Origin of the sequence: Gordonia sp. DT219, assembly GCF_049847065.1 — a bacterium.
Taxonomy (GTDB): domain Bacteria; phylum Actinomycetota; class Actinomycetes; order Mycobacteriales; family Mycobacteriaceae; genus Gordonia.
On the sequence record NZ_JBNCNR010000018.1, the window covers coordinates 1 to 57671 of the forward strand.

The 57671-nt window shown below is 67.8% G+C and carries 48 protein-coding genes (1 of these 48 running past the window's edge); 20 read left to right on the forward strand and 28 right to left on the reverse strand.

All coding sequences use genetic code 11. From position 1 onward, the window contains the following. Nucleotides 1-213: 213 nt before the first annotated feature. Entirely contained in the window at nt 214-1059 is an 846-nt protein-coding gene (locus tag ACPXB3_RS17480) for a hypothetical protein (protein ID WP_425728761.1), read from the reverse strand. Nucleotides 1060-1266: 207 nt separating this feature from the next. On the opposite strand from ACPXB3_RS17480, the gene ACPXB3_RS17485 reads away from it, so the two are divergent. Continuing rightward, nucleotides 1267-3012, forward strand: coding sequence for an oleate hydratase (locus ACPXB3_RS17485; RefSeq protein WP_425728762.1), 1746 nt, complete (start codon nt 1267-1269; stop codon nt 3010-3012). A 30-nt stretch (nt 3013-3042) separates the two neighbouring features. On the opposite strand, the gene ACPXB3_RS17490 is transcribed toward ACPXB3_RS17485, so the two are convergent. Beyond that, on the reverse strand, nt 3043-3750 hold the full coding sequence (locus ACPXB3_RS17490; protein ID WP_425728764.1) for a TetR/AcrR family transcriptional regulator: 708 nt from the start codon (nt 3748-3750) through the stop codon (nt 3043-3045). A gap of 165 nt (nt 3751-3915) precedes the next feature. Between ACPXB3_RS17490 and ACPXB3_RS17495 the strand changes: the two genes are divergently transcribed. From ACPXB3_RS17495 to ACPXB3_RS17515, 5 genes are all read left to right on the forward strand, one after another. Next, nucleotides 3916-5451, forward strand: coding sequence for an MFS transporter (locus tag ACPXB3_RS17495; protein ID WP_425704399.1), 1536 nt, complete (start codon nt 3916-3918; stop codon nt 5449-5451). A gap of 10 nt (nt 5452-5461) precedes the next feature. Beyond that, complete coding sequence (locus ACPXB3_RS17500; protein ID WP_425704400.1) at nt 5462-6034, forward strand: nitroreductase family protein; 573 nt, start codon at nt 5462-5464, stop codon at nt 6032-6034. A gap of 223 nt (nt 6035-6257) precedes the next feature. Next, nucleotides 6258-7874: an FUSC family protein gene (locus tag ACPXB3_RS17505; protein WP_425704401.1), complete on the forward strand. Its 1617-nt coding sequence runs from the start codon at nt 6258-6260 to the stop codon at nt 7872-7874. A 165-nt stretch (nt 7875-8039) separates the two neighbouring features. Next, complete coding sequence (leuA, locus tag ACPXB3_RS17510; RefSeq protein ID WP_425704402.1) at nt 8040-9896, forward strand: 2-isopropylmalate synthase; 1857 nt, start codon at nt 8040-8042, stop codon at nt 9894-9896. Between the two features lie 328 nt (nt 9897-10224). Continuing rightward, on the forward strand, nt 10225-10716 hold the full coding sequence (locus ACPXB3_RS17515) for a DUF6325 family protein (protein WP_425704403.1): 492 nt from the start codon (nt 10225-10227) through the stop codon (nt 10714-10716). A 24-nt stretch (nt 10717-10740) separates the two neighbouring features. Here the strand turns inward: ACPXB3_RS17515 and ACPXB3_RS17520 are convergent, their stop codons facing one another. The 4 genes from ACPXB3_RS17520 to ACPXB3_RS17535 all read right to left on the reverse strand — a co-directional run bounded on the left by ACPXB3_RS17520 (nt 10741) and on the right by ACPXB3_RS17535 (nt 15893). Beyond that, a complete protein-coding gene (locus ACPXB3_RS17520; protein WP_425704404.1) occupies nt 10741-13419 on the reverse strand; it encodes a LuxR C-terminal-related transcriptional regulator in 2679 nt (892 codons plus the stop codon). Between the two features lie 325 nt (nt 13420-13744). Beyond that, nucleotides 13745-15100 carry a DUF2252 domain-containing protein gene (locus tag ACPXB3_RS17525; protein WP_425728766.1) on the reverse strand — a complete coding sequence of 452 codons (1356 nt, stop codon included), beginning with the start codon at nt 15098-15100 and terminating at the stop codon, nt 13745-13747. Then, entirely contained in the window at nt 15097-15399 is a 303-nt protein-coding gene (locus tag ACPXB3_RS17530) for an SHOCT domain-containing protein (RefSeq protein WP_425728768.1), read from the reverse strand. Before ACPXB3_RS17530 ends, ACPXB3_RS17525 begins: the two co-directional genes overlap by 4 nt. 32 nt (nt 15400-15431) lie before the next feature. Then, entirely contained in the window at nt 15432-15893 is a 462-nt protein-coding gene (locus ACPXB3_RS17535; protein WP_425728770.1) for a DUF6325 family protein, read from the reverse strand. Between the two features lie 196 nt (nt 15894-16089). On the opposite strand from ACPXB3_RS17535, the gene ACPXB3_RS17540 reads away from it, so the two are divergent. Then, on the forward strand, nt 16090-16470 hold the full coding sequence (locus tag ACPXB3_RS17540) for an SHOCT domain-containing protein (protein WP_425704408.1): 381 nt from the start codon (nt 16090-16092) through the stop codon (nt 16468-16470). Between the two features lie 40 nt (nt 16471-16510). Further along, entirely contained in the window at nt 16511-17821 is a 1311-nt protein-coding gene (locus ACPXB3_RS17545) for a DUF1254 domain-containing protein (protein WP_425704409.1), read from the forward strand. A gap of 17 nt (nt 17822-17838) precedes the next feature. Here the strand turns inward: ACPXB3_RS17545 and ACPXB3_RS17550 are convergent, their stop codons facing one another. Together ACPXB3_RS17550 and ACPXB3_RS17555 are read right to left on the reverse strand one after the other, a co-directional pair. Beyond that, complete coding sequence (locus ACPXB3_RS17550; RefSeq protein WP_425728772.1) at nt 17839-19275, reverse strand: amidohydrolase family protein; 1437 nt, start codon at nt 19273-19275, stop codon at nt 17839-17841. 57 nt (nt 19276-19332) lie between these two features. Beyond that, entirely contained in the window at nt 19333-20496 is a 1164-nt protein-coding gene (locus tag ACPXB3_RS17555; RefSeq protein ID WP_425704411.1) for a carboxylate--amine ligase, read from the reverse strand. 289 nt (nt 20497-20785) lie between these two features. On the opposite strand from ACPXB3_RS17555, the gene ACPXB3_RS17560 reads away from it, so the two are divergent. Continuing rightward, complete coding sequence (locus ACPXB3_RS17560; protein WP_425728814.1) at nt 20786-21877, forward strand: EamA/RhaT family transporter; 1092 nt, start codon at nt 20786-20788, stop codon at nt 21875-21877. 121 nt (nt 21878-21998) lie between these two features. Here the strand turns inward: ACPXB3_RS17560 and ACPXB3_RS17565 are convergent, their stop codons facing one another. The 6 genes from ACPXB3_RS17565 to ACPXB3_RS17590 form a co-directional block, all read right to left on the reverse strand. Continuing rightward, complete coding sequence (locus tag ACPXB3_RS17565) at nt 21999-24599, reverse strand: LuxR C-terminal-related transcriptional regulator (protein WP_425728774.1); 2601 nt, start codon at nt 24597-24599, stop codon at nt 21999-22001. Nucleotides 24600-24682: 83 nt separating this feature from the next. Further along, nucleotides 24683-25453 carry an ABC transporter permease gene (locus ACPXB3_RS17570; RefSeq protein ID WP_425704413.1) on the reverse strand — a complete coding sequence of 257 codons (771 nt, stop codon included), beginning with the start codon at nt 25451-25453 and terminating at the stop codon, nt 24683-24685. After that, nucleotides 25450-26574: an ABC transporter ATP-binding protein gene (locus tag ACPXB3_RS17575; RefSeq protein ID WP_425728776.1), complete on the reverse strand. Its 1125-nt coding sequence runs from the start codon at nt 26572-26574 to the stop codon at nt 25450-25452. Before ACPXB3_RS17575 ends, ACPXB3_RS17570 begins: the two co-directional genes overlap by 4 nt. Nucleotides 26575-26655: 81 nt before the next feature. Further along, the gene (locus tag ACPXB3_RS17580) at nt 26656-27420 is read right to left on the reverse strand and encodes a thiazole synthase (protein WP_425728778.1); all 765 of its coding nucleotides are present in this window, start codon (nt 27418-27420) and stop codon (nt 26656-26658) included. Continuing rightward, on the reverse strand, nt 27413-27613 hold the full coding sequence (gene thiS / locus ACPXB3_RS17585) for a sulfur carrier protein ThiS (protein ID WP_425704416.1): 201 nt from the start codon (nt 27611-27613) through the stop codon (nt 27413-27415). The genes ACPXB3_RS17580 and thiS overlap by 8 nt, the downstream gene beginning before the upstream one ends. Next, the gene (locus ACPXB3_RS17590; RefSeq protein WP_425728780.1) at nt 27610-28737 is read right to left on the reverse strand and encodes an FAD-dependent oxidoreductase; all 1128 of its coding nucleotides are present in this window, start codon (nt 28735-28737) and stop codon (nt 27610-27612) included. The genes thiS and ACPXB3_RS17590 overlap by 4 nt, the downstream gene beginning before the upstream one ends. 189 nt (nt 28738-28926) lie before the next feature. Here ACPXB3_RS17590 and thiE point away from each other — a divergent pair, with 189 nt between their 5' ends. Together thiE and ACPXB3_RS17600 are read left to right on the forward strand one after the other, a co-directional pair. After that, on the forward strand, nt 28927-29640 hold the full coding sequence (gene thiE / locus ACPXB3_RS17595; protein ID WP_425704418.1) for a thiamine phosphate synthase: 714 nt from the start codon (nt 28927-28929) through the stop codon (nt 29638-29640). Between the two features lie 286 nt (nt 29641-29926). Then, nucleotides 29927-30295, forward strand: a complete 369-nt coding sequence (locus tag ACPXB3_RS17600) for a hypothetical protein (protein ID WP_425728782.1) — start codon at nt 29927-29929, stop codon at nt 30293-30295. A 20-nt stretch (nt 30296-30315) separates the two neighbouring features. On the opposite strand, the gene ACPXB3_RS17605 is transcribed toward ACPXB3_RS17600, so the two are convergent. Continuing rightward, nucleotides 30316-30798: an NUDIX hydrolase gene (locus ACPXB3_RS17605; RefSeq protein WP_425728784.1), complete on the reverse strand. Its 483-nt coding sequence runs from the start codon at nt 30796-30798 to the stop codon at nt 30316-30318. Between the two features lie 305 nt (nt 30799-31103). Here ACPXB3_RS17605 and ACPXB3_RS17610 point away from each other — a divergent pair, with 305 nt between their 5' ends. From ACPXB3_RS17610 to ACPXB3_RS17620, 3 genes are all read left to right on the forward strand, one after another. After that, nucleotides 31104-32549 carry a hypothetical protein gene (locus tag ACPXB3_RS17610; protein ID WP_425704461.1) on the forward strand — a complete coding sequence of 482 codons (1446 nt, stop codon included), beginning with the start codon at nt 31104-31106 and terminating at the stop codon, nt 32547-32549. Nucleotides 32550-32620: 71 nt separating this feature from the next. Beyond that, nucleotides 32621-33583 carry a glutamate ABC transporter substrate-binding protein gene (locus ACPXB3_RS17615; RefSeq protein WP_425704462.1) on the forward strand — a complete coding sequence of 321 codons (963 nt, stop codon included), beginning with the start codon at nt 32621-32623 and terminating at the stop codon, nt 33581-33583. A gap of 6 nt (nt 33584-33589) precedes the next feature. Continuing rightward, nucleotides 33590-36124: a tetratricopeptide repeat protein gene (locus tag ACPXB3_RS17620; RefSeq protein ID WP_425728786.1), complete on the forward strand. Its 2535-nt coding sequence runs from the start codon at nt 33590-33592 to the stop codon at nt 36122-36124. Between the two features lie 13 nt (nt 36125-36137). Here ACPXB3_RS17620 and ACPXB3_RS17625 read toward each other — a convergent pair whose 3' ends face one another. From ACPXB3_RS17625 to ACPXB3_RS17635, 3 genes are read right to left on the reverse strand one after another with little or no spacing between them, the layout of a single operon-like run. Continuing rightward, nucleotides 36138-37370, reverse strand: a complete 1233-nt coding sequence (locus tag ACPXB3_RS17625) for an acetate kinase (RefSeq protein ID WP_425728788.1) — start codon at nt 37368-37370, stop codon at nt 36138-36140. After that, on the reverse strand, nt 37367-39481 hold the full coding sequence (pta, locus tag ACPXB3_RS17630) for a phosphate acetyltransferase (protein WP_425728790.1): 2115 nt from the start codon (nt 39479-39481) through the stop codon (nt 37367-37369). The genes ACPXB3_RS17625 and pta overlap by 4 nt, the downstream gene beginning before the upstream one ends. 29 nt (nt 39482-39510) lie before the next feature. Further along, the gene (locus tag ACPXB3_RS17635; RefSeq protein ID WP_425704423.1) at nt 39511-40101 is read right to left on the reverse strand and encodes a TetR/AcrR family transcriptional regulator; all 591 of its coding nucleotides are present in this window, start codon (nt 40099-40101) and stop codon (nt 39511-39513) included. 116 nt (nt 40102-40217) lie between these two features. On the opposite strand from ACPXB3_RS17635, the gene ACPXB3_RS17640 reads away from it, so the two are divergent. After that, complete coding sequence (locus tag ACPXB3_RS17640; RefSeq protein ID WP_425728816.1) at nt 40218-40745, forward strand: GNAT family N-acetyltransferase; 528 nt, start codon at nt 40218-40220, stop codon at nt 40743-40745. On the opposite strand, the gene ACPXB3_RS17645 is transcribed toward ACPXB3_RS17640, so the two are convergent. Continuing rightward, nucleotides 40683-41690, reverse strand: coding sequence for a DMT family transporter (locus ACPXB3_RS17645; RefSeq protein ID WP_425704424.1), 1008 nt, complete (start codon nt 41688-41690; stop codon nt 40683-40685). The two genes, ACPXB3_RS17640 and ACPXB3_RS17645, sit on opposite strands and share 63 nt — an antisense overlap. Nucleotides 41691-41764: 74 nt before the next feature. On the opposite strand from ACPXB3_RS17645, the gene ACPXB3_RS17650 reads away from it, so the two are divergent. Continuing rightward, nucleotides 41765-42694 carry a LysR family transcriptional regulator gene (locus tag ACPXB3_RS17650; protein WP_425728792.1) on the forward strand — a complete coding sequence of 310 codons (930 nt, stop codon included), beginning with the start codon at nt 41765-41767 and terminating at the stop codon, nt 42692-42694. A 100-nt stretch (nt 42695-42794) separates the two neighbouring features. On the opposite strand, the gene ACPXB3_RS17655 is transcribed toward ACPXB3_RS17650, so the two are convergent. Both ACPXB3_RS17655 and fgd read right to left on the reverse strand, forming a co-directional pair. Continuing rightward, nucleotides 42795-44066 (reverse strand): DUF222 domain-containing protein, encoded by a 1272-nt coding sequence (locus tag ACPXB3_RS17655; protein ID WP_425728794.1) that lies wholly within the window; start codon nt 44064-44066, stop codon nt 42795-42797. Between the two features lie 191 nt (nt 44067-44257). Further along, entirely contained in the window at nt 44258-45280 is a 1023-nt protein-coding gene (fgd, locus tag ACPXB3_RS17660; RefSeq protein WP_425728796.1) for a glucose-6-phosphate dehydrogenase (coenzyme-F420), read from the reverse strand. A 209-nt stretch (nt 45281-45489) separates the two neighbouring features. Between fgd and ACPXB3_RS17665 the strand changes: the two genes are divergently transcribed. Beyond that, entirely contained in the window at nt 45490-47415 is a 1926-nt protein-coding gene (locus tag ACPXB3_RS17665; protein WP_425728798.1) for an ABC transporter ATP-binding protein, read from the forward strand. 6 nt (nt 47416-47421) lie between these two features. Here the strand turns inward: ACPXB3_RS17665 and ACPXB3_RS17670 are convergent, their stop codons facing one another. From ACPXB3_RS17670 to ACPXB3_RS17680, 3 genes are read right to left on the reverse strand one after another with little or no spacing between them, the layout of a single operon-like run. Next, nucleotides 47422-47667 (reverse strand): hypothetical protein, encoded by a 246-nt coding sequence (locus ACPXB3_RS17670; RefSeq protein WP_425728800.1) that lies wholly within the window; start codon nt 47665-47667, stop codon nt 47422-47424. Nucleotides 47668-47706: 39 nt separating this feature from the next. After that, nucleotides 47707-48057: a YidH family protein gene (locus ACPXB3_RS17675; RefSeq protein WP_425704430.1), complete on the reverse strand. Its 351-nt coding sequence runs from the start codon at nt 48055-48057 to the stop codon at nt 47707-47709. A 40-nt stretch (nt 48058-48097) separates the two neighbouring features. Next, a complete protein-coding gene (locus ACPXB3_RS17680; RefSeq protein ID WP_425728802.1) occupies nt 48098-49072 on the reverse strand; it encodes an alpha/beta hydrolase in 975 nt (324 codons plus the stop codon). A 246-nt stretch (nt 49073-49318) separates the two neighbouring features. On the opposite strand from ACPXB3_RS17680, the gene ACPXB3_RS17685 reads away from it, so the two are divergent. Beyond that, nucleotides 49319-53233, forward strand: a complete 3915-nt coding sequence (locus ACPXB3_RS17685; RefSeq protein ID WP_425728804.1) for a Pls/PosA family non-ribosomal peptide synthetase — start codon at nt 49319-49321, stop codon at nt 53231-53233. Between the two features lie 28 nt (nt 53234-53261). Here the strand turns inward: ACPXB3_RS17685 and ACPXB3_RS17690 are convergent, their stop codons facing one another. Further along, on the reverse strand, nt 53262-53825 hold the full coding sequence (locus ACPXB3_RS17690; protein ID WP_425704433.1) for an HdeD family acid-resistance protein: 564 nt from the start codon (nt 53823-53825) through the stop codon (nt 53262-53264). A gap of 161 nt (nt 53826-53986) precedes the next feature. Between ACPXB3_RS17690 and ACPXB3_RS17695 the strand changes: the two genes are divergently transcribed. Then, nucleotides 53987-54892 carry an acyl-CoA thioesterase domain-containing protein gene (locus tag ACPXB3_RS17695; protein WP_425728806.1) on the forward strand — a complete coding sequence of 302 codons (906 nt, stop codon included), beginning with the start codon at nt 53987-53989 and terminating at the stop codon, nt 54890-54892. 130 nt (nt 54893-55022) lie between these two features. Continuing rightward, nucleotides 55023-56066 carry a DUF4185 domain-containing protein gene (locus ACPXB3_RS17700; RefSeq protein ID WP_425704464.1) on the forward strand — a complete coding sequence of 348 codons (1044 nt, stop codon included), beginning with the start codon at nt 55023-55025 and terminating at the stop codon, nt 56064-56066. A gap of 8 nt (nt 56067-56074) precedes the next feature. Here the strand turns inward: ACPXB3_RS17700 and ACPXB3_RS17705 are convergent, their stop codons facing one another. The 3 genes from ACPXB3_RS17705 to ACPXB3_RS17715 all read right to left on the reverse strand — a co-directional run. Beyond that, the gene (locus ACPXB3_RS17705) at nt 56075-56749 is read right to left on the reverse strand and encodes a DUF305 domain-containing protein (RefSeq protein WP_425728808.1); all 675 of its coding nucleotides are present in this window, start codon (nt 56747-56749) and stop codon (nt 56075-56077) included. 61 nt (nt 56750-56810) lie between these two features. Then, entirely contained in the window at nt 56811-57257 is a 447-nt protein-coding gene (locus ACPXB3_RS17710; protein ID WP_425728810.1) for a hypothetical protein, read from the reverse strand. Between the two features lie 4 nt (nt 57258-57261). Next, on the reverse strand, nt 57262-57671 hold the end of the coding sequence (locus ACPXB3_RS17715; protein WP_425728812.1) for a phosphatase PAP2 family protein. 841 nt of this gene lie beyond the right edge of the window; 410 of the gene's 1251 nt are visible here — the last part of the coding sequence; the start codon falls outside the window, past its right edge; the stop codon is at nt 57262-57264.

Genomic DNA, 57671 nt, shown 5'->3' on the forward strand with positions numbered 1-57671 from the left:
ATTATGCCTTGCAGGGAAGGCACTTTCGCTTATCAGCACACCATTTTCCGTGCTTCCGCACGAAAAATCCAGGCTAGATCCCTGTCTCCCGGAATGAAGTTCCACTTTCCGGCTACTTCTAACGCAAGTACGTCACCACCTGGCCATGATTTGCGAACTGGATCCCACAGAGGCCACCAAGTTGGATCATGCACGGCAACTGATATATTCATGTCAGTTGTCATAATGCTGCTGATCTGGTTGCGTCGCATTGAAACGTGCTTTCTCGATCGCCGCCCTCACCTCAGACAATTCATCGAGCAGGCGAGCCCGCTCGTCGACTCGAAACCGTCTCGCCTGCATGGCCATCACCGCCTCTGCCGCCACCGCCGAGATGCCCAGCAACTCCATGAGCGCTGATCGCGCGGCATCCGCGGAGTCGGACCGCACGAGCAACTCGATCACCTCATGGGGTCGGTCCGTCGCTGCCACCAGCGCGCCGAGAATCTCCAGCCGGTTCTGCCCCGGCCGTTTTGGCCGGCGGCGTCCGCCACGGCCGGCCGCGTCACCGGCCACCGGCCCGTCCCAGCGGAACCGGTCATCGCCGATGACGTCGTAGTCGCGGAGATCGGTCACAGCCATCCAACCGGGCTTCGACGGCGCCGACATCGACACGATGATTCCCGTCGCGTCGTCGACGGTGATCGATCCCGTCTCGCCATCGGCCGTGGCGAGCGTGGTCGACCAGGCGGCTCGGCCGCCGACCGTCGTCCACGTGGGGCCGCTGACCACCGACATCCCCGCACTCATCCGGGGTAGCAGCGAGTCGGCACCCATCAGATCGAGCGGGCTCAGCGGCGCACCGAGATGTACGGTCCGGAAGTCTCCGCCCAGTCGGCGCATGTCACCGTCGCGACGCAGAAACGGTCCGTGCCCTGGCGCCCTGAGGTAGACGACCTCTCCCTGATGCTCGATCCGCCACCGGTCATGCGGCCCGTGCCAGAAGTCGAAGGCCACATCGTCGTTCAGTCCGTCATCCGGTTCGCCGGCCGCCGAGATGGTGCCGGAGTTCATCGTCATCGATCCGGATACCCACACCGTGTCCGAAGCACTGTGCCGTCCAACCAGTTCCACCCACGATGGCGTCATGTGCGCTGACCCTACCGGTACGCCGCGTCGCATGGGCGCGGCGCGGGCGCACGACGCCGGAGGTTTGGCACCGACGCTCGCGTGGTATCGGCACATTGAGGGTTTCATTGATCCCGCGACCGACCCAGGAGATGAGTGGTGTACCACAGCAGCGGCAACTACGAGGCATTTGCACGTCCGCGCACACCGGCCGGGGTGGCGGAGAAATCCGCGTATCTCGTCGGCGCGGGTCTGGCTTCACTGGCTGCGGCAGCGTTTCTGATCCGGGATGGGCAGATGGACGGCAAGCGCATCACCATCCTGGAGGCGTCGGCGATCTCCGGCGGCGCGTTGGACGGGATCAACGATCCCGACAAGGGCTTCCTGATTCGCGGCGGCCGGGAGATGGAGAATCACTTCGAGTGTCTGTGGGACCTGTTCCGGTCGATTCCCTCCCTCGAGGTCGACAACGCCTCGGTGCTCGACGAGTTCTACTGGCTCAACAAGGACGATCCCAATTACTCCCTGATGCGCGCCACGCAGAACCGCGGCCACGATGGCCACACCGACGGCAAGTTCACCCTGACCAGCAAGGCGCAGCTGGATCTGCTGAAGTTGTTCCTGCGCCGCGACGAGGACCTCGAGAACAAGACGATCAGCGACGTGCTCGGAAAGGGCTTCCGCAACAGCAACTTCTGGCTGTACTGGCGAACGATGTTCGCGTTCGAAGAGTGGCACAGCGCCTTGGAGATGAAGCGTTACGTGCAGCGCTTCGTCCACCACATCGGCGGGCTGCCCGACTTCAGCGCCTTGAAGTTCACCAAGTACAACCAGTACGAGTCGCTGGTGCTGCCGCTGGTCCGTTGGCTCGAAGACCACGGAGTCACCATCCAATACGACACCAAGGTGACCAATGTGGTGTTCGACATCACCGCAGCGCGCAAGGTGGCCCGGCGGATCGACTGGATCCGCGACGGCCGGCCCGGCGGGATCGAGGTGACCGAGAACGACCTGGTGTTCGTCACCAACGGCTCATGCGTGGAGAACTCGGACTGGGGCGATCACCACACCGCACCGAGATTCGATCCCGACATCGGCGACGGCAGCGTCTGGGCGTTGTGGCGCAACATCGCCAGACAGGACCCGTCGTTCGGCCGCCCCGAGAAGTTCTGCGGCGACCCCGAGAAGACCGCGTGGGAGTCGTCGAGTCTGACGACGCTAGACGACAAGATCCCGCCGTACATCGAAAAGATCTGCCGGCGTGACCCGTTCAGCGGTCGGGTGGTCACCGGCGGCATCGTCACCGCACGCGATTCGTCGTGGCTGATGTCGTGGACGGTCAACCGGCAGCCGCACTTCAAGTCGCAGCCCGACGACGAACTCGTCGTCTGGGTGTACGGCCTACTCATCGACCGCCCCGGCGACTTCGTCGACAAACCGATGCGGGACTGCACCGGCGAGGAGATCACCCGAGAGTGGCTCTACCACCTCGGGGTGCCGACCGAGCAGATCCCGGAGTTGGCGGCGAACTCCGCCAATTGCGTGCCGTGCATGATGCCGTTCATCACCTCGTTCTTCATGCCGCGCCGCGCCGGCGATCGGCCGGCCGTCGTCCCGAAGAACGTGGTCAACTTCGCGTTCCTCGGCCAGTTCGTCGAGACCGAACGCGACTGCGTCTTCACCACCGAGTCGTCGGTGCGCACAGCCATGGAAGCGGTCTACACCCTGCTCGGCGTCGAGCGCGGCGTGCCGGAGGTGTTCGGATCGGTATACGACGTGCGCGCCCTGCTCAACGCAACCATCCAGATGCGCGACGGCAAGAAGCTCAAGGTGCCGAAACTCCTTGTGCGGGCACTCGACCGCACCGTCATCGGGCAATTGCTGCGCCGCTACCGGCTCGTGTGAATGTTGCGGCGCACCGAGTGGGCCGCGATGTCAGCCCCCGGCCGCCGCCTCGAATCCGGCGCACAGATCCGCCACCCCGGCGTCGAGGATGGCGCGGGGTGCCATTCGCGGACCGATGTCGACGCGGCCGGCGAGCGAGGCGAGGATCGGCCACTGCTCGGCTCGCGCGTCGCGCTCGGCGTCGGTCCAGCCGCCGAGCAGTTCGCCGAGACCACCACCGGGTTCGGGTCCGGCCGAGTCGGCGGGCATGATGTGCTCACTCACCGACACCAGCGCGACCCCGTTGACGTAGCTCCAGAACGTGAGAACCATCTCGACGGCCCGGGCATCGTCGACACCGAGCTCACCTAACCCGTCGGCGAGCCATTCGAGACCGGCGAGCGACACGTCCCCGAAGCCGTAGCGCGGCACCGCATAAGCGAGCACCACCCACGGATGACGTTGGTAGAGCTCCCAATCGATGGCGGCGGCGCGGGCGATTCGTTGCCGCCACCCCGGCGACGCGTCCCCCACCGGATAGGGGAAGCGGCGGCCGACCTCCTGCGCCATCGCGGTCAGCAGGGCGTCCTTGTCGGCGATGTGCCGGTACAGCGACATCGCCCCGACCCCGAGCTCGTCGGCGATCCGGCGCATCGACAGCGCATCGAGTCCGTGGCGATCGGCGACATCGATCGCGGCGTCGACGATCGCCTCCGTCGTCAACTTCGGTGCACTCGACTTCGGGGCCTGCTGGGCCACGGCTGATCACTCCTGGTTGCTGCTCGGTTTTCATCAAGTGGGCTTCATCAGGTGGGCGGGCGGGGAATAACCCGATTGCGTACAGCGTACTCACCAGCGTAACCTCGGTTCGGCGTACGTCGTACGCACCACCACATCGTGCTCGAGAAACCCGGAGATCCCCGCATGTCCACCCAATGCCGGCCCACCGATCAGCGCACGGCGCAGGCACCCACCGCCGACCGCCGTACCTGGCTGGGACTCGCCGTGCTCATGTTGCCGGTGCTGCTGGTGTCGATGGACTTCTCGGTCCTCTATCTCGCGATCCCGTCGATCACCGACGCGCTCGACCCCAGCGCCACCCAGCAGCTGTGGATCCTCGACATCTACGGCTTCCTCATCGCCGGGCTGCTCATCACGATGGGCAACGTCGGAGACCGGGTCGGGCGGCGGCGCGTGCTGCTCGCCGGCGCCGGCGTCTTCGGCGTCGCGTCGGTCATCGCCGCCTTCGCACCGAGCGCCGGTGTACTGATCGCCGCGCGTGCGCTGATGGGTGTCGGCGGCGCGACGCTGATGCCGTCGAGCCTGTCGCTGATCGCCAACATGTTCCCGAACGCGCGCGACCGTGGCCGGGCGATCGGCGTGTGGACCGCCGCCTTCGCCGGCGGTTCAGCCATCGGACCTGTCGTCGGAGGCGTTCTGCTGCACCACTTCTGGTGGGGAGTGGTGTTCCTCATCAACGTGCCGGTGCTGGCCGTGCTGTTCGTGCTCGGCCCGCGGCTGGTGCCCGAATACCGGGCGCCGTCGACCGACCCGTTCGATTTCCTCGGCGTCGCGCTGTCGCTGCTGGCGATCATCCCGATCGTCTACTCGATCAAGACCATGGCCGCCGACGGCTTCGACCCGCTGGTCCTCGTCATCGGAATCGTCGGCGTGGTGATGTTCGCGGTCTTCCTCGCCCACCAGCGCGGTGCCCGCGCCCCGTTACTCGATCTGAAACTGTTCCGCGACGTGCAGTTCAGCGCGGCGGTCGCGTGCGCCCTGATCGGCATGATGGCGCTCGGGGGCATGTCGTATCTGACCGGGGTCTACCTGCAATCGGTGATGGGCCACGACGTGCTCGCCGCAGCGCTGGCCGGATTGCCGGCAGCCATCGCCGTCGCCGTCTTCTCCATCGGCGCCGGCCGCGTATCCGCCTGGCTGGGCGTGCGCACCGCTCTCATCGGCTCGGTGGCCCTCGCCGCCCTCGGCAACCTCGGACTGCTCTGGCTCTCCACCGACAGCCCGCTGTGGATCTACCTGGTGTCGACGGCGATCGCGGGCATCGGCTACGGCGTGCAGTTCAGCCTGGTCTCCGAGATCGTCGTCGGATCGGTTCCGCCGGAACGGTCCGGCGCGGCCTCCGGCATCTCCGAGACCAGCTTCGAACTCGGGACCGCACTGGGCCTGGCCCTGCTCGGCTCGCTGGCCACGCTGGTGTTCCGCGAGCACAGCTCGGGCGCCGGGTTCGCCGACACCATCGGCGAGACGCTGCACCGGGCGGCCGGGATGGGACCCGACGGCACGGCGCTCGCCGACTCCGCCCGTGCCGCTTTCGTCCACGGCGTCCATGCCGCCTCGCTGGCCGCGGTGATCGCTCTGACCGTGCTCGCCGTCGTCCTCACTGTGGTGCTTCGCACACCGACGCGCACCGCCGAGGAATCCTTGGCCGAACGGTCGTAGGCTCGACGGAGTGCACGAACCGATCAAGGACCGCTGGAGCGCGCGCGGCTACGACGCCGCCGCGCTCGTCACACCCGCCGAGATCACGACGATCCTGGAAGCCGGCCGCTGGGCGCCCACCTGGGGCCGCATCCAGCCGGTCCGGTTCATCGTCGGCATCCGCGGCGACGAGACGTTCGCGCGTCTCACCACCGTGCTCAACCGCGGGAACAAGAGCTGGGCGCCCAAGGCCGGCGCACTGATCCTGCTGTGCACCTCGGACGATCCCGACGACGCGAAACTGCATGAATACGGTGCCGTGGACCTGGGTTTCGCGGCGGCGCAGATGAGTATCCAGGCCGTGTCGATGGGTATCAACGCCCACCCGATGGCCGGCTTCGATCCGGCGGCGGCACGCGCGGAGTTCGGTATTCCCGACGGGACGCGGCCGATGGTGATCCTGGGACTCGGCCGCCTCGCCGAGAAGACATCCACCCTGGACCCGGAGATCGCCGATCGGGACGCCTGGCCGCGAAAACGGTTGCCGCTCAACGAGGTAGCGTTCTCCGGCCACTGGGGCGACCCGTTCACCCCCGAAAACTGACCAGCCGGACAACCTGCTCGCCGCGAATATGGTTTGCGGCTATGGCGACGGTCGAGACGATTATTGTCGCGACCGTCGCCATAGCTGCACGTTGTATTCGCATCGCCATATTCGGATCGCCAGAAAACCGCGAATCCGGGCGGTTGGCGATTGTTGTTCGGCCCGGCATAGGGTTGATCCGCCCGCCGGCAACCGAATACATCCGCTCGAGACACAGGTGACGATGGAGAACGACGACCGACTCCCCCGACCACCTGCCCGCCCGTCCATCCGGCGGGCGCTGCTCGCGGTGCCCGACATCCGCGGACGCTGGGAGCCGGCGATCCGCGCCGGACTCTCGTTCGCCCTCCCGGCCACCGCACTCTGCGTCGCCGGGCTCGAGCGGGACGCCCTGCTCGCCGCGCTCGGGGCGTTCGCCGCGCTCTACGGCGAGAAACGTCCGTACCGTGTGCGCTGGCGGGCGGTCACCACCGCCGCCCTCGTGCTGGTGGCTGCGGTGGCGGGCTACGGCGCGCTCGGCGCGTGGGCCGGCCCGGACGCGACGATCGCCCGGAACATGGTGGTCGTGGCCGCGCTGGTGGCCGGTGCCGCAGTGGCATCCTTCACGGCCACCGCCATCCGCCTGGGCCCGCCCGGACCGTACTTCTTCGTGCTCACCGCAGCGGTCGCATCGGTGGTGACCCGCCATGGTGTCGACCTCGGCCCGGTGGTCATCGCCACCGCCGCCGGCGGCCTCGGCTCGCTGATCGTGTCCATGGCACCTGCGCTGTGGCGCCCGCACGCGCCCGAGACGGCGGCCACCCTCGCCGCGATGACCGCCATCGAGGGCTATCTCGAGGACAACAGCGGCGCCGACCGTGCACGCCGCCACGGCGTCGCGTTCTCCACGCTGAACGCCTGGTCGGTGCTCCACGATGCGGCGGCCACCAATGGTGCTCTGGCGCGGCAACTCTGGGAGTCGATGCATCGGCTGCATGGTGTCCGCAAGACCGATGCCCTGGTCGCACCGCTGGGACGGCCGACCATCCTGCACCGGCTGCGCGGAGCCGCCGAGCCGTACAGCCATGCACAGGTCACCGCCGTCCGGGTCACGGCTGCGGCGTTGTGCGCCGGCGTGATCTCGGTGCTCGTACACCTGTCGCGCCCGGACTGGGCGATCCTCGGTGCCGTCCTCGTTCTCCAACTCGGTCCCGACCGGATCCGAGGCGTCATCCGCGGGTCGCACCGACTCCTCGGCACCATCGTGGGCCTGGGTCTCTTCGTCGTCTTTCACCTTCTCGATCTGGGCATTCCGGCCCTGATCGTCCTGATCGCGATCCTCAACGTGCTCATCGAACTGACCGTCGTCGGCAACTATGCGGTTGCGGTCACCTTCATCACCCCGTTGGCCATGTTGATGGGCACCCCCGAATCGAACATCACCATCCCCGTCCGTGATCGCCTGCTGGAGACCTTCCTCGGGGTGGGGCTGGCCATCGCCGCGATGTGGGTCGTCGGCCGCCACGCCCACCGGAAGACCGCGAGGCGCGCCGACGCCGCCGTCCTCGACGACGTCGGACGCACCCTGGCGACGATCACGGCGGAACCCGTCGGCACCAGCAGATCGCTCACCATCCGGCGCGACCTGCAATGGACGCTGCTCGAGGCGGAGATGTCGGCGACCGACGCCGCCGGCGACGAACCGGAATGGGCGCGTGCCCACTGGCCCCATCACGCCGCGGCGTGCCAGGTCGGTTACGACACGCTCTCGTGGTGCTGGCGCACCGATCGGGATCGCTCGCTGGATCCGGTGATCGCCGGGCTGCTGGCCGACCGGCGAGGCATCGTCGATCGAATGTGATGGACGCGAATTTGATCCACCCGGCCGCCGGGGAGTACGGTCGAACGCATGCAGCGCGCGCTCCTTCTCGGTTGCCGCGGCGGGGTCTGAATCGACCGGCCCTCCGTCGCGGGCCTCTTGACGCGCCGGTCATCTTCCCCTTTTGAATCTCGGAGATGAACCATCATGGCAGCAGCAGACACCTTCGCCTCGGGCGCAAGCCGAATCGTCGAACCCACCGGACCCATCCACGCCGGGCAGCCGACGTGGAACAAGCAGCGCAACTCGGCGATGCCCGTCCACCGGTACCGGCCCTTCGCCGACGAGGTCGAAACCGTTTCCGTTCCCGACCGCACCTGGCCCGACAAGGTCATCGATCGTGCCCCGCTGTGGTGCGCGGTGGACCTGCGCGACGGCAACCAGGCCCTGATCGACCCGATGAGCCCGGCGCGCAAGCGCCGGATGTTCGACCTGTTGGTTCGTATGGGCTACAAGGAGATCGAGGTCGGCTTCCCGTCGGCGAGCCAGACCGACTACGACTTCGTCCGCGAGATCATCGAGGACGGCGCGATTCCCGACGATGTGACCATCCAGGTGCTCACCCAGTGCCGCGACGAGCTGATCGAGCGGACCTTCGAGGCGTGCCGGGGTGCGGCGAACGTGATCGTCCACTTCTACAACTCGACATCGGTATTGCAGCGTCGCGTCGTGTTCCGCGCCGACAAGGCCAAGATCACCGAGATCGCCACCAACGCCGCGCGCCGCGTCCTCGAGGAGCAGCAGCGCTTCCCTGACACCCATTGGCGTTATGAGTACTCGCCGGAGTCCTACACGGGCACCGAGCTGAGCTACGCCAAGGAGATCTGCGACGCCGTCTCCGAGATCATCGCGCCCACACCGGAGAACCCGATGATCATCAATCTGCCGGCGACCGTGGAGATGGCGACTCCCAACGTGTACGCCGATTCGATCGAGTGGATGAGCCGCAATCTGGCCCGCCGCGACTCGATCATCCTGAGCCTGCACCCGCACAACGACCGCGGAACTGCCGTTGCCGCAGCCGAATTGGGCTACCAGGCCGGCGCCGACCGCATCGAGGGCTGTCTGTTCGGCAACGGCGAACGCACCGGCAACGTCTGCCTGGTCACCCTGGGCATGAATATGTTCAGCCGCGGCGTCGACCCGCAGATCAGCTTCTCCGACATCGACGAGATCCGTCGCACCGTCGAGTACTGCAATCAGCTGAACGTCCCCGAACGCCATCCGTACGGCGGCGACCTGGTCTACACCGCGTTCTCCGGCAGCCACCAGGACGCGATCAACAAGGGACTCGACCAGATGAAGGTCGATGCCGACAACGCCGACGCCGATGCCGACGACATCCTCTGGGCCGTACCGTATCTGCCGATCGACCCCAAGGACGTGGGCCGCAGCTACGAGGCGGTCATCCGCGTCAACAGTCAGTCCGGCAAGGGTGGCGTCGCCTACATCATGAAGACCGACCACGGACTGAGCCTGCCGCGGCGCCTGCAGATCGAGTTCAGCCGCGAGATCCAGAAGCTCACCGACGGTGAGGGCGGCGAGGTCTCCCCCAAGGAGATGTGGGACGTCTTCGCCGAGGAGTACCTGCACCCCGTCCGTCCGCTGGAGCGCATGCGGCAGAAGGTCGATGCCTCCGAGATCGACGGCGGCGAAGACCGCATCACCGCGGTGGTGAAGGTCGACGGCGTGGAGAAAGAGATCTCCGGTTCCGGCAACGGTCCGCTCGCCGCCTTCGTCGACGCCCTGGCCGCCGTCGGATTCGACGTCCGGGTCCTCGATTACAACGAGCACGCGATGACGGCCGGCGGTGACGCCAACGCGGCGTCGTATGTGGAGGCACAGGTCAACGGCGAGACGGTATGGGGCGCCGGGGTGGCCTCCTCGATCACCACCGCGTCATTGCGCGCGGTGGTCTCGGCGGTCAACCGCGCCCACCGGGTCATCGTCCCGGCCGGCGGCGACGAGACCACCGACGCCGCGCCGCGCACCTGGGCACCGTAGGAATCCGCGGCCGACAGACCGATCACCGGTAAGTACCCCGATACGCGGGTCATCCCCGCTGTGTCGTGAAGTGGCATGGGCCGGACCCACATTCGAGCGATCCTCGACGTGGGTCCGGCCCATTCCCGTCGGTCGTCGCGGCCGTTCCTCAGTAGGGTGGCGGCGATGAAGGCAGGTCCGTGTGCCGCGATACTGCAGTCCCCTCCCCCGCCAACCGACTATGGCCGGGCCGCCGCCGGTCCGCACAGGCTCATCCAATCGGGGTGAGCCCGTGCCCGAGCCGCACGTCCACACTCGAAAGACGGCCGTTCATACCGAATCGCGTCGGGTGAGCGCGCAGCGCCCGAGGACGTCCGTCGACGACGAGGAGGCCGGAATGCACGCCACCGCCACCGACGCCGAGCGCGATGACCTCGGTCCCATCGACTATCTGGTCATCGAACTCGCACCGGGCACCGGCGACGTTCCCGACTCCATCCGGGCGGCGCTCGCGCAGATGGTGAGCGCCGGAATGGTTCGTGTCCTCGACCTCGTCGTGGTCGGGCGCAACTCCGATGGCATGACGGTGAGCGAAGCCGAAGATCTCGAACCCGGCATGCCGACGGAGGTGAGCGCGACCCTCGCCGAGGTCCTGGCGCTCGAGGACCTCGACAACCTCGCCCCGGCCATCACCGGCGGACGCAGCGCCGTGATCATCGTGTGGGAGTACACCTGCACCCGCAACCTCGGCCGGGTGGCCGCACACAGCGGTGCCGAGATCGTGGCACAGGGACGTATCCCCGTGCGTGACTTGATGTTCGCCCTGGGTGATGGGACCTGAGCATCGGACCGTCACCGCAATCTCTCAGAGCAGCTTGTGTTCTCGCGCCCGGTCGACTGCCTCGCGCCGGGTCGTCACACCGAGCTTGCGGTAGATCGACTGCTGATGTGTCTTGACGGTGTTCACCGACACGAACAGATCCGCGGCGATCTCGGCCGCCTTGAACATGGTGGGCAGATAGCGCAGCACGGTCAGTTCGCGATCGGTGAGAGGCTGTGTCGCAAGGGGTTCGGTGTCCGGATCGATCGTTGCCGCGCCACCGCCGGACAACTCGACGATCCGCTGCACGATCGTCGGCTGATGCGTCGTGAGCATCCGGTAGCGCGCCAGCACCGGTCGCACATCGTCGGCCCACGCCACGAACGGCCGCACCACACCGGTCGCGTCCGCGACGTGCAGGGCCTCACCGAGACGGTCGACCGCCTCTGCGTCGCGGCGTAACCGGCCGGCGGCCACCGCGGCGAGTACGAGGGCATCGCAACGGACGACCGGGTATTCGGCGTATGTGGTCATCGCCCCGAGTATCGACGGAACATCGGCGGCGTGGCCGGTCGCGAGGGTGACCTCGGCGCACACCACACGTTCGAGCGCCGCGGCGAATCCCGGCTCACCCGGCAGCCCCACCACGGCAGCCTGGGCGGCTTCGATATCGCCGAACAGCAGGTGCATCCGGATGAGGGCCACGTGCATCCACCGGTCGAGCAGCGCCGGCAGGTGGCCCGCGCGGGCCCGGATCACATTCAGCCGTTCGGCGGCGATCCCGGCAGCCGCCACATCGCCTGCGGCGACCGCGATCTGGATCGCGTAGATCTCCACGATCATCAGTGCCCCCAGGTCGGAGGCACCACCGGAATGGTGCGCGCGAATCCAGTTCAGCCGGGCCGCAGCAGCATCGAGACGATCGGCGTGTAACGCGACCGCGAGGCCCACGGCCTGCGAGATGATCACCTGCGGCTGCCGGCTCCAGCCACGACGGACCGCTGCCTCCAGCAATGCCTCGGAGTGTCGGCCGGCGTCGTCGATCCGGCCCTCGATCACTTCCAGCACCGACAGGTAGCCATCGGCGGCCACCGCGACCAGGTCCATTCCCGCCGACGTGGCCAGCCGCCGACAATCCTGCAGCAGCGCCTCGGCCTCGGCGAGACGGCCCGACAGCAGATGGTCGATGGCAAGGTTGTTGTCGCCGATCACCATATAGGCTGGAGCACTGGGCAATTCGTCGAGCGAGGCGGACCGTGCCGCCTCGCTGACCGCAGCCGCCCGGGTACCCAACTCGGCGATGTCACGGAAACGCGCGATCACCATGTGTACCAGGGTCACCACGATTCCGATGGCCGGTTCCGGCTCGACGTCCTGGTCGGCGAGCAGACGGTCGGCGAGACCGGCATGCTGTTCCATCGCCAGGTAGTCGCGCCGGTGATAGGCCAGTACGGCACCGATCACGTGGGCCGACGCAAGCGGCATCGCCGACAACTCGGTCTCGGCCGGTTCGAGCGCCGCGGCGAGCTCGGCGGCGCGGGCGGTGAGCATCAACGGCACCGCATACGCCCCGAGGACACGCGCGGCCGCGTTCGGTTCGCGGGCGGCGATCAGGTGGCGGATCGCCGCGACGTGGTCGCCGGTGCCCGAATACCAGGTGGCGGCCAGGCGATTCAGGTCGTCGATGCTGTCGGGTGCGTCGGTCTGCAACCGGTCGTAGAGCAGCTCTCGCAGCAGTGGGTGGTAGCGGAACCATTCGGGCCGGTCGGCCAGCCGGACCGTGAGCGCGTTCGCGGCCACCAGCGCCTCCAGTTCCCGGCGGCTGTCGGCGACCCCGGTGAGCGTGCGTGCGAGGTCGGCGGTCACCTCCGGGACGATCGAGGTGGCGAGCAGGAAGCGCCGGGTGTGTGGGGCGAGCCCGGCCAGCACCTCCTCCAGCAGATAGGCGGCCACCAGCCGATTGCGCCCGCTGAACTGCCCGAGCGCGGCGTCGACGGAGGTGGCGTCGCGCTCGGGCGCCCCGCCGAGCAGTGCCAGTCGAAGTCCCGCCGGCCAGCCCTGGGTACGCGCCATCAGCACGTCAAGATCCGCGTCGGCGACCTGCACGCCGGCGTTCTCACAGAGTTCGGCGGTCTCGGCCCGGGTGAAGGCCAGAGTCTCGGCATGGATCTCGGTGACCTCGCCGTCGAGCCGCAACCGGCTCAGCGGCAACGACGGGCGAGTCCGCGAGATCAGGATGACCCGCAGGTTGTCCGGACACCGGGCCAGCAGATACGAGAGCGACTCGAGGACAGTGGTGTCGGCGATCTGCTGCAGCTCGTCGATGACCAGATCGATCGGCGTCGACGTCGCCGCGATCGCGTCGGCGATGCGGTCGATGTCGGTCAGACCGAGATCGGACCCGGGTGCGAACTCACCGAGCACACTGCCCTGCGCCGCAAATCCGGCCACCTCGAATGCCGAGAGCACGTCACTCCAGAACGACGGGACGTCACCGCCGCGACCGGCGGCGAGCCAGACGACGTGCTCATCGGTGCGAGTCGCCCAGTCGGCCACCGCCAAGGTCTTGCCATATCCGGGTCCGGCGCACACGATGGTGAGTACCACATTCGTCCCACGGGCGAGGGCGGCGTCGATGCGCCGGCGCCGCACCACATTCGGCGGCACCGCCGGCCTCGAGATCCGTACGTGCGAAGAATTCGTCGCGCCACCGGTTGTGCTCACCGCGTCGTCCGTCCCTCCCCCGCGCCTCCACGCGGGATTCTACTCACAGAACGTCGTACGGGCAGCGCACTTTCACCCGCCATGTATGACGCGGGCGGCCCCCGGCCCGGCGAGCATGAACGAAAGCCGACCATGAACGAAAGAAGGGTAACCACGATGGGAATGCGTCCCGGACGGCGGAACCGCAGTGCGGTGATCGGGCATCCGGTGGGACGCGCGCACGTCGTCCCGGGAGTCGGCGAAGCCCTGCGGCGCGGAATCGAACGTCGATCCGCGGGACGGAACCGGCAGCCGCGCATTCGCTGAGGTCGCTACTGGAACTGCACTATCCGTCGATCGCCGAGATCTGCCCGCGCTCGATGGCGGCGACGAAGTCGGCGTGATCACCTTCTGTGAGCTTTGCGTATCGGGACGCGAAACGCTTTATCGCCCGGTCGAATTCGTCGGTGTCACCAAGATAGGCAGCGACGGCCACGGCGTCTCCGGAACGTCCGTGCCCGTAGGCGAGGACCCGGGCACACACTCGCCCGTAGACCCCCAGGGCGTTCTCGTCGAGGAGCTCGATCTCGAAGGAACCCTTGCCGTCGCGGAGCTGACGCAGATAGAAGTCGCGGTGTGTGCCGTCGATCCCCGGACCCCCGTCCCATCCGAGGAACACATCGCTGACGGCCTGGATGATGCGCTGTCCGAGCACCACCCGCTCGCCCTCGTTCTCGTAGCGGGGGCCGTCGAGATAGCCCGCGAGTACCGATCGCTGAGCTTCTTTGGCCTGCAGGATGAGGGGGTCGCCCGCGTCCTTGCCCTCGAGCAACAGCACCCACGCCTGGGTGCCGACGCTGCCGACCCCGACGACCTTGCGTGCCATCCGGACGACCCGGAAGCGATCCAGCAATGTTCGGTGGTGCGGCGCCATCGTCGACCGGAAGCTCTCGAAACGCTCCCGGAGTTCGCCGTAGAACGCCGCAGACCGGTCGCCGAGGAGATTCTCGATGGGCACGATCAGCGGCGCCTGGTCGACGAATCGCAATTCGCCGTCCTCGACGACGGTCAGCTTGCTCAGTGCCTGCAGGCTGTCCCGACGCCGCGCCTTGCGGATGGCGCCGCGCACCACCTTCGCGGCGCCGGCGTCCAGATGGGCGCCGACGGCGGCGAGGTCCTCGGTCGGAATCGCGTGGGAATACCACGCCTTCAGCGTGCCCATCCCGGCGAGCTCGGTCATCGTCTCGCGGTACTCCTGCGCACAGGCACGGGCGATCTGCTTGGCGGACTTGCGGGTTACGCCGTTGGCGAGGGCTGCGACGACCAGGCTGGCCGCCAGTCGCTTCACATCCCATTCGAATGGGCCGGGATAGGTTTCGTCGAAGTCGTTGACGTCGAAGGTGAGTTGGCGCTCGGGCGTGGCATACAGACCGAAGTTGCTCAGATGCGCGTCCCCGCAGAGTTGCACCTCGAGGCCGGAATTCGGGGTGCGCGACAGATCATCGGCCATCACCAGCGCAGCGCCCCGGTAGAACGTGAACGGGGTCCGTGCCATCCGGCCATGCCGGATCGGCACCAACTCGGGGACCCGTTGGGTGGCCTGCCCGAGCAGCAGACCGATCGGATCGCGGTCGTCGCCGTCGGCCACCTCGGACAGTGAGGCGAGCGAGGGACGACCGGCCGCCGGGTCCGAGGCGATCACGACGACAGGATGCGCTGCTTTTCCGCGGCGAACTCGTCATCGGTGAGCACGCCCTGCGCGTGCAGTTCGGCGAGCTGTTGCAACTCGGCGATCCGATCGGAGTTCGACGTGGGTGCCGGCGCCGGCGCTGGTGCGTATTGGGGTGCGGGGGCGGCATACTGGGCCGGCGGCGCCTGCTGTTCCTCGTAGGATTGCGCCGCCCAGCGTCGCCCCTGGCGACGCGATACCCGGTTGGAGACAGCGGTCGCGGTACCCGCCACCGCGGCGGTGCGCGCCACCCCGCGCAGAAGTCCTGGCATGATCGTGATCCTCTCGACGGCGTCGGTGCTGGTCAGTTGTCGTTCTCGTCGAGCACCGCGACGATGTCCTCGATCGCGATCCGCCCGGAGGCGACGAGTTCGGCACCGGTGCGCCGCAATGCCGCGGCGAAGGGTGCGGCCCAACGGTTTTCGTAGACGACGATCGCGGCGGCGTGTCCCGGTTTCAGGATTCGCCCGGCCTCGGCGAGGTCGTCGTCGCCGATCAGCCCGGAGGCCGCCTCGGCGAAGAGGGTCACGTCGAGGTCGCCGTCGAGGTCGAGGTCGGCGATGTCGATGCCCACCACCGCGTCGGCGTCACGCCGGACGAACGCGAGGTCGAGGACCCGGACGACATCACGCTCCACGAGATCACGCAGATGGGCGAGCGCACTGCCGTCGAATCGTGCATCGGACGGGAATTCGACGACGAGGTAGTCGACGGGCCCGAGGTCGACGTCGGTGTCGGTGTCGGTAGGAGTGTCCGCAGCATGCATGGTGGTCACCTTGGCACTGCCCGACCGGACGGTCCTCACCCCCTTGGTATGAAACGCGGCCGCCACCGGGGAGGCGACCGCCACAGACGTCTCATTCGCAGCGGGTGATCCGCGTGCGCCCGACATCGCGCAGGGTGGTGTCGGAAAGACATCGTCGACGGCCCTGATGCCGTGGACACGAACGCAAGGAGACGGCATGTGGAGTTCATTCTGGGAGTTTCTCTGGTCCATGGTGGTGATCTTCGCCTTCGTCGCCTACCTGCTGGTGCTGTTCTACATCCTCAGTGACCTCTTCCGTGATCGTGAGCTCTCCGGGTGGATCAAGGCCGTGTGGATCATCTTCCTCATCGTCATCCCGTACCTCACGGCGCTGGTCTACCTCATCGCCCGGGGTCGCGGCATGAGTCAGCGGTCCGTCGCCGCGCGGCAGCAGATCCAGGACCAGACCGACGACTACATCCGATCGGTTGCGGGCAAGTCGGCGACCGAGCAGATCGCCGACGCCAAGACCCTGCTCGACGCCGGCACCATCACCGAGGCGGAGTTCCACTCGCTCAAGGCCCGGGCGCTCGCCTGAGCGACCATCGTCCGAGTCGTCACCAAAGGAGTTGTCGCACATGTCCGTACCCACCGACGATCTCACGGCCCTCGCGACGGAGGCGTACGTCTACCTGTATCCGCTGGTCACCATGGAGGTGAGCCGCCGGCAACAGACTGCCCCGGCGGCCGCGGACCGTCCGGTGTTCGGACCCGCCAACCAGTTCGCCCATCTGCGCGAGTTCCCGTCCGCGCAGTTCCGGGCGGTGGTGCGCCCGAACTTCGACACCTTGTATTCGTCGGCGTGGCTCGACCTCACCACGGGACCGGTGGCCATCGACGCCCCCGACAGCGACGGCAGGTATTACATGCTGCCGATGCTGGACATGTGGACCGATGTCTTCGCCGTCCCCGGCAAACGCACCACCGGTACCGGCCCCCAGCGCCATGTGGTCGTACCGCCGGGCTTCTCCGGCGATGTCGGCTCGCACGGAACGGTCATCGAGGCGCCCACCCCTTATGTCTGGCTGATCGGGCGCACGCAGACCAACGGGCCGTCCGACTATGCCGCCGTCAATCGATTCCAGGATGGTCTGCGGGTCACCGCTCTCGGCGAGTCGCCCGCGCCGCCGCCCCCGGACATCGATCTGAGCACCGAGCCGTTGCGCCTGGTGAACGGCATGAGCGCCCTCGACTACTTCTCTTTCGCGGCCGATGCTCTCACGATCATCCCGCCACATCGCACCGACTTCTCGGTGCTCGCGCGGATCGCGGCGCTCGGGGTGGTCCCCGGAAAGCCCTTCGACGCGGCGACGTTCAGCGCCGAGCAGGCCGCCCAACTCGAGGCCGGAGCCGCCGCGGCCCGGACCACACTGGCCGACTTGACCGGACTCGGCCGGGTCGCCAACGGCTGGGAGATCATCACCGAATCGATCGGCGTGTACGGCAACGACTACCGCAAGCGCGCGCAGGTGACCCTGGTCGGCCTGGGCGCCAATCCGCCCGACGACGCCGTCTATCCGGTTCTGCTGACCGACGCCGCAGGGCGGCCGCTGACGGGAGACCGCGCGTACACGATCCACTTCGACGGCGATCAGCTGCCACCGGTGAACGCCTTCTGGTCGGTCACCATGTACGACGGCGAGGGATATCAGGTCGCCAACGAACTCGACCGATTCGCCCTCGGCGATCGGGACCCGTTGCGCTACAACGACGATGGTTCGCTGGATCTGTATGTGCAGCACACCGATCCCGGCGGCGACAAGACCAGCAACTGGCTTCCGGCGCCCTCGTCCGGCGCCCTCGGGGTGACGCTGCGCCTCTATGCGCCGCAACCGGGCGTGCTCGACGGCACGTGGACGCCACCACCGGTCGTGCCGGTGGAGTCCTGACCGGTCGGCTCACCTTCTCAGTCTGCGCTCACCCGGCGTCCGCGCACGTACACCTCGCCGATCGCCGGCTCACGCAATCCCATCAGCAGCGCGAACAACGTCTGGTCCCTTGCCAGTTCGGGGTCATCGGAGCGAATTCCGTTCTCCAGCATGGCCGCCAACGGCGGCCAGCGCTCCGGTTCGATGACCAGGAAGTCCGCTTCTTTCCCGGCGTCGAGATTGCCGAACCTCTCCTCGGCGTCGAGTGCCCGCGCCCCGGCCAGGGTGCCGGTGAACAGCAATTCGGCCGGATGAATCGACACCCCGCGATCACCCGGCTCGGAGATGTGCACCTTGAAGGCGTCCGAGAGCACCCGCGAGATCAGCCACTCGTCGCCTCCGCCGCAATCGGTTCCGGCCGCGACCGTGACGCCCGAGGCGATCGTGGACAGCCACGGCATCGTCCCGGATCCGAGGAACAACTGGGAGGTCGGGCAGTGTGCGATCGAGGTCCCCGTCTGCGCCATCCGCGCCAACTCGGCCTCGGTGCAGTGCACGGCGTGGGCGAGGACGGTGCGCCGGCCGAGTAGACTCTCGCCGCCACGCGCCGAGCCGGGCAGAAATTTTCCATCGTAGGTGTCGAGGTAGCTGTCGACTTCGAAAAGCTTTTTGACCGTGTCGATCTCGCCGGTGCCGGGCCGATTGTTCTCGTTGAGGTGGGTGTGCACGTACACCCCACGCCCGGACACCTCGGCGTAGAGCTCGCCGAGGGCGCGCAACGTCTCGGTCGTCACCGACAAGGTGAACCGCGGCATGATCGCGGTGTGCAGCAACGAGGTTGCCGGATCACCGGTGTCGGCGGCATGCCAGCGATCGATCTCCGCAGTTGTCAGGGCGATCGCGTCGGCCTCCGAGGTGATCAGCGGGCCGGCGGAATCGGGTCCCACCGTTTGGATTCCACGGCCACTGACCAGACGCAGACCCACCCGCGCGGTCTCGGCGAACAGCGCGTCCTGCGCATGGGGAAACGCCGACCCGAACACCATCGCCGCAGTGGTGCCCGCCGCGATCCGCCGGGCGGTGAATTCGCGGGCGATGCGGCGCGCGAACTCCGGGTCCGCCAGCCGCGCCTCGGCCGGAAAGATGCACGTATTCAACCACTCCAGCAGTTGCCCGCCCCCGTAGGCGTCGAGCGAGTAGGTCTGCGGGAAGTGGATGTGGGCGTCGACGAAGCCGGGGATCAGGAACGCGTCGCCGTGATCGATGGTGACGCCTCGCGCGGCGTCGGCATCCGGCAGGGCACCCCCGTCAGACAGGGCATCGGCCAGGCCGCTGCGCGGCCCGCTGTAGACGATGACGCCGGTCTCGTCGTCGATCACCAACGCGCCGTCGGCGACGTCGACGAGCGACTGCGCCGCGTCACGCAGATCCGGTGCCCCGGTGATGTGGATGAGATGGCCGAGATGGATTGTCACCGGAACACACAAGCACATCTGGCCCGATTCGGCGCGCCGGGGCGCCGTCCGGAGTTCTCAGACGACGTGCCCGTCCCATTCGTGGTCGTGCATGAACCCCTCGGCGAGCCCGACGCGGTATTTGAGACAACTACGCACGATGCCGAGATACGCGATGGGCAGCATCACGCCGGGTTTGCGATCGCCGGACACGCCGATGACGTCGTCGAACTCCCGCAGGTCACGGAAATACTGCCGCAGGGTCCGGCCCTGCCGGGCGTCCTTACGCCAGCCGAAGATGGCCATGCCGATCTTGATCATCGCCCGCACGTCGTCGTCGGGCACGATCAGCTCGTCGTTCTCACCGAAGAACGCCTCGTCGACGCGATTGTGCGGCCGGAACATCATGATCCCGCTGGTGGCACGCGGATTGCACTCGATGCAGTACAGGCCCTTGTCCGGGTGGTCGATGAAGTCGAATCCGACCTGACCGGTGAAGTCGGTGCCGGCCAGGAACGTCTCGACCCAGTCGAAGATCGGCTGATGCTTCACCGGCACGAACGACAGACACGAACTGCCGCCGATCGCATAGCCGACGGGGTAGGTGGCGTGGGCGAAGATCTTGCCGTCGCGCACCACCGAGTAGGTGCAGTAGCGATCGCCGGTCAGCCATTCCTGGGCCAGCCACGGATTGCTCGGATCGTGATCGAGCCACTCCATCGCATCGCCCGGATACACCTTGTGTACCCGCTGCGATCCACGCGAATAGCACTTCTTGACCGCGAACGGCCCGTCGAAATCCAGGCCGCCGACGTCCTCGGGACCGTCGAGGCGCGCGAATTTCAGGGTCGGCACCTCGCGCTGCGCCAGCATCTCCTGGAAGTCGAACTTGTTGTGCAACTGGTTCTCGAGCTCGAAATCGGACAGGAACAGTTCACATTCGGCGGGGAACAGTCCGCGCATCATCGAGAGGACGTCGGTCTCCTCGTGGATCGGGATGACCATGTCGACCTGCTCGTCGACGACGATGCGGGCCAGTTCGCGGCAGTATTCCTGCGGCTTGAACTTGGGCGGGGGCACCAGGTGGAAGCCGTCGACGGCCGTGGACACCCGGGTCAACACGATCGGGATCGAGTCGACGGTGGTGACGCGATGCCCGGCCGCCGACAGCAGGCGGGCGAGATTCAGGCTGAGGAACGACCGGCCGAAGGTGATCAGCACATGTCTACCGGAGGAGGCCACGGGGCGAGTCTAGTGGCGCCGGTTCGTCGGGCACACGGTGCGTACCGCTGCACCGGGAATTCGATTGCCTGCGGTGCGGCGAACCGATTTCATGGAATAGCTGACCCGGGGTCGTCGTTGGGATTGCCTGGATTGTTAGGTTGGCTTTGCTCGATCGTCCATGATCGAGGGTGTCGACAGGTCGGCGAGCAGGCGTGTCGAGGGCGGACGTGTCGAGGGTGGAGGAGGTGTGTCGGTGCTCTTCGTGATCGGCGTCATCGCCGCCTCCCTGGCCGCAGTCGCCTACGGGATGTCGACGGTGCTGCGCGCGCTCGGCGCGCGCCGGGTCGCCCAGGTCGCCCGCGAGGAGGGCGTCGGCGACACCAACCCGGCCGGTGGACCCACGTTGCAGTCGACGATGTCGACGCTGATCGACCCGTCCTTCATCCTCGGCACGGTCATGGTGATCGTCGGTTTCGCCGGCGGCGCGGTGGCCGCCCGCTTCCTGCCGCTGTTCCTCTCGCAGACCATCGTCTCGGCCAACCTCGTCGTGACCGCACTGCTCGGCACGATCATGCTGAACATCGCCTTGCACACCCGCGACTGGGTGGCCGTCTGGCTGGTCGTGTTCTCACTGTGCCTGCTCGGCTTCTCCTCGTCGCACCGCACCGGCGAAGGCCATGAGCACTCCATCCATTGGGGTCTGTTCATCGCGACGATCGTCTTGTCGACGCTGGCGCTGCTCGGGGTGTACCGCCTCGGCCGCCACGGGGCGATCGTCGGCGGGGCGATGGCAGGGCTGCTGTTCGGCGTGATCGCCATCGCCGTCCGCATCCTCGACGGCGTGCATCCGTTCGATCTGAAGGTGCTGCTCACCGATCCCGCCGCCTGGACCATCGCGGTGGCCGGCGCCTGCGGCTTCTTCGTGCAGACCGTCGCGCTGCAACTCGGCGCGGTCAACGGTGTCACCGCCGTGCTCGTGGTCGGCGAGACCGCGGGACCGAGCCTCGTCGGTGTGCTGTTCCTCGGCGATACCGCCAAGGCCGGATTGGGCTGGCTCGCGATCGTCGGCTTCATCGGGGCGGTGATCGGCGCGGTGCTCGTCGCGTGGTACGGCTCAGGCGATCCAGACCACTTCGGTGAGGCACCGCCCATGAAGGGCGGATGGCACCGTGGCCGTGAGGATTTCGACGGCGACCCCGACGACGACACAACCCGCACCGCCGACACCGCCCGCACCGCCGACACCGAGCGCGGCGGCGGCGAGTACGGATCGGTGGAGGACGAGTTCTGCGACGCCGACTTCACCCTCGTCGAGGACGACCTCGAAGCCGATTTCGGTGGTCCGCGCGAAGACGACGGTCCCGCCGCGAGTCGCAACGCCCGCAACCGCGCCCAGTAGCCGCCCAACCAGCCGCTGAAAGTGGGGGAAGAGCCACTCTTCCCCCACTTTTCTGTTCGTCCTCTGCAAGTTTCTGGAGGAAGAAACAACAAGTGGGGGAAGAACTTTCAGAGACGGTCCGTCAGCGTTCGCGCAGGATGAGGTCGGCGATGCCGTCGCGATCGGTGACATCGAGTTTGGTGCACGCCCGGTAGATGTGCCCCTCGACGGTACGGACGGACACGGTCAACCGTGCGGCGATCTGCTTGTTGGACAAGCCCGACGCGACGAGGTTGGCGATCTCGCGTTCGCGGGTCGTCAGGGGCAGCGGTTGCGCCGCCTCGATCAGCGCCGGGGTGCGCAACCCGCCACAGGCCGACGCCAGCCGATTCGCCATCGACGACGACGCCACCGTCGCCGACCTGCTACCCGAACGATCGTGGATACGGCTGGCCTGCGCGGCCACATCGGCCGCCGACAACCGCAGGCCGAGCGCCTCGAGATCGGCGGCGCAGACGTCGAGTTCGACGCCGTCACCGGCTGCGAGCGCCGCCGCATGGCGGGCGTAGAGTCGCGCCGACGGTCCGTCGATCTGTTCGGCCAACTCGGCCAGACGTGGCCCGGCGCTGACATCCCCGAAGCGTACGGCGGTGTGCAGCGCCTCCGCCTCGATCGCGAACTGATCTGTCTCGGCCGCCAGTCGTGCTGCTGCACAAGCTCGTTCGATACCGATCGACAAGGTCCCGGCCGCCGCGGCCTGCCATGCCTGCGCAATCCACAGCATCGGCCGGAACACCGCCACATGCGCACCGTCGCGCGCGGCCGCCCGGCCGAGTACCACTTCGGCGCGCTCCGCCTCCCCCAGCGCGCTGAGCGCCTGGGCCAGAAAGACATACGCCGGAAAGTTCCACGACGCGGAGTACTCGTCGCCGTCGAGGGTGGCCAAGGTCTGTTCGATGCGCCGCACCACCGAGGCGCAGTCGCCGTGCGCCAGATCGACCGCCGACACGAGGATCCCCGACATCGCCCAGCTGAGGTATTGCGCGGTGTCGGCGAATGCGACGTAACGCCGCACCGCCACCTTGGCTTCGTCCAGCCGGCCGGTCAGGATCAGTCCGAGGATCTCACCGATCGCGGCCGGATATCGCAACAGCCCATCGGTGAACCGTTCTGCCTCGCGGGCACGCCGGGCGAGCGGATCGAGTGCACCGCCTCGCCCCGACAGCGCGCGTGACAGCATCCCGCCGAATACACCCCATTCGACCGCCCACGGCAGGGCGTTCGGCGATTCGAGTGCAAGATCCGAGAGCGCGATCGCATCATCGATACGGTTCTCGAACAGTGCGCACGCCGACGCGATGCCATCGACGATCCGCAACAGATTCTCGTCGTCGACCCCGTCACGCACCTGGGCAAGGATCTTCTCGGCCGGTTCGGCATGATTCATCACCCAGAACATGTTTCCGACGCGCTGCAATCCGATCCGCAGCCGCAGCGGTACGTCCAGACCGGTCGTGTCGATGTGCGCGAGGATCTCCTCGGCTTCGTCCGGATGTCCCTGCCACATCAGTGCCCTCGACAGCAACTCGGCCTCGGCCGGTCCGCCACCCTCCTCGAGCGCGGCCCGCGCGAAACGCTCACCCATCGGGGTCTGTGCCAGGTTGAGCGCGTCGTCTGCGGCCGCCGACAACAATCCGAGGTCGACGGCCGACCGGTCGCTCTCCAACGCCAATTCGGCCAGCCGGATCCGGTCGAGCGGCGTCGACAACGGTCGTTGCCGCAGCGCACGCACCAGGTTGCCGCGTAGCCGGCGCGAGGATGCAAAACCCAGGCGGCGTCGGATCACCTCCCCGAACAGCGGGTGATGGAAGCCGACGTTGAGTTCGCGGCCGTCCCGCTCGAGCCGCACCAGCCCGTCGATCTCGGCCTGTTCGACGGCCTCCTCGCCGGCGACCTCGGCGAGGACGTCGAGATTCAGCGGCTCGCACAGACTCAGATATTTCAGGGCGGTCAGCACCGACTCGTCGAGTTGCTCGATCCGGCCGTCGAGCAACGACGCCAGTTCCGAGGTGATCGCGGCCCGGCCGCGCAGCTGCCATACCCCGTTGACCTGACGCAGCGTGTTGGCTTGGCGGGCACCGTCGACCAGGTGCCGCAGGAACAGCGCGTTGCCGCCCGAGGCCGCCCACATCCGGTCCGCCGAGTGCTCCTCGAGCTGACCACCGAGCACCGACTCCACCAGCTCGACGCTCTGGGCTTTGGTGAACGGCGACAACGTGATCCGCAGCAGGTGGTTGTCCTTCCACAGTGAGGTCACCGCATCCGGGACGGACTCGCCGCTGCGCACGGTCGCCACGATGTGCACGGCTCGGTCGATGGCGAGCTGATGCAGCAGCGTTGCCGAGAGTTCGTCGAGCAGATGCGCGTCGTCGACACCGATCACCGCGTTGCCCCCGGCCAGCAGCGACTCGCGGGCGGCCGACAGGTAGGTGACCGGGTCACTCGAGGTCGCCGGGCCCACAAGATGGGCGAAGACCCCGAGCGGGATCGACCGGGCCGACTCGGTACCGGCGACCCAGCGCACACCGGCGCCGATCTCGGCCGTCACGTGGCGTGCGAGAGTGGTCTTGCCCACGCCCGAATCACCGGTCAGCACGACACCGCACACAGCCGTCTCGTCGCGCAGCGCGGCCGAGATCGCACGGTATTCCTTTTCGCGCTCGACCAGAGGCCAGTTCGCCATGCGGGTATTTTAGTCCTTTTATCAGCTAAAACGCAGCCTTGTCTTCAGCCGATCAGGTAGTGACCCGCCACTGCGCCCGGGTGTCAGGCGTCGCGCTGATTGGCCGCCCATACCCCCGCGGCGAAGATGACCACCGCCCACACCGCGAAGTAGACCAGTGAGACACCGGAATTCCAGTGGAAGTCGTCGTCGGCCGTGCCACCGGTCAAGAAACGCGTGCCGTTGGCGAAGGGCAGGAGGGGTCCGATCCAGTCACGCACCTTGGGCACCGACCCGAGGATCGTCTCGATGACGAGCATCCACACCAGCACGAGCGAGATCGCACCGGCGGTCTGCCGCACCAGCGCGCCCACGCCGAGCGACAGCAGGACGCACAGCGCCGCGTAGACGGGGATGCCCCAGATCTGCCGGATCACCGCCCCGTCACCGAATCCGAATCCGCCGATACCGGCGACGAGAATCCCGAGGCAGACGACGGTGAGTACCAGCATGGTGACCAGGGTCAGACCGACGTATACCCCGGCCTTGGCCAGGAGTGCCGACGTCCGCTTGGGGGCGGCGAGGAACGTCGCGCGGATCGTCGAGAATCGGTACTCACTGGTGATGCCGAGGACGGCCATGATCATCAGCACGATGACGGCGAACTGGTCGAGACCGATCAGCACGAAGCTCAGAGAGGTGCCGTCCACCCCGGCCGACGGCGGCGCGCCTTGCGATGCGTCGTTGACGTTGCCGGCCAACCCGGCGAACAGCGACGTGATCCCGATACTGAGGATCACCACCAGCCCCATGCACCAGTAGGGCGAGCGGATCGAGGTGAGCTTGATCTGTTCGGCACGCAACAGGTCGATCATCGGGCTCCCCCACCCTGCGGGTACTCGCCCGGCGGTGGATATCGGCCCGGCGGTGGACCTTGCTGCGGGACGGCCCACTGGCCTGGCGGTGGGAACTGGCCCGGCGGCGGGGACTGGCCCGGCGGCGGGTACTGGCCCGGCGGTGGGAACTGGCCCGGCGGTGGGAACTGGCCCGGCGGCAGCACACCCGGCGCCCCACCCGGCCCCTCGGCACCGGCGTGATACTCGACGGCGTGGGCGGTCATCGCCATGAATGCTTCCTCCAACGATGCGGTCTGGGCGACGAGCTCATGCACGGTGACGCCGGCCGCCGCGGCGATGTCGCCGACCCGGTCGGTGGTGACGTCGTCGAGGGCGAACAGGGTGCGGCCCTGGGTGTCGTGCTCGACACGCGCCGACAATCCCGCCGAGCCGAGCGCAGTATGCAGTTGTTCGGGTTGCGGGGTACGCACCCGCACGATGGTCTTGGCGGCCGCGGTGAATTCCGACACCGAGTTGTCGGCGATCAGCCGGCCCTGCCCGATCACCACCAGCCGGTCGGCTGTCAGCGACATCTCGGTCAACAGGTGACTCGACACCAAAACCGTACGGCCCTCGGCGGCAAGGGACTTCATGAAGTTGCGGATCCAGACGATGCCCTCGGGGTCGAGCCCGTTGACGGGCTCGTCGAAGAGCAGCGTGTGCGGATCGCCGAGCAGGGCACCGGCCAGGCCCAGGCGCTGCGACATACCCAGCGAAAAGCCACCCGCGCGTTTGCGGGCCACCTGCGTCAGACCCACCGTCTCGAGGACCGCATCGGCCCGGGAGGCGGGAATACCGTTGCTGGCGGCCAGCCATCGCAGATGCGAGCGGGCGCTGCGATTGGGATGTACCCATTTGGCATCGAGCAGCGCGCCGACATGCCGCAACGGATGGTCGAGTTCACGATAGGGCCTGCCGTCGATGGTGGCCCGGCCCGACGTCGGCCGGTCCAGACCCAGCATCATCCGCATGGTGGTGGACTTCCCGGCGCCGTTGGGCCCGAGGAAGCCGGTGACGAGTCCGGGGCGGACCTCGAAGGTGAGGTTGTCGACGGCACGAACGTTGCCGAAGTCCTTCGTGAGGTTCTCGACGCTCAACATGCCGACGAGACTACACAGCGATGGTCAGACAGCGGCACACACACGGGGCGACCACGCAAGGGCGACGTCAAATGCAGGCGATCAGATGACCGGCGAGGACGCGAGGGCCCACCGGCGCTGGGGAATCCGGCCCGCCGTGGCGGCCAGCCGGCCCGCGGTGACCGCATGACGCATCGCCGTCGCCATCCGTTCCGGATCTTCGGCCCGCGTCACCGCCGACGCGAGAAGCACTGCATCACAACCGAGTTCCATCGCCAGTGCGGCATCGCTGGCCGTACCGATCCCGGCGTCGAGGACCACGGGGACCGTCGCCGCGGCGACGATCATCTCGATGTTGTGCGGATTGCGGATACCGAGCCCCGTCCCGATCGGCGACCCGAGCGGCATCACCGCGGCCACCCCGAGATCCTCGAGGCGGGCCGCGAGTACCGGGTCGTCGTTGGTGTAGGCGAGCACGGTGAATCCGTCGTCGACCAATTGCCGTGCACCGTCGAGGAGTTCGACCGGATCGGGCAACAACGTCCGGTCGTCGGCCACCACCTCCAGCTTCACCCAGGAGGTATCCAATGCCTCCCGCGCGAGCTGTGCGGTCAGCACCGCCTCGGCCGCGGTGCGGCTGCCCGCGGTGTTCGGCAACGGTTGGATCTTCAGTCGCCGCAACACATCCAGTACGCCGGTCGTGCTCCCGGCACTCACTCGGCGCATCGCCACCGTCGTCAGCTCCGTACCGGAGGCGACCAGCGCTCGGGACAAGACGTCGAGGGAGCTCGCCCCGCCGGTACCCATGACGAGCCGCGACGACAGCTCCCGGTCGGCGATCCGCAGCGTGTCGGGGATGCTAACCACCTTGCACCGCCGTCACGACCTCCACCGCGGTCCCGTCGGCCAGGGCGACGCTGCCCCAACGGCTGCGCGGCACCACCGCGCCGTCGACGGCCACCGCGATCCCCTGGTCGGGTAAACCCATGGAGGTCAGCAGATCTCGCACCGACCCGCCCGGGTCGAGGGCGGCCTCCGCGCCGTTCACCGTGATCGTCATATCGCACTCCTCTCCGCGCCTGCTCCGAGGGGCATCTCCGCACCGAGAATGCGGGTGACCACGTCGGAGGTGTACGGCGCCAACACGATTCCGTTCCGTCCATGTCCGGCGGCGACGCTCACGCGGTCGTCGATGCGTTCGATGATGGGCAGTCCGTCGGGTGAGCACGGCCGGAATCCGGCACCCGCCTCGACCAGCGTGTAGTCGCGCGCCCCCGGGAAGACCTCGATCGCATCGGCGAGCAGATCGGCCACCCCACCCGCCTGCGGTGCCGCGTCGCCCTGCCGCCACTGTTCCGCATCGCCCTCGTATTGGGTTGCGCCGACGACGATTCCGTCGTGCCTCGGCACCACGTACACCATTCGGCCGTCGACCCGGGCCCGGATCACGTGGCGCGGCGGCGGCACCGTCCACCGGTCCGCCCGCAGGCGCAGCACCTCGCCTTTGGCGAGATGGATCGGCGCCGACGGCCACAGCTGCCCGACCCCGGCCCCCGCGGCGATCAGGATCTGGTCGGCGTCGTCGAGTTCGGCGAGGTCCTCGACCCGGCGCGAGACGATCTCCCCACCGGCCGCGGTGAACGCCGCGGCCAGCGCGGTCAGCAGACGCCGATTGTCCACGGCGCCTTCACCTGTCGCGAGATAGCCGCCGCGCACACGAGCGCCGACGGCATGCTCGCGCGCACGTATGCCTGCGGCGTCGACCCGGCTCAGCCGGTCGGCGGCGTATGGCCGGGCCGACCACACGTAGTCGGCGAGCTGGGTCAGATAGGCCATGTCGGCGGCGCCGGTCGCCACGAACAGCGAGTCGGTCGCCGTCATGATCTGCGGGTCGCCCAACCGCTCGACGAGGGCGGGCCAGCCACGCACGGACTGTTCGGAGATCGCCAGCAACGCGTCCTCGCCGGGATGTCCCTCGCCGAGCGAGCCGAGCATCCCGCCGGCCACCCACGCGGCCCGCCACTGCCGGCCGGCGTCGAGGACACGGACATGCCAGCCGGCGTCGGCGGCGGCGAGGGCGCAGGTCAGACCGATGACGCCACCGCCGATGACGGCCAGTGTCCGGCCGGTGCCCGCGGCGCGCGACGTGGTCGCGCCGGTGCCCTGCTCTTCGGTGCCCTGCATGCTTGCGCATCCTTCCTTCGCCGGCATGATCCGGATCAGGTGTGACGGTCAGCGGGGGCGTCCCGCACTCTCAGCCCGGCGTACCCCGGACTCCCGTGTCGTGTCTTCCAGACTAACGCAGGCGATGGACCCGGTGCCGGTGCCCATCGCTTCCGCCGACGGGCACCGGCCATGGCTAGGGTGTGAGACATGCCCGGAGAGAACCTGATTGCGCGCGACGCCGCCGCGGCCGACCACCCGCTGCGATCGCGTCTGGCCGCGGCCCGGCTCTATCTGTGCACCGATGCGCGCCGGGAACGCGGCGACCTGATCGAGTTCGTCGACGCCGCTCTCGCCGGCGGTGTGGACATCGTCCAATTGCGCGACAAGGGTTCCCGCGGCGAGCAGGCGTTCGGCGTGTTGGAGGCGGGCGAGGAACTGGAGATCCTGGCGGCACTGCGCGGCGTCGTCGATGCCCACGGTGCACTGCTGTCGGTCAACGATCGCGCCGACATCGCACTGCTCGCCGGTGCCGACGTCCTGCATCTCGGCCAGGGCGATCTGCGTCCCGCCGACGCCCGGCGCATCGTCGGCGCCGACACGATCATCGGACTGTCCAGCCACGATGCGGCGCAGGCCCGCGGCGCGATCGGCGACGACGCCGTCGACTACTTCTGCGTCGGCCCCTGCTGGCCCACGCCCACCAAACCCGGACGCGCCGCCCCGGGCCTGGATCTCGTCCGGGAGGTGGCCGCGACCGCGACGGACAAGCCGTGGTTCGCGATCGGCGGCATCGACGCGGCGCGGTTACCCGCTGTCGTCGACGCCGGTGCCGCGCGGCTCGTCGTCGTGCGTGCCATCACCGCCGCCGCCGATCCGGCCACCGCGGCAGCCGGCCTCCGCGCGGGTCTGGCGTTCGGCTGACCGCCGGGCAAATACTGTTTGCCGACCCGTCGCCACGGCGTTACAGTGGCCCGATCATGTGCATTCGAATCGCGCTCGTACTCACCCCGTAGCGGGGTCCGATCTGACCGACCCCCCGCTGCGGGGTCGTCGCGCATTCTCGCCGGTCACCGATTCGACCGAAATGCTGACCACGATGCACACACTTTTCTATCTGCCCGGCACCGACTCGACCCACCCGAGCACGCAACCGTCCGGTTCGATTGCCGACCGGCTCCCCCGAGCGATTCACGCGGAGGTGGACGGCATGACCTGGGACGAGTTCACCGACGTCTACGGCGCAACCGGCACCATCCGGCTCGGTTCGCTGTCGATCACACCCGCGCCCGCCGACATGATCGAATGCCGGGCGACCATGGCCTGCGCCGACCGCATCATGTCGTTGTCCGCGCGGGCCACCGGTCCGGTGGGTGCGATGACCTCGATCCTGCACGACATGGGTGCTCGCGTCGGGATCGTCACGCTTCGTCAGCGCCGGACCGACGAGGGTTTCGCGACCTTCTTGCTGTGTGAAGGCGACGATCGGCAGTGCTGGGCCTACGGTGCCGGCGCCTCCGGCGACGAAGCCAACATCAACGCACTGATCGCGGGGGCGAACCGCCTGTTGCCCCGGTAGACGGTCGGTTCGGTCGGCGGTCAGTTCAACAGGTCGAGCGCGGCGATGCGGTCGCGTAGTTCCGGCCACGCCGCACCGAACCCGGGGTGCAGCGGCAACGCGTCGACGTCGGACGCGTCGACCCAGCGCAGTTCCGCCGACTCGCCGTTGGCCACGGTGGCGACGGGGTTGTCGATGTCGGCGATGACGGTCGTATAGGTCCAGCCGCTCACGGCGCGATGGGTGATCAGTGCGGCGGTGACGTGCACCGGCGCCGGATCGAGCCCCGCCTCCTCGTGCGCTTCGCGCAACGCGGTGTCGACGGCTCCCTCGTGGGAGTCCCGCGCGCCGCCCGGGATTCCCCAGGTTCCGCCCTGATGCGACCACGCGGCCCGGTGCTGCAGCAGGATCAGCGTGTGACCGTCGGGCCGCAGCGTCCGCAGCAACAGACCGGCCGCCCCGTGCACACCCCAATACCGCGAACCATCGGCGTCGATGACCCAGCCGTCCCCGTCTCCTCGCACCGTGCCTCCTGTTACCCGACCTGCGGATCCGACTTCTGCTCACCGTCTGCTGCCTCCACCGTATGTGACCGGGCCCACCGGAACCAGGTTCCGCGCACGCGGGATCGAGATCTCCCCCGGGCGGGAAACGCCCCGGCGACGTGAGGCCTTCGTCACCGCGGCGCGGCTAGGGTTGAAACAGACCGGCACCGCAGGAGCGATACACCGAACACGGGTCATTTTCGGGCATGTCGCCCCCGCCGGGCGGGGATGTCGGCGAACCACAACGACGACGAATGACCGATCAGCGAAGAAGGGATCGTGTGGTGACCGGCGAGGCATCTCCCATGCGGACGGTGCTGACCCGTGCAGGCCGCACCATCCGCCCGGGCTCGTCGTCGCCACCCTTGCGGCAGGCGCTGGCCGACCGGCGCGAGTCGACGTCGTCGGGCCGGACGCGCGCCCAGTCACCGCTGACCACCATGCGCCACTACGCGCGCACCACCCCCGGCAAACTCGTCCTGATCGCGGTGGTGCTCGCGCTCGCGATCCTCGGCACCGGCTGGTACGGCTCGAACGTCCTCGAGAACCGCACCAATTCCCTCAAGAGCATGATCGACCGGGGCGAACCGCTCGCCGAGGCATCGCAGGTCCTCTACAGTTCGCTGTCGATTGCCGACGCCTCCGCGAACTCCGCTTTCATCTCCGGTGGCCTGGAGTCCCCGGATCTACGAACCCGCTACTCGAATGCCCTGGCCACCGCGTCGGCCTCGTTGATGCGCGCCGCCGGGAGTTCGGGCGCACCCGGCGAGGACGACGACGCCGACACCCGCGCGGTCAACGCCGACCTCAAGACATTGGCGACCACCATCCCCGTCTACAGCGGGCTCATCGAGACCGCGCGCACCAACAATCGGCTCGGCAACCCGGTGGGCAGCGCCTATCTCGGCCAGGCGTCGGCACTGATGCACGACCAGATCCTGCCCGCCGCGCAACGACTCTACGAACGCCGCTCCAAGGCCATCGCCGACCCGCAACACACCCTGACCGTCCCGCCCTATGGCGTCTACGCCGGCTTGCTCATCCTGGCCCTGGCCCTCATCGCGGTGTCCCGTTACCTGAGGCGACGCACCCGCCGCCGCTTCAACATCGGGGTGCTCGCTGCCCTCACCGCGATCGTCGGCGGACTGATCTGGCTGTTGGTATCGGGGCTGACGTCGGTGGCCGCGACCAATTCGGCCAAGTCCGATGGTGCCGACCCGCTGCGGCAGCTGACCGAGGCCCGCATCCTCACCCAGCAGGCCCGCTCGGCGGAGACGCTCTCGCTCATCCGGCGCACCGATCAGAGCGACTTCGATCAGACCTTTGCCACCGCCACGTCCGGCATCAGCGCGCTGCTCACCGATCTGGGTGGACGGACCAGCTCCACTGGTGGTGCGTTGACGCCGGCGCAGGTGCAGTCGGTGACCTCGGCGCTCGATCAGTGGCAGAAATCCGACCAGCAGGCGCGGGCGGCGATCGAGCGCGGCGACTTCCGGCAGGCCCGCATGCTGACGATCGGCACGACGCCCGAGAGCACCGCAGGTAGCTACGCGGCCGTCGACTCCGCGCTGACCGACGCCATCACCACCACCCGCACGTCATTCCGCGACGACATCAACACCGCGCAGCGCCTGATCGGCTACACCGGTACCGGCATTCTCGTGTTGACGATCTTCGCGGCCGTAGCGCTGGTCATCGGCCTGATTCCCCGTGTCCGCGAGTACCGATGACGCACACACCGATCCCCTTCACCCGTCGCCGGCCGCCCGCGCGCGCCCGCCGCAAGACTTCGGGCGCGACGATGATCCTCGGCGCCGTACTCGCCGTGGTCGCGTTGCTCACCTCCGGTTGCGTCACCTTCGCCGCGCCGCAGTCGCCTCCCCCGACGGCACCCGCGGTCACCCCGACCCCGCCGGGCGCGGCGACCGAGGTGAGCACCGAGCCCGCGCCCACCTCCTGTGACGCCACCGCCGCCCTGCGTCCGCCCGATCCCATGCCCGAGCCGGCGCAGATGCCGCCGGGCAGCACCATGGCGGCGATCGCCGCACGCGGACGGCTCATCGTCGGCACCGACATCGGCTCGAGCCCGTTCAGCTTCCGGGACCCGCTCAGCGGCGACCTCCAGGGCTTCGACGTCGACCTCGCACGGGAGGTCTCCCGAGCGATCTTCGGCGACCCCAACCGGATCGAATTCCGGGTGCTCAGTTCTTCCGACCGGATCGACGCCTTGCGCAGCGGCTCCGTCGACCTCGTCGTCAAGACGATGTCGATCACGTGCGACCGCGCACAGTCGGTCAGCTTTTCTTCCCCGTATTACGTTGCATCCCAACGCATTCTCGTTCTACGGAATTCCGGCATCACCGACGTCTCCGGTCTCGCGGACAAACGTGTGTGCTCGGCTCGTGGCACCACCTCGATCGGCCGAATGCAAGCCGAACAACCGCGTGCCAAGATGATCACGACAGTCACCTGGGCCGATTGTCTGGTGATGTTGCAGCAGGGGCAGGTCGATGCGATCACCACCGACGACGCGATCCTGGCCGGCCTGGCCCAGCAGGACCCATGGGTTCAGATGGTCGGTCCCGGACTCGGAACGGAGGATTACGGCATCGGGCTCCCGAAAGGACACGACGACATGGTCCGATTCGTCGATGGCGTACTCGCCGCGACCGAGGCCGACGGGCGATGGAACGAGATCTACGCCCGCTGGTTGGGCGACATCGGGCCCGGTTACGGTCCACCACAAGTGTTCTACCGGGACTGACCGACGATGACAGGGAACGACGAACGCACCGGCGCCCCGCCACGGGTCGCCGCCGACGACGCACCGGACGCCACGTGTGAACCCGAGGTCGGCGCCCAACGCGCGGATCTCGGGCAGCTCGAGGAGCCCGACGACCGGACCCAGCGCACCGACCCGGGTGATCTCGACATCGGCACGCAGCGTGCGGATCTGTCCGACCTCGAGATCGCCGATACCGGGGCGACGGCCTCGGGCCGAGGTTCGGCCACCCCACCGATGACCGGCTCCACCGACCCGGTTCTCCGCCCGCGCCCACGCATCCCGGGCGACACGTTGCCGGCGGCGGGCCACGCACGACGATTCGTTCCCAAAGCCCCACCGCAAGTGCATGATCGGCGACTCGGTACCGGACTCGTCGAATTGCCGAAGATCGTCGACATCGAGCCCGCCGACGCGGTGCTGGACTCCCCGGTGATCCCCGAGGGCAAGCGGTTCTGCTGGCGGTGCGGCCGGCCGGTCGGGCGCAAGGGGGGTGCCGGCGCCGGGGACCTCACCGGCACCTGTCCGCATTGCGGTGCCCGCTACTCCTTCATCCCGGGGCTGGCACCCGGCACGCTGGTGGCCGGCCAGTACGAGATCGCGGGCGCCATCGCGCACGGCGGCCTGGGCTGGATCTACCTGGCCATCGACCGTAACGTCTCCGATCGCCCCGTGGTCCTCAAGGGGCTGCTGAACTCATCCGATTCCGAGGCCCAGCAGATCGCCATGGCCGAACGGCAGTTCCTGGCGTCGGTGAACCACCCCGGGATCGTGAAGATCTACAACTTCGTCGAGTACGCCGCCGACGACGACCAACGCTTCGGCTACATCGTCATGGAGTACATCGGCGGGCAGACGCTCAAGGAGATCACCGCTGCCGCATCCGATTCCGACGGCGGAGCTGCTCTGCTGCCGATCGAGCAGGCCATGGCCTACATCCTCGAGGTGCTTCCGGCCATCGGCTATCTGCACTCGGTGGGCCTGGTCTACAACGACGTGAAGCCCGAGAACGTGATGGTGTCCAGCGACGAGGTCAAACTCATCGATCTCGGTGCGGTGTCGGCGATCAACGGCTACGGACACCTCTACGGCACCCCGGGATTCCAGGCTCCGGAGATCGTGCAGACCGGACCGCAGGTGGTGACCGACATCTACAGCATCGGCCGCACCCTGGCTGTGCTGACGCTGGACATGCCGATGGAGCAGGGCCGATATCTCGACGAGTTGCCCGATCCGGAGACCACCCCCGTGCTGGCGGCGAATCCGTCGTATTATCTGCTGCTGCAACGTGCCACGGCCACCGACCCGGCCGAACGCTTCGGCTCGGCCGAGGAGATGACCACCCAGTTGCTCAACGTGCTGCGCGAGACCGTCGCCGTGCACACCGGTGTGCCGCGGCCCTCGCTGTCGACGGTGTTCACCCCCCAGCGATCCACGTACGGCACCGATCTCATCCTGGCCCCGGTGGACGGGTTCTTCGACCCGGACCTCGCGGCCTTCTACAATCCGGTCGACATCGCGCACGCCTTGCCGGTGCCGCTGGTCAACCCTGCCGATCCGGCTGCCGGACTGCTGAACTCGGCGGCGCTCTCCGATCCGCGGCAAACCCTCGACTCGATCAATGCCGCACGCGCGGAGCGCTTCTCGTCGTTGTTGGGCCGCCCGTCGAACAACGCTCATCCGTCGCTCGAGATCGATCTGGCGCAGGCGCGCGCCCATCTGGAGCTCGGCGACGTCGACACCGCACTCGCCGTTCTCCGCGATGTGTCCGTGCAGCACGGTGATTCGTGGCGAGTGGACTGGTATCTGGGCATCTGCGGCCTGATGAACGGCGAGCCGGAGCTCGCGCATCAGCGTTTCACCGAAGTGCTGCAGACGATGCCGGGCGAACTCGCACCGAAGCTCGCGACGGCCGGAACCGCCGAGATCATCGGCCGGTGGCTCTCGGATGAGAAGTATTCGAACGAGGACGGCTCCACGACGCCGCCGGCGCGGCGCATCGCCGAGATGTACGACGTCGCCGACCGGCTCTACCGCGATCTGTGGTTGACCGATCACAGCATCGTGACCGCCGCGTTCGGGCTCGCCCGCCTGGCCGTGGCGCGCGGTGACTTCGACGCCGCCATCGAACCCCTCGACGAGGTACCGCCCACCAGCCGGCACTACAACACCGCGCGCACCACCGCGGTGCTCGCCCTCGTCCACGGGCGTGCGCCGGAACTGGTGGAGAAGCGTCAGATCGTCGAGGCCGCACGGCGTCTGGATGTCATGCCCGAGAGCGAGCCACGCAAGGCCCGGCTGCAACTCATCGTGCTCGGCACCGCACTCGGATGGATCATGGCGCACCCCGAGCAGGCCGGCGACCCGGCCACGCTCCTCGGCGTCCCCTTCACCGAACGCGGCCTGCGCAAGGGCACCGAAAATTCCCTGCGCGCCCTCGCGCGTCAGATGCGCTACAACCGCGACCACCGCTTTCTGCTGGTGGATCTGGCCAACTATGTGCGTCCGGACAGTCTTTTCTGAGAGTCGCGCCGACTCAGGTTCCCGAACCGGATTCCGGTTCTGATCGAGCGACCACCTCGACGGCCTGGCGGGCGATTGCCAGCTCCTCGTTGGTGGGTACGACGAGCACCCTCACCGTACTGTCGTCTGTGGAGATCTGCCGGGCATCCTTGCGGTGCACCGCATTCCGCTCCGGGTCGATGGCGATTCCGTAGTTCTCGAGCCCGGCGAGGGCATCCGCGCGCACGCCGGCAGCGTTCTCGCCGACGCCCGCGGTGAAGGTGATCGCATCCACCCGGCCCAGATCGATCATGTACGCACCGATATAGCGGCGCAGGCGATGGATGTAGACGTCGTAGGCGAGACGCGCCGACGTGTCGCCTCGCCCGATGCGCTCGGTGACCGAACGAAAGTCGTTGTCGCCGCAAAGTCCCTTGAGGCCCGAGTTCTTGTTGAGCAGGGTGTCGATCTGCTCGGCGCCGAGTTTGGCGACCCGGTGCAGATGCAAGACGACGCCGGGATCGATGTCGCCGCTGCGAGTTCCCATGACGAGCCCCTCGAGCGGGGTCATGCCCATGCTGGTGTCGATCGGCTCGCCGCCGGAGATCGCCGACGCCGATGCCCCGTTGCCGAGGTGCAGCACGATCTGGTTGACCGTCGCCGGATCCTGGCCCAGGATCGGCGGAACCTGCTCGGAGACATATTGATGGCTCGTCCCGTGGAACCCGTACCGGCGGATGGCATGGAGCTTCGCCACGCCCCGATCGATGGCGTAGGTGGCGGCGGCATCAGGCAGCCCGTGGAAGAAGGCGGTGTCGAACACCGCCACCGAGGGCACCCTGGGCAGCAACTCGCGCGCCGCCTCGATACCGGTCAGGTTCGCCGGATTATGCAGCGGCGCAAGTGAAGAGATCCGCTTGATCTCACTGATCACATGATCGTCGATGAGGGTCGGCCAGTAGAACGTCCGGCCACCGTGGACCACTCGATGACCCACCGCCGACAGGCCGGCATGCGCCAGATCGATGCCACCCGAGGTGAACAACTCCATCATCCGCCGGATCGCGGCGGTATGGTCGGGCAATTCGAGGGTCTCGGTGGACTCATCGCCGCCCTGGGAGTGGGTGATCGAGCCATCGTGATCACCGATCCGCTCGGCGACACCGTCGGCGATCACCTCCGCGCTCTCGGGATGCACCAGCTGATATTTCAGCGAGGACGAGCCCGCGTTCAGTACCAGTACCGCTCCGTCGACCGATTCACTCATTCTTCTCGCCGCCCTCGTGCCGCCAAGTTCTGTGCCTGTATCGCGGTGATCGCCACCGTATTCACTATGTCGTCGACGAGCGCACCCCGGGACAGATCGTTGATCGGACGCCGAATGCCTTGCAGCACCGGCCCGATCGCGACCGCACCGGCACTGCGCTGCACCGCCTTGTAGGTGTTGTTGCCGGTGTTGAGGTCGGGGAAGATCAGTACGGTCGCCTTTCCGGCCACCGGCGAGTCGGGCATCTTCGTCGCCGCCACCGACGGCTCCACCGCGGCGTCGTACTGGATGGGGCCCTCCACCAACAGGTGTGGTGAACGCTCACGTACCAGCTCGGTCGCGATGCGCACCTTGTCGACGTCGGCGCCGGTCCCCGAACTGCCCGTGGAGTAGGAGAGCATCGCCACCCGCGGCTCGATTCCGAAACCGGCCGCCGTGGTCGCCGACGAGATCGCGATGTCGGCGAGTTGCTCGGCGGTGGGGTCGGGCACGATCGCGCAGTCACCGTACGCAAGGACCTTGTCGGCCAGGCACATGAAGAACACGCTCGAGACCGTCGACACCCCCGGGGTCGTCTTGATCACCTCGAAGGCCGGCCGGATGGTGTGCGCGGTGGTGTGCGCGGCCCCCGACACCATGCCGTCGGCGCGGCCGGTGTAGACGAGCATCGTCCCGAAGTACGACACATCGCCGATCCGCTCGCGGGCCTGCTCGACGTCGACGCCCTTGTGCTTGCGCAGTTCCGCATAGATCTGCGCGAACTCCTCGGTGAGCGCCGACGTCGCCGGATCGATGATCTCCACGCCGTCGAGATCGACCCCCAGTTCGTGCGCGCGGCTCGACACCGCGGCCTCATCACCGAGAATGATCAGCGACACCACATTTCGGCGCAGCAGCCGTCCGGCGGCACGCAGGATTCGGTCGTCGTTGCCCTCGGGCAGGACGATGCATCGGCGGTCCGCGCGGGCGCGGGCGATCAGGCCGTACTCGAACATCTGCGGCGTCATCACCTCGGTGGTGGGCACCTTCAGCAGGTTCATCATCGCGTCGGGATCGATGTAGCGCTCCATCAGTCCCAGCGCGGCCTCGATCTTGCGCACCGACCCGACCGCCACCCGGCCGCGGGTGTTCGCCGCGATCCGAGCGGTGTCGTAGGTGCCCTGATCGCACATGATGATCGGCAGCGGCGACCGCAACCCGGAGACGAGGGCGTCGACCATCGGATGGGGGCGCAACCCACCGTTGAGGATGATGCCCGACAGGCGCGGAAAGCCGTGGGCGGCATCCGCGTTGACGAGTGCCAGCAAGACGTCGGAGCGGTCGGCGGGCGCGATGACGACGGTGCCCTCGGAAAGCCGCTCCAGGATGTGTTCGACGGTCATGCCGCCGACCATGACCTTGAGCGCCTCCCGCTCCAGCAACTCCGGGTCGCCACTGCAGAGGGTCGCGTGCAGCGCCTCCTGCAGCTCGGCCATCGTCGGCGCGAACAGCACCGGCTCCTCGGGCAGGCACCAGGTCGGTACCGAGAGCGTGGCCAGTTCGGCCTGCACCGCCGACATCTGTTCGGGGTCACAGCGATTGGCGATGACCGCGGCCGTCGTCGCGTGAATCGAGGCGATATCGGCGAGCAGGTGCTCCGCGGTCTCCCGCACTTCCACCGGGCTGCGCCCAGAGGCATTGAGCGCCAGAATGATCGGCGCCGACAGATTCGCGGCCACACGTGCGTTGTACGCCAGTTCCGACGGGTTGCCGACGTCGGTGTAGTCCGATCCGACGATCACCACCGCATCGCATCGCGACTCCACCGCATGGAACCGGGCCACGATCTCGGCGATCGCTCCGTCGGGTGCGGCATGGACCTGGTCGTAGGTGACCCCGATGCAGTCGTCGTAGGAGACCTCGGCGGATGCGTGCTCGATCAGCATCTCCAGGACGTAATCGCGCTCCCCGGCTCCGGTGCGTGAGATCGGGCGGAACACCCCGACCCGGCCACCCGTCGCCGCGAGCAACGCCAACACACCGAGCGCCACCGTCGACTTACCGGTGTTTCCCTCGGCCGAGGCGATGTAGATCTTCGTCGCCACCGCCGGGGTGTTCGTCTCTGAACCCATGGTCGTAACCCTAGCGACTGGGCCGGGCCTCAGTCGGCCGGCCGATCCACCGATCGCGGCGCAGCCGACGAGTCGTCCACGATCGCGCGCACGACCAGCTCGGCGATCTGCTCATCGCTCAGTGAACTTCCCGGGACCAGCATCATCGAATAGATGACGCGGACCAGGAATTCGGCGCCGCCGCGCGCGTCGGGCAGCAGGTGTTCACCGATCTCCGGTTCGAGGTCGGGCAGGGTCTCGTCGACGATCCGCGACACCAACGAGGGCCCGTCGGCGTCCTCGGTGCTGATCAGTGCCCGGACGATCTCCTCGGGCTCCTCGCGCAGCACATACTGCAGTGCCTCGTGCCCCCGGATGTAGGGCAGTACGTTCCGTATCTGCGCGCGGATTCGGCCCGCGGCATCCGGCTCCGCCGCCGACCATTCGCGCAGCTTCACCCGCAGATCGGCGACCTCGCGTTCGACCATGGCGGCGACGAGGGCGTCGCGCCCGCCGAACATGCGGTAGGCCGTCGCACGCGCCACCCCGGCATGCCGTGCCACCGACGTCAGACTCAGCGCCTTCGCGCCGAAGCGCGACACCAGTCCGACCCCCACCTCCACCATCCGATCGCGGTCCACGCCGAAACGTTATCGGACCGGCGTGGTCGGTGGTGGAGCATGTGCCAGACCACCTCGCCCGCATCTGGCCGGCATCGGCGACAATCGAGACCACGCCGACGATCAAGGGGGCCACCATGCACATCCGGGACGCCGGGATCGACGACGTCGACGGCATCACCGCGATCTATAACCACGCCGTCGAACACACCACCGCGATCTGGAACGACCGACTCGTCGACGCCGCCGACCGTCGCCGCTGGCTGACCCAGCGGCAGGCCGGCCGATTCCCGGTGCTCGTCGCCGTCGAGCCCGAACACGCTGGGCCGCAACAGGTCCTGGGGTACGTGACCTACGGTCCGTACCGTCCACACGACGGCTACCGGCACACCGTCGAGCACTCGGTCTACGTCCGCGATGATCAGCAGGGACGCGGCGTCGGCAGCGAGCTGATGGCCGCGCTGATCGCCCGCGCCCGTGAGAGCGGCGTCCACGTCCTGGTGGCGGGTATCGACGCCGCCAATACCGGTTCGATCCGGCTGCACGAGCGGTTCGGGTTCTCGCGCGTCGGGTTGCTCACCGAGGTGGGCACCAAATTCGGGTCATGGCTCGATCTCGCATTCCTTCAACTCACCCTCGACGAGCGCGGTCCCGCCGACCGGTGATCGGGTTGTGCCGGGCAGCTTGATCAGTCCGCGCGAGAGGGCGACGCCGAGCAGACACGCCACCCCGCCGACGATCCGCAGCGGTGCCGGCACTTCCGCCAACAGCAACCACGACGCGATGATGACGAGCGCCGGGACGACCAGCGTGGTCGCGGCCATCGCGCCGGCGTCGGTGCGCGACAGGGCGTAGGCCCAGGTGGTGAAGGCGATCGCGGTCGGTCCGATGCCCAGGAACACCATCCAGCCGACGTCGGCGGCCGACGCGGCGGCGATCTCGCCGATCGCGGCGGGCACGAAGGGCAGCGTGACGACGAGTCCGGCCACCGCTCCCCAGAACGTGGCGGTCAGTGCGTCGACGCCGGCCAGCGCGACCTTCTGCAGCAGCACCCCGGTGGCGTAGAGGACCGCCGCGAGCAGCCCCAGACCGATCCCGAGCCAGTCTGCGTGCGCGCCCCCGCCACCGAACGTGATGAGTACGACGCCGCCGAAGGCGATCGCGATCCCGACCACGAGCTGCGTCGAAAAGCCTTCGCCGAGAAAGAGTCCCGCGAAGATGGCGACCAGGATCGGCGCGAAGTTGACCAGCAGCGACGCGGTTCCGGCGTCGATGTGGCGTTCGGCCCAGTTCAGCACGATCGTGTAGACACCGAACCACGCCACGCCGTAGGCGATCACCAAGAGCAGCGCACGTCCACGCGGCGGGCGGAACGGCGAGCGGGCGCGCTCCCCGGCCGGCACCCGGCGGGCTCGCAGCACCGACACTCCGGCGATCACGCAGAGGGCGACGACCGCGACGGCCAGTCGCCCTGCCGCGAGAACGCCCGGGCTGAAGGCGTGCCCGGCCGATCGGATGCCGATGAACGACAGCGCCCAGAGCACGACCGTGGTGAGCGCGGCCAGCGCCGGAAGATCGGGGGTGCGCGAACCGAGGGTCATGGGGTCCATCGTCGGTCACCCGAGACTTCAGCACAATTTCATATTTGTAACCCATCCATCAGTATCACTGTATGGTCGTGGCCATGATCGATGCCCATCGTCTCCGGATCTTCCGGGCCGTCGTCGCCGAAGGCTCGATCGGCGGTGCCGCGGCCGCGCTCGGCTACACGCCGTCGGCCGTCAGCCAGCACATCGCCGGGTTACAGCGCGAGACCGGGCTTGCCCTGGTGGAGCGTTCGGGGCGCGGGATCGTGCCCACGGACGCGGGCACCACCCTGGCCGCGGAGTCCGCGACCGTGTTCGACGGACTCTCCCGTCTCGACGGTCTCGTCGCCGACCTGCGGCACGGGCGTGCGGGCACGCTTCGCGTCGCGTACTTCGCCTCGGCCGGCGCTGCGTGGATGCCGGAGATCATCGCGGCGCTCGGCCGGGAATTCCCCGATGTCCGACTCGATCTGCGGCTGATCGAGCTCGCCGAGTCCGATGCGACACCGCCCGACGTGGAGATCTACGTCGAGAGCCCGGAGACCATGGGCGACCGGCACGGCAGCCTCACACCGCAGCCCGGATTCGACGCCGTGCCACTGGTCACCGAGGAGTACGTGGTGGTCGTCGACGAGGCGTCGCCGTTTGCCGCACGGTCCGAGGTGACGTTGCGTGAGCTCGCCGACGGCGCATGGATCGACAACGACGTGGCACGCGGACCCTGCCGCGAAGGACTGCTGAGAGCTTGCACCGCAGCAGGTTTCACGCCCGACTTTCGCGTCGAGACCCACGACTACGGCACCGCGATGCGCTTCGTCGCCGCCGGGGTCGGCCTCACCGTGGTTCCGGCGCTCGCCGTCGTCGAGCTACCTGCCGGTGTGCGCGCCATCGCGATCGCCGAGCCCACGCCACGCCGGGCGATCGCGGTGCGACGCCACCATCGCGCCGCACACAATCCGGTGGCCGACCGGGTCGTCGAACTGCTGTATCAGCAGGTTCGGCGAACCCACGGCGCGGCCGCCCTATGAAGTTCTCAACGAACAGACGCGGTCCCGGCAAGCCGGGTGCGGGGTCGGGAAGTCGTTGTGGGTATACCTGTTTCAGGTGGCTGGTGTCAGACGGTCAGCTTCAGGCAGCGTCGTCGAGGTGCAGGGTGCGCCGGTTGTAGGCAGGTAACGGTCGTCGCTTCGGGTCGACACCCGCGGGCGGGACCAACCATGGGTGCCGATCGAACCCCATCACGACATCCCAGCCGAGGTCATGGACGTCGTGGTGGCAGCTGGTGCACAGGAGGCACCCGTTGTCGAGGTCCGTGGCCCCGCCGTCAGCCCAATGCCGCAAATGGTGGGCTTGCGTCCGCGATGCCGGCGCACCACACTTTATGCAGCATTCGTCCCTGATCAGCAACGCTTTTCGTTGTGCCGGAGTGAACAGGCGCTTCTCGCGTCCGACGTTCAGCGGCACCTGCTCGCCGTCGACGATCACCACGGTGACCCCGGCATCACACCTCAGTGTTTTCGCGGTCGCAGGCGTGACCGATCCCATGAACTCGAGCGCGGAAAGTTTCGGGGCATCAGCAGGAATCGTCAGCAGCACACCGCCGGTGGGTTTACACGACACGGTCTCGTCGGCGAGGCCCTTCTCGGCGAGCTCCAGGATGGTTTCGAGAGCGTCGGCGCGCTTACGATCGGCAGATCGCGGATCCAGTGATCCGTCGGGCTGCGGCTTTGGCGCGGACAAACTCTCGACGAGACTGTGGAGTTTCTCCCCGGCAACCGCATCGAGGTTGGCACGCACATCGAGGCGTCCGTCGCTGGTCTTGTGGTAGCCGAGTTCGTTGACGGTCTTGTCTTCGGCAGCCGGTGTGCCGCCGGTGTCGTCGGCCAGCAGATTGCCGAGTTGGCGTGCGTGCTTACCGATTTCGGCGGGACTCATCCCCGACAGCGCCTGCGACACCAACGCGCGGGTGTGATCGCGACGCTCTTCGGGGGTGACAGGTTCGCCGGCGCGGGAGTCGATATGGGTGAGTCCGAGAACAATGGCGTCGGCGTGGTCGAGGGATATCGCACCATCCACGGTGTGGATACGCAGACCGTCGATATCCGTGGCGGTTCCGACGCGAACAAGTCGGCCAGCAACGGCCGGGGCCAATCCCATGGTGATCAACAGTTGTCGCACGGAACGGCCTTGGGGAGCGGTCATTTTGAGGCGATCGAACTCGCCGGTCACCCTCGCCGCAAGGTGGTCGACCTTGTTGCGCAAGATGATCAGTTGCTGCATCGCCGCGAACGCCTCCCGCGAACCGATGTCCGCGCGGAACGTACGGTTGTCGAGCGCTGCGATGAGACCCGCGAACAACTCAGCCGAAAGCTCCGCGGAATGTGTGGTGGCGTCGATCATGGATTCCCCCCTGGATGATCTTGCGATGACTCCAGAGTACACACATCCACGGACAACGGCACGCAGAAGTCGCACCACCTGTGTACCGAATACTGCTTGTGGACAACCTGTTTCGGTGCCGCGGCCACTACGGCTTTCTGTCGGTGGCGTGTGCTAACGCACGCGCCACCCATCACCGGGACCGATCCGAGCTACTCCGCCACGGTCAGTTTGCGCAGCCGCGGGGCGAGGTCCTTCTCGAAGTTGGAGAGGAAGCGGTCCTGATCGTGGCCGGGTGCGTGAAAGACCAGGTGGTTGAGTCCGGCGTCGGTGTAGAACTTGATCTTCTCGACCGCCTCGTCGGGGTCGGAGGCCACGATCCAGCGCTTGGCGACCTGCTCGATGGGGATCTCGTCGGCGAGGCGTTCCATCTCGGTCGACGAGTTGACGCTGTTCTTCTGGTCGGCGGTCAGCGACAGCGGTGCCCAGAAACGCGTGTTCTCCAGCGCCAGTTGCGGATCCGGATCGTAGGAGATCTTGATCTCGATCATCCGGTCGATCTTCGCGAAGTCCCGCTCGGCTTTCTGCGCACCCTCCTTGACTGCGGGGATCAGCTTCTCGGTGTAGAGCTCCGCACCCTTGCCGGAGGTGCAGATGAAGCCGTCGCCGGCGCGTCCGGCATAGCGCGCGACCACCGGCCCACCCGCGGCCACATACACCGGAATGGATCGTTCGGGAACGTCATACATGTACGCCCCCTTGGTGTGGTAGTACTCGCCGTCGAAGTTGACCTCCTCGCCGGTCCACAGTTCGCGCATCAACGCGATGGACTCGCGCAGCCGCGCGAACCGCTCCTTGAACTCCGGCCACTCCCCCTGGAAGCCGGTCGCGTACTCGTTGAGCGCCTCACCGGTGCCGACGCCGAGCATGATCCGTCCGGGGTACATGCAGCCCATCGACGCGAAGGCCTGCGCGATGACCGCCGGGTTGTAGCGGAACGTCGGGGTGAGGACCGACGTGCCGATCTGGACGCGCTTGGTGCGCTCGCCGACCGCGGCCATCCACGCCAGCGAGAACGGCGCATGTCCGCCGTTGTGCCGCCACGGCTGGAAGTGATCGCTCACCGCGACCGAATCGAGGCCGTGTTCCTCGGCCGCCACTGCGATCTCCACCAGCTCGCGGGGATCGAACTGCTCGGCCGATGCCTTGTATCCGAGTTTGAGTTGCTGTGCCATGGCTTCACCTCACTGCCGGACGCACCGGCGGACGACGGACCGAATGATCGCTCTGGTGTCCAACCTACTCAGGTGCGCTTGGGGATGGTCGGCAAGGTTCGCAGGCATAGACGTTGCCGAATGGTTCACCTGGCGGCACATCCGTCAACCGCTCGGTGCGATCGCCACGATTGGACCTCAAGTTCACTTGAGGTTCTATGCTGGCCGCCATGAGTATGCAGTCCGTCGCCTGGGACATGATGTACAAGTCCTCGTCGGCGCCATCCAACAAGCAACTGCGCGGCGATCGGCGCAGCACATTGCGTCGCATCATGACCTTCGCCCGACCACACCGGCTGCGCATCGTGGTGTTCCTGGCGCTGTCGGTGTGCACCGCGGTGCTGACCGTCGTGACGCCGGTCCTGGCCGGCCGGGTGGTGAACCTGATCAGCGGGCACGGCTCGGGCGGCACCATCGTCGGCCTCGCGGTGCTGATCGCGGTGATCGCCGTGGCCGAGGCGGCCGCGGGCATCGGCACCCGCTGGCTGTCGGCGAACATCGGTGAGGGCCTGATCCTGGATCTGCGCCGCGCGGTCTTCGACCACGTGCAGCGGATGCCGGTGGCGTTCTTCACCCGGACCCGCACCGGGGCACTGGTGAGCCGACTCAACAACGACGTCATCGGCGCGCAGCGCGCGTTCAGCGACACCCTCTCGGGCGTGGTGTCCAACGTGGTGACGCTGATTCTGACGCTGGGCGTGATGATCGCGATCAGCTGGCAGATCACCGTGCTGGCACTGATCCTGTTGCCGGTCTTCGTCATTCCCGCGCGGCGCCTGGGCCGGCGGATGGCCGCGCTGTCGCGCGAGGCGGCCGAACACAACGCCCGGATGTCGACGCAGATGACCGAACGGTTCTCCGCGCCAGGCGCGACGCTGATCAAGCTCTTCGGGCGGCCCGAGCAGGAGTCGACGGAGTTCGCCGAGCGCGCAGATCGAGTGCGCGACATCGGGGTTCGCCGCGCCATGCTGCAGGCGGTGTTCATGACGGCCCTGACGCTCGTGTCGGCGCTGGCGCTGGCGCTGGTGTACGGGCTCGGTGGGTGGCTCGCGGTGCATCAGCATCTGTCCGCGGGCGCCGTCGTCGCCCTGGCGCTGTTGCTGACCCGGATGTACGCGCCGCTGACCGCCCTGGCGAATGCGCGCGTCGAGATCATGAGTGCCCTGGTCAGTTTCGAGCGGGTCTTCGAGGTGCTCGACCTCGAACCGCTCATCGTCGACAAGCCCGACGCCGTTCCGGTACCCCATCCCGAACGCGGGGTATCGGTCCGGTTCGACGACGTCTCGTTCGCCTACCCGGCCGCCGACAAGGTGTCGTTGGCCTCACTGGAAGAGGTTGCGCACCTGGACAACCGGGGCGGAAAGACCGTGCTGCACGACATCGATCTCGACGTCCCGGCCGGCGGGATGGTCGCCCTCGTCGGCAGTTCCGGTGCCGGCAAGTCGACCATCGCGTCGCTGGCGACCCGCCTCTATGACGTCGACTCGGGTGCCATCCGCCTCAACGGCGTCGATCTGCGCGATCTCACGGCGACGACCGTCCACCGCACCGTCGGCCTGGTCACCCAGGACGGCCACCTGTTCCACGACACGGTTCGCGCCAATCTCGTTCTGGCCCAGCCGGAGGCGTCTGATGAGGAGATCTGGGAGGCGCTGCGACGGGCCCGCCTCGACGATCTCGTCGCATCGTTGCCGGAAGGTCTCGACACGGTGGTCGGCGAACGCGGCTACCGGCTTTCCGGCGGTGAGCGTCAACGGTTGACGATCGCGCGGCTGTTGCTTGCCAAGCCGTCGGTGGTGATCCTCGACGAGGCCACCGCCCATCTGGACTCGACGTCGGAGGCCGCGGTCGCCGAGGCACTCGGCGAGGCATTGACCGGGCGCACGTCGATCGTCATCGCGCACCGGCTCTCGACGATCCGTGCCGCCGACCAGATCGCCGTCGTCGAAGACGGACGCATCGTCGAACGGGGCGATCACCCAACGCTTCTCGCGAAGGGCGGACGGTACGCGCAGCTCTACCGCACCCAGTTCGCCGACGACGATGATCGGGTGGCGGGCGGGGACCAGACGCAGTGCTGCCCGGCGGGGGCGTAACCGGGGCTACTCGTCGTCGGCGTCGTCGTGTGACGCCGGCGGCGGCGTAAGCCGCGCTTTGCGGTAGGTCATGATCAGCATGACGATGTTGACCACGATCAGCACGATGCCCAGCGTCACCCACAGCCACCGGCCGTCCTGCCACCACATGTAGGTGAGGAAGCCGACGCAGACCATCACGATGATCGCCCCGATGGTCACCATGGCGCGCGAGAAGCCCTGCGCGGCGCTCTGGAAGTGATGATCGGTCATCGGACGCCGACCCTCCTGATCCTGGGTTGTTCGGGCTGCTCAGTTCTGGATGACGATCGCCACCGCGATGGCCACCGCCACCACCACTATGGCAGTGACGACCACCAACACCTGCGACGACCCCGGCATCGCGCCGCCCGTACGCAGCGCCTTGTCGGTCTGACGCCACCGCCACGTGCCGAGGATCACGATCACACACCCGAGCGCCACCATCAGCAGTCCGAGGACCGTCTCGAAGTCGTGATCAGAGACGTCGGGCGCCACATAGACGATGGCGACCCCGCCGGCCAGGAAACCCAGCGCAGTCCGGATCCAGGCGAGCAGCGTCCGCTCGGCGGCAAGGGTGAACCGCGCGTCGGGTGCACCGGGTGGCGGCGCGGGCGATCTCACGCCGTCGGGACCGTAGACGTCGCCTCCGGCGTCCCGTCCCTCATCCGGCCCGCTTGTTCTCTCGGTCGTCAGCGTTCTTGGCCTCTCTGATCACGCGGCCGGTGAATTCGGCCGATGCCTCAATGGCCTCCAGTGTCTCCCGGTGACGGAAATCGAAGACCGGGAACGCGTGAATCTGCCACGAATAGCTGTGGACCTGCGCGGTCACCCCGACTTCGTCGAGGCCCTCCACCAGCGCGACGGCGTCCGGCTCGAGCAGTTCGTTCTCCGCGGTGAACAAGAGGGTCGGCGGGAAGTCGTGCAGGTCGAGGTCACCGATGCGACGCACGCCGGTGAAGGCCACCGGCCCACCGAAGAAGTGCGGGGCGAGCCGGATCATCGCCGACCGCGGGATGTAGGCGTCGCAGCGGCTGCTGCGGTCCGGATTGTCACCCAGCTCGAGGTCGAGCAGCGGCGAGAACCCGATCACCGCGGCCGGGGCCGGCAGCGACTGCGCGGCCGCACCCTCGACGACCTTGGCGGCGAGGAAGCCGCCCGCGGAATCCCCGGCGACGATCACGCGGCGATACCCGCGCTCGGTGAGCAACTCCCGGTAGGCCGCCATCGCGTCGGCCACCGAGGCACCCACCCCGGCGGCGGGCAACTGACGGTAGACCAGGGAGAACACCGGCAGTTCGCATGCCCGCGACAGCCGCGCCGCGATCGACCGGTGGGTGCCGAGGCCGCCCACCACGAACGCCCCACCGTGCAGGTAGAGGATCGCCGTGTCGGCGTCGCGTCGTGACGGGCCCGTCGGCACGACCACCTCGGCCGGGCGATCGCCGAGTTCGGCCTGCTCACGCACCACTCCGTGCGGCTTCTTTCCGACGGCGAACATGCGGTCGATGAGGAACAGACCCGCCATACCCGGCCGGTTCAGCGGCCACAGCGTGAGCAGCGGCTTCAGAAACAGCCGGCTACCGATCCAGATCGGATAGGACAGCCGGCTGGGCGTGCGGTGTGCAACGATCGGCATGACAAAACCTCCTGCTGCCGGTCTCAGGGGCCTCGGAGACTTCGTGGACGTGTCGTTACGTGAACGAGACCCATGTGTAAGTGAACCTACACCTGGATGAGGATCGGTTCCGGCCGATGGCCGGGCTTTGAGTGCGGACTCACCCCGGTCGGGGAATCGGTGACGATCGACACCTGACGTTCACCCGTGTCCCCCGCAACTCACCACGTTCGCGGGATATATTGCTCGTTCCATGTCGAGACAACGGTGGTGAGTGTGGAGATACCGGCGCAGTATCTGCTGTCGTCGCAGGCCAGCGACCCGCGAACACTGTGTGACATTCTCGACGCGACCGCCGCTCGCCATCCCGACGCCGCCGCGATCGATGACGGCGACCGCGTGTACAGCTACGCACAGTTGCGGGCGGTCGTCCGGCGGGGCGCGGACCGGCTGGCCGCGGCCGGGGTCCGACGAGGCGGGCGTGTCGGCATCCGGATGCCATCGGGCTCCCGTGACCTCTACACGGCGATCCTCTCGACGCTCTACGCCGGCGCGGCCTACGTTCCCGTCGACGCCGACGATCCCGACGAACGCGCCGAGCTGGTCTTCGGTGAAGCGGCGATCGATGCGCTCGTCGACGCCGACGGCATTCATCCGGCGGGCACTCGGCCGAACGCGGACGAACAGGCCACCGAGACCGCGAATATCGTTACCGCAGCCGATAACTCACGTCCCACCCCCACCGACGACGCGTGGATCATCTTCACCTCCGGCTCCACCGGAACACCCAAAGGTGTTGCGGTGACCCATCGCAACGCCGCGGCGTTCGTCGACGCCGAGGCGCGGCTGTTCCTGCGCGACGAACCCATCGGGCCGGGCGACCGGGTGCTCGCCGGCCTCTCGGTGGCCTTCGACGCGTCCTGCGAGGAAATGTGGCTGGCATGGCGCAACGGGGCATGTCTGGTGCCGGCACCGCGCTCACTGGTACGCAGCGGAATGGACCTGGGGCCGTGGCTGGTTCAACGCGACATCACCGTCGTCTCCACCGTGCCGACCCTGGCGTCCCTGTGGCCGCCCGAGGCGCTGGAGGCAGTGCGTCTGCTGATCTTCGGCGGCGAGGCGTGCCCGCCGGAACTCGCTGCGCGCCTGGCTGTTCCCGGCCGCGAGGTGTGGAACACCTACGGCCCCACCGAGGCGACGGTGGTGGCATGTGCCGCACCGCTGGGCGGGCCCGGTCCGGTGCGTATCGGACTGCCGCTGCCGGGTTGGGATCTCGCAGTCGTCGGACCCGACGGTCAGCCGGTCACCGAGGGCGACACCGGCGAACTGATCATCGGCGGCGTCGGCCTGGCACACTATCTCGATCCGGCAAAGGACGCCGAGAAGTACGCGCCGATGCCGACTCTGGGCTGGGAGCGCGCCTACCGCAGCGGCGACCTCGTCCGTCTCGACGCCGCGGGCCTGGTGTTCGTCGGCCGCGCCGACGATCAGGTCAAGGTCGGCGGCCGGCGGATCGAACTCGGCGAGATCGACAATGCGCTGCAACACCTTCCGGGGGTCAGCGGGGCGGCCGCGGCGGTGCGGCAATCGGCGGCGGGCAACAGCCTGCTTGTCGGATACCTCGTCTCGGCCGATCCCGGCTTCGACGTCGCCCGCGCACACGCCCTGCTCTCCGAACGGTTGCCGGCCGCGATGGTGCCGCGACTCGCGCTCGTCGACGAACTGCCCACCCGGACCTCCGGCAAGGTGGACCGCAACGCGCTGCCGTGGCCGCTGCCCGGCGCGAACGCCGACGACGACGATGACGCCGACGACTTCACCGCCACCGAACAGTGGCTCGCCGACCGCTGGACCGACGTCCTCGGCGCACACATCACCAGCCTCGACGCCGACTTCTTCACCGAGGGCGGCGGGTCGCTGTCGGCGGCGCAACTGGTGACCGCCTTGCGTGAGCGCTACCCGCAGGCCACCGTCGCCGACCTCTACGACCACCCACGCCTCGGCTCGCTGGCCCGCATGCTCGACGCCATCGCCCCGGCCACCGTCGTCGTCGAGCGCGAGGTCCGCCCGACCCCGCGGCGCACCGGCGTCGCGCAGGTGCTGTTGTCGGTGCCGATGACCACGCTGACCGGGCTGCAGTGGGCCACCTGGCTGGGCGTGACCAACAACGTCGCCGCCTGGGCGACGCGGCAACTCGATGTGTCGGTGCCGTGGCTGATCGAGGTCAACTGGTGGGTCGTGGTGGCCGCCTTCCTGGTGTTCATCACGCCGCCGGGCCGGATGATCATCGCGGCAACCGGCGCCCGCACCCTGCTCGCGGGCGTGACCCCCGGCGACTATCCGCGCGGCGGCATCGTCCACCTGCGGTTGTGGATGGCCGAGCGTCTCCTCGAGGCCGCGGGCGCGGCGAACATGTCCGGCGCCCCGTGGATGATCTACCTGGCCCGAGCGCTGGGCGCGACCGTCGGGAGTGGCGTCGACCTGCACACCATCCCGCCGGTGACCGGCATGCTCACCGTTGGCGAGGGCGCGTCGATCGAGCCCGAGGTCGATCTGTCGGGCTGGTGGATCGACGGCGACGTCGTCCGCATCGGCGAGATCGTCATCAAACGCGGAGCATCTGTCGGGGCCCGCTCCACCCTGGCGCCGGGGGCGGTGATCGGCCGCGACGCCGAGATCGCGCCCGGATCGGCGGTCTTCGGGCGCGTCAAGAAGGCACAGCACTGGGCCGGTTCGCCGGCGATCAAGGTGGGCCGCGCCGGGCATCCGTGGCCCGAACACCGCCCGCCGAAGGCCTCGGGCTGGGTCCCCGTCTACGGCTTGTCTTCGCTACTGCTCGCCGCGATCCCGTTGATCTCCCTCGGCGCCGGCCTGGTGATCATCGGCACGTGGGCATTGCGCGCCGACCGGCTGCGCGACGTCGCCACCCGGGCGGCGATCCTGACGCCCGCGGCAACCCTGGTGAGCCTCGGCGTGTTCGCCACCATCACCGCGGTGCTCGTCCGCCTGCTCGCAATCGGCATGACCAGGGGCTATCATCCGGTCCGGTCACGGGTGGGCTGGCAGGTGTGGATGACCGAGCGGCTGCTCGATTCGGCACGGACGTACCTGTTCCCGCTGTACGCGAGCCTGCTCACGCCGTGGTGGTTCCGCATTCTCGGCGTCAAGGTCGGCAAGGGCACCGAGATCTCCACGGCGCTGGTCCTACCGAAGTTCACCACCATCGACGACGGCTCGTTCCTGGCCGACGACACCATGGTCGCCTCCTACGAACTCGGCGGCGGCTGGTTGCACATCGACGACGCGAAGATCGGCAAGCGCTCGTTCCTGGGCAACTCCGGCATGGCCGGACCGGGCCGCAAGGTGCCGAAAAACGGTCTCGTCGCCGTACTCTCGGCCGCCCCCGACCGTGCGAAGTCCGGGTCGAGCTGGCTGGGCAGTCCCCCGGTTCGGTTGCGTCGCACCGCAGCTCACACCGACACCGCGCGCACCTTCGATCCGCCGAGGCGTCTCAAGGTGGCCCGTTCGGTGATCGAGACCCTGCGGCTGATCCCGGTGATGGTGTCGTTCGGGCTCGGGCTGTTCACGTTGATCGGGCTGCAGTACATCGCTTTTCATGCCGATTACGTGATCGCCGGACTGGTCAGCGGACTGATCCTGCTCGTTGCCGGCGCCGCCGCCTGCTGCATCGCCGCAGCGGCGAAATGGCTCGTGGTCGGGCGGATCGAGGTCTCCGAACATCCGCTGTGGAGTTCGTTCGTGTGGCGCAACGAGTTGTCCGACGCCTTCGTGGAAACCGTTGCCGCACCGTGGTTTGCGAACGCGGCGACCGGCACCCCGATCCTCAACCTGTGGCTGCGGATGCTCGGCGCGAAGATCGGCCGCGGCGTCTGGTGCGAGACCTATTGGCTCCCCGAGGCCGATCTGGTGTCACTCGGCGACGGTGCGACCGTCGAGCGTGGTTGCGTCGTCCAGACCCACCTGTTCCACGATCGCGTGATGGCCATCGACCGGGTCACGCTGGAAGCCGGCGCGACGATGGGGCCGCACTGCGTCGCCCTGCCTGCATCGGGGATCGGCACGTCGGCGACGGTCGGCCCCGCGTCATTGGTGATGCGCGGCGACGTGGTCCCGGCCCACACCCGCTGGCAGGGCAACCCGATCGCGCCCTGGTTCGGGTGAGGCCGGAAGGTCGGAATCGGCGTCGGGGTCAGGCGCCTTCGACCTTCTTGGGCAGGGTGCACAGGGTGGCGATGCTCAGCACGATGAGCATGATGCCGCCGACGAACACCACCACGGTGACCGCGAACTGCCCCAGGATGATCATCACGATGCCGGCGAGTACCGAGACGATCCCGGAGAGCACCAGGAACCACGTCGGTGAGTGCTGCGAACCCGACGCCGCACCGAACAGATCGTGCACGCCCTGGAAGATCCAGCCGATACCGATGAACAGTGCGAGCAGCCACACCGCGTCGTCCGGGCTGAACAATGCGATGAGACCGACCACCAACGTCAGCACGCCGACGATGCCGAGCATCGCGCGCGCCCCGCCGGAGAGGAACGACGCCGCGAACGCCTGATAGATGCGGAAGATGCCCGCGATGATCAGGGAAATGCCGAAGAGCACCGCCAGCACCAGAGTGGTGGCCCCGGGCCAGAACACGGCGACGAGGCCGAGCACGATGCCGACGATGGAGGTCACGATCAGGGCGGTGCGGACCGCGCCGACGATCTCGCTGGGAAATTGCTTGGTGTTCACACCGAATGTCATTTCCGCAGATTATCCCGTCATGGGCGTCGGCGGTGGGTGCTCGGCCCAGGTTGGGTCCAATGTCCTACGCACCGCACCGCCACACCAGCAGAATTCACGTCACCGTTTCGACGATGTACCCCGCGCGTCGGGCGAATGGCACGGAGCGGTAAACAGATCAGATGAGCGACGTCGCGTTCTTCCGGCCCGATTCCGACGGGCGGGTGACACCACTGCCCTACGCCCGAAGCCTGTGGGCACCGGGCACTCTCAACGGTCCCGCGGTGTGCGCGCTGGCCGCACACACCGCCGAATCGGAGTTCGCCGAACCGGGTTTCCGAGCCGCGCGATTCACCATCGACCTGTTCAAGGTGGCGCGGGAGGCGCCGACCGAGACCCGGACGCGGCTGCTGCGCGCGGGCGGACGTATCCGGGTGGCCGAGGTCGACGTGGTGCAGTACCCGGATGACACCCCCGGCAGTGGCACCTCAGAGGGCGGTGCCGAGGTCGTCGTGGCCCGGGCGACCACCGTGTTCCTCCGTGAGTCGCAGAACCCGCCGGGTCAGCGCTGGCAGCGGCCGGCGCAGGCGAGCACCTTCCATCCGCCGGCCGGACCGATCGACGATTACGCGCCGCGGTTCTCCTCCGACGCGGCCGACACCGACGCGGCCGACACCGGCGCAGCCGAGGTCGGCGACTGGGACGACGACATGCGCAGACACCAGAACGGGCTGCGCAAGCGCGTGTGGACGCGGGCCGCGCCGGCGGTCGCAGGCGCCGAGCTGACGCCGTTCGTCCGCGCCGCGATCAGTGCGGAATCCACGAGCCTCATCGGCAATTGGGGCTCGTCGGGAATCGGCTTCATCAATTGCGATCTGACAGTGGCATTGTCGCGCCTGCCGCGGGGTGAGCGCATCGGCGTCGAGGCCGATACGCACACCGAGCACGACGGGATCTCGGTGTCGACGGCCGGGCTCTACGACGTCGACGGGATGTGGGGCGTCGGGATGGTGACCGCGGTGAACAACGCTGCCGCCGAGATCGATTTCACCAGCGTCGACCTCCACGGGCGTTACCGCGAGGCGTGAGACACACACCACTGTAGTGACCGGGAGCACACACCGGACCGGTAGCTTTGCTAAGGTCCACGCCATGATCCGGTTCCCACTGCAGCTGTCGAATCGACTGCGCGTGATCGGATCGCACCGACGAACCGCGGTGGCCGTCGCGGCCACGACGGTCGCCCTCACGGCCTGCGGAATCTTCGGCGGACCGGCGGGGGCCGCGACGTACGCCGCGGGGTCGGGCACCACCGTCGCGCGGCTCACCGGGCCCGGCGCGATCAACGACACCGTCGGCCGATACGACATCGTCGGCACCGATCTCGGGGTCATGTGGGACAACGGCCGCGGCGAGATCCTCACCGCCTTCGGCGACACCCAATCATTCGACGGCCGTTCCCTGCTCTACGGGTCACTGTTCCACTGGCGTTCGAATGTGCTGCTGCGCAGTACCGATCACAATCTCGCCGACGGCATGACCTTCACCGGTCACAGCGGACCGCCCGGATACGCGAATCGCCTTCTCAAACCCAATCTGCGCCAAGAGATCACGCTGATCCCGACCTCCGGGGTGTCGGTCGGCAACACCCAGTACCTGAACTTCATGTCGGTGAAACACTGGTTGGGCGACAGCCATTGGATCACCAACTATGCGGGCCTCGCACGGTCCGACGACAACGGAAACACCTGGCGGCGGGTCGGGCCACAGCGCCCCAACACCGGCGGGGACGTCAAGTTCCAGATGGCCTCCTACCTCAAGGTCGGTGACACCGTCTATCAGTACGGCACTCCCGACAGTCGTTCGGGCTCGGTCTATCTGGCGCGTGTACCGGCGGCACAGATGGAGAACGCCGGTGCCTACGAGTATTTCTCGAACGGCCGGTGGGTGGCGCGCAACCCCGGGGCCGCCACTCCGGTGATGCCGCCCAAGAACGGTGAGATGTCGGTGGCGTGGAACTCGTATCTGGGCAAGTACATCTCGCTGGTGCAAACCGAACCCGGCGTCAAGCTACGCACCGCGGACCGTCCCGAGGGTCCGTGGTCGGCAGGCGAACTCGTCGTCTCCCGCAACGATCCCTACTCGGGGTACGCGCCGTTCATCCACCCGTGGTCGACATCCGGCCCGACCCTCTACTTCACATATTCGATCTTCGCCGGCTATCAGGTCTACCTGATGCGACTCCCGTTGCGCCGTGGCTGAATCGGGTACTACCGCCCGAGCATCGCGTTCATCTGATCGATCTCGGCCTGCTGCGAAGTCTTGATCCGGGTTGCCAATGCCCGTGATTCGGGGTTGATCCCGTTCTTCAACTCGTCGTCGGCCATGGCGATCGCGCCCTGGTGGTGGGCGATCATGCCCTGCAGCCACAGCGTGTCGAACTGCGCGCCGGTGGCCTTCTCCATCGCCTCCATCTGCGTCTGCGGCATCATCCCGCCCATCTCGCCGCTGCTCATCTGACCGTCATCCATCGAGTGCCCGCCGTGACCGGTGCCGTCGACGGCCACACCCCACGACTTCAGGCGCGCGGTCATCTGGTCGATCTCGGGCTGCTGGGCGTTCTTGATCTGTGTTGCCAGTGCCCGCAATTGGGCGTTCTGCGTCCGTGTGGGTACCAGGTCGGCCATGGCGACGGCCTGCTCGTGATGCGGAATCATCATCTGGGTGAACATGACGTCGGCCGCATTGTGTGCCGACATGCCCGGCGCAGAGGTGACCGGCGCAGAGGGGACCGGCGCCGAGGTGACCGAACTGCCGTGCCCGGAATGGCCCGCGCCGGTGCTTTCCGGCCCGGGATCGGTTGACGAGCAGGCCGATGCGATCAGCGCTGCCGTTGCCAGTGCGGCGGCAGCGGAGGCGAGCTTGCGTGTGGTGGTGAGGTACATCCGAAAACTCCTGTCTGGTTGGTGAATTGCGCGTCCGATGCGGCCCCGAAGGGCAGGACCATCAGCAGCGGATCACCGACAGGGTCAGATGGGTTGGCTGCGCCCACGGCGGCGGTCGACCGAGATGTCCGAGCAGGGCCGGCGCGATGCCGACCAGGACGGGCAACGCTGCAAATCCCCACACGAGCAGTACGAGAATCACCGGTGGGGTCGGAACATCGTCACCGCGTACGAAGACACAGTGGTGCCCCATCACGCAGTCACCGGCGTCACTCATGTGACCGGTCGATGTGTCCCCCGCCGTGGTCATCGACACCGGCACGTCATCATGCGGCAGCCGCGGAGGAGTCGCGCCGCGTTCGACCTCGTGCATCTCGCCGCGCGCGACGAGATGGTCACCGCAGCATGTGACCAGTGCATGCATCAGCAAGACCGCGACGGCGAGTACACCGATCACGACCCGAATCCACCACGGCCGATGCCGAATTCGCACGGACGACATGGACATCGACTCAGGTGGCCGGCGCCTCGGCGCCTGCGGACTCGTCCGATATACCGTCCGCTTCAGCGGCTTTGCGCCGTTGGCGTGGCCCGATGATCTTGTGTTCGATGATCTGATACACCGCGATGACCGCCGCGGCGAGCGCCCAGCCGAGCAGGATGTCGAACACGTAATGCTCTGCGGTATAGACGAGGGTGAAGGCCATCGCGAGGGCGTACCCCATGAACAGTGTTTTACCCAGCGCCTTGACGCGCGGCCACATGAACAATGCGAGCAGCATCGTCAACCCGGCATGCAGCGACGGGATCGCGGCGACCAGATTCGACTTGCCCTGACCGATCTGGATGAGATCGGACGCCACATGGATGTGAAGGAACTCCCAGCCGCGCGCCGAGATTCGCTCGACGTACGGCGCGGCGT

What these genes read in the sequence shown, in the direction of transcription:
- ACPXB3_RS17480 (WP_425728761.1), bottom strand. Translation starts at nt 1,059, where the DNA reads ATGACGATGAACTCCGGCACCATCTCGGCGGCCGGCGAACCGGATGAC.
- ACPXB3_RS17495 (WP_425704399.1), top strand. Translation starts at nt 3,916, where the DNA reads ATGTCCACCCAATGCCGGCCCACCGATCAGCGCACGGCGCAGGCACCC.
- ACPXB3_RS17505 (WP_425704401.1), top strand. Translation starts at nt 6,258, where the DNA reads ATGGAGAACGACGACCGACTCCCCCGACCACCTGCCCGCCCGTCCATC.
- leuA (WP_425704402.1), top strand. Translation starts at nt 8,040, where the DNA reads ATGGCAGCAGCAGACACCTTCGCCTCGGGCGCAAGCCGAATCGTCGAA.
- ACPXB3_RS17530 (WP_425728768.1), bottom strand. Translation starts at nt 15,399, where the DNA reads ATGCCAGGACTTCTGCGCGGGGTGGCGCGCACCGCCGCGGTGGCGGGT.
- ACPXB3_RS17535 (WP_425728770.1), bottom strand. Translation starts at nt 15,893, where the DNA reads ATGCATGCTGCGGACACTCCTACCGACACCGACACCGACGTCGACCTC.
- ACPXB3_RS17540 (WP_425704408.1), top strand. Translation starts at nt 16,090, where the DNA reads ATGTGGAGTTCATTCTGGGAGTTTCTCTGGTCCATGGTGGTGATCTTC.
- ACPXB3_RS17545 (WP_425704409.1), top strand. Translation starts at nt 16,511, where the DNA reads ATGTCCGTACCCACCGACGATCTCACGGCCCTCGCGACGGAGGCGTAC.
- ACPXB3_RS17560 (WP_425728814.1), top strand. Translation starts at nt 20,786, where the DNA reads ATGTCGACGGTGCTGCGCGCGCTCGGCGCGCGCCGGGTCGCCCAGGTC.
- ACPXB3_RS17565 (WP_425728774.1), bottom strand. Translation starts at nt 24,599, where the DNA reads ATGGCGAACTGGCCTCTGGTCGAGCGCGAAAAGGAATACCGTGCGATC.
- ACPXB3_RS17570 (WP_425704413.1), bottom strand. Translation starts at nt 25,453, where the DNA reads ATGATCGACCTGTTGCGTGCCGAACAGATCAAGCTCACCTCGATCCGC.
- ACPXB3_RS17575 (WP_425728776.1), bottom strand. Translation starts at nt 26,574, where the DNA reads ATGTTGAGCGTCGAGAACCTCACGAAGGACTTCGGCAACGTTCGTGCC.
- thiS (WP_425704416.1), bottom strand. Translation starts at nt 27,613, where the DNA reads ATGACGATCACGGTGAACGGCGCGGAGGCCGCCCTCGACCCGGGCGGG.
- ACPXB3_RS17590 (WP_425728780.1), bottom strand. Translation starts at nt 28,737, where the DNA reads ATGCAGGGCACCGAAGAGCAGGGCACCGGCGCGACCACGTCGCGCGCC.
- thiE (WP_425704418.1), top strand. Translation starts at nt 28,927, where the DNA reads ATGCCCGGAGAGAACCTGATTGCGCGCGACGCCGCCGCGGCCGACCAC.
- ACPXB3_RS17600 (WP_425728782.1), top strand. Translation starts at nt 29,927, where the DNA reads ATGACCTGGGACGAGTTCACCGACGTCTACGGCGCAACCGGCACCATC.
- ACPXB3_RS17615 (WP_425704462.1), top strand. Translation starts at nt 32,621, where the DNA reads ATGATCCTCGGCGCCGTACTCGCCGTGGTCGCGTTGCTCACCTCCGGT.
- ACPXB3_RS17620 (WP_425728786.1), top strand. Translation starts at nt 33,590, where the DNA reads ATGACAGGGAACGACGAACGCACCGGCGCCCCGCCACGGGTCGCCGCC.
- ACPXB3_RS17625 (WP_425728788.1), bottom strand. Translation starts at nt 37,370, where the DNA reads ATGAGTGAATCGGTCGACGGAGCGGTACTGGTACTGAACGCGGGCTCG.
- pta (WP_425728790.1), bottom strand. Translation starts at nt 39,481, where the DNA reads ATGGGTTCAGAGACGAACACCCCGGCGGTGGCGACGAAGATCTACATC.
- ACPXB3_RS17640 (WP_425728816.1), top strand. Translation starts at nt 40,218, where the DNA reads ATGCACATCCGGGACGCCGGGATCGACGACGTCGACGGCATCACCGCG.
- ACPXB3_RS17645 (WP_425704424.1), bottom strand. Translation starts at nt 41,690, where the DNA reads ATGGACCCCATGACCCTCGGTTCGCGCACCCCCGATCTTCCGGCGCTG.
- ACPXB3_RS17650 (WP_425728792.1), top strand. Translation starts at nt 41,765, where the DNA reads ATGATCGATGCCCATCGTCTCCGGATCTTCCGGGCCGTCGTCGCCGAA.
- ACPXB3_RS17655 (WP_425728794.1), bottom strand. Translation starts at nt 44,066, where the DNA reads ATGATCGACGCCACCACACATTCCGCGGAGCTTTCGGCTGAGTTGTTC.
- fgd (WP_425728796.1), bottom strand. Translation starts at nt 45,280, where the DNA reads ATGGCACAGCAACTCAAACTCGGATACAAGGCATCGGCCGAGCAGTTC.
- ACPXB3_RS17665 (WP_425728798.1), top strand. Translation starts at nt 45,490, where the DNA reads ATGAGTATGCAGTCCGTCGCCTGGGACATGATGTACAAGTCCTCGTCG.
- ACPXB3_RS17670 (WP_425728800.1), bottom strand. Translation starts at nt 47,667, where the DNA reads ATGACCGATCATCACTTCCAGAGCGCCGCGCAGGGCTTCTCGCGCGCC.
- ACPXB3_RS17680 (WP_425728802.1), bottom strand. Translation starts at nt 49,072, where the DNA reads ATGCCGATCGTTGCACACCGCACGCCCAGCCGGCTGTCCTATCCGATC.
- ACPXB3_RS17690 (WP_425704433.1), bottom strand. Translation starts at nt 53,825, where the DNA reads ATGACATTCGGTGTGAACACCAAGCAATTTCCCAGCGAGATCGTCGGC.
- ACPXB3_RS17695 (WP_425728806.1), top strand. Translation starts at nt 53,987, where the DNA reads ATGAGCGACGTCGCGTTCTTCCGGCCCGATTCCGACGGGCGGGTGACA.
- ACPXB3_RS17705 (WP_425728808.1), bottom strand. Translation starts at nt 56,749, where the DNA reads ATGTACCTCACCACCACACGCAAGCTCGCCTCCGCTGCCGCCGCACTG.
- ACPXB3_RS17710 (WP_425728810.1), bottom strand. Translation starts at nt 57,257, where the DNA reads ATGTCCATGTCGTCCGTGCGAATTCGGCATCGGCCGTGGTGGATTCGG.